This is a genomic window from Mesorhizobium sp. BHscii, assembly GCF_053848065.1.
This window is the reverse complement of sequence record NZ_JBSPKW010000021.1, coordinates 55597-111737: the sequence shown is the minus strand read 5'-3', so window position 1 is coordinate 111737 and position 56141 is coordinate 55597. Positions and strand designations below refer to the sequence as shown.

Here is a 56141-nt window from a genome sequence, read left to right as displayed (position 1 = left end):
ATGATTCCTTGCTTGGTCACGTCCTGTATGGCGCGCAAAGCCGTCATGGAATAGGGCAGTTTCTGCTTGGTGAACCCGTTGAGCTTGGGATTGGCCATCACCAGCTTGCCATTGGCGAAGGCGCTGCCGTCGGCCTGGACCTGGATTGAGCCAGGCGCCGCGAGGTAGGAATAGACCGGGAAGGCGACCGCGATCGCGGCAGCGGCCAGCGGCACCGCCAGCTTCAATATCCGCACGCGGCGCGAATGGCGCTGGGCAATGCCGAAGGCGTCGACCCGCGCCGGGCCTACGTCCGGGGGAGCCAACTCCGTCTCGGTGTTGGTCGGTTCGATCGGTCGCGCTAACATAACTGCTTTCTTTTAAACCCCTGCCGCCAAGCACCCCTATAGGTGGGATGCCGGCGCCCTCAAGCAAGCACAAGCGGAGGAAAACCGCAAAAGTGTGACGGTTGCTGTTGCACAAACGAAAATGAAACCGGCACAACTTGCATGTCATACCAGATACAGGCGGGCAGCGTTAGGGCCTGTGGATTGGTCTTAACATCTCTTGAAACGCCGGTTCGCGAACGTCGAGACCTGTCTTTGGCGCAAGCTCGTCAGGAATCGGTAGCCGGGCGCGGATGGTTGCTTTAAAAGCATCTGCTTCCACCGACTATGAGGCTGACCATGGCACTGAGAGCCGACGACCTGATCGACCGCCGCCGCTTGCGCCGCAAGCTGACATTCTGGCGCGTTGCAGCGCTTGTTGTCGCAGCAGCCGGGCTGATTGCCTTTTCGAGCTGGATTTACGGTGACGACTTCACCGGCACGGCGGTCGACCATATCGCCAAGGTCAAGATCGAGGGCACCATCACCGAAGACGAAGACCTGATCAAACAACTGGAGACCATCCGTCAATCCTCGAGGGTGAAAGCGGTGATCCTGTCGATCGATTCACCGGGCGGCACCACCGTCGGGGGCGAATCGATCTACGAGGCAGTGCGCAAGCTGGCCGCCGAGAAGCCGGTGGTGGCCGAGGTCGGCACGCTGGCCGCATCGGCGGGCTATATGATCGCCACCGCGGCCGATCATATTGTCGCGCGCAAATCGTCGATCGTCGGCTCGATAGGCGTGCTGATCCAGTATCCGGACGTCAGCGGCCTTATGGACAAGCTCGGCATCAGGCTCGAGGAAGTGAAATCCTCGCCGCTGAAAGCCTCGCCATCGCCTTTCAAGCCGACCAGTGACGACGAGCGCACCATGGTCCGCAAGCTCATCCTGGACAGCTACGACTGGTTCGTCGGCGTCGTCGCCGAGCGCCGCAACATGACCAAGCCGGAGGCGCTGGCCCTGGCCGACGGGTCGATCTTCACCGGCCGGCAGGCTGTTGCCAACAAATTGATCGACGCGGTCGGCGGCGAGACCGAAGCGATCGATTGGCTCGCGACCAAGGGCGTCGACGCCAAGCTCAAGGTGGTGGAGTGGAAGGACGCGGAAAGCAGCGGCTTCCTGTTCTCGAAAGCGATGGCGCGAACCATCGGCAGTGCGCTCGGCCTGCCCGACTATGGCGGCGAGATCATTCACGAACTTGGTGCCGACCGCTTGTTTCTTGACGGTCTCGTTTCCGTCTGGCACCCTTGAGACGAGTGAAAAAAGCAAATAAAATCATCCTCATAATTTTGACTGCTGTGTTTTCACGGGGAGCCTTCTCATGATCAAATCCGAACTTGTGCAGATCATCGCCACACGCAACCCGCACCTTTTTCTGCGCGACGTCGAAAACATCGTCGGCGCGATTTTCGACGAGATCACCGACGCGCTTGCCGAAGGCAACCGGGTCGAGCTGCGCGGTTTCGGTGCTTTCTCGGTGAAAAACCGCCCCGCCCGCACCGGCCGCAACCCGCGCACCGGCGAATCCGTCGAGGTCGAGGAGAAATGGGTGCCGTTCTTCAAGACCGGCAAGGAATTGCGTGAAAGGCTGAACGGCGGCAAATAGGCGCCGCGCGAGCTCGTGCAGCATGCCGGCCTTTTCAGTAGGCCTGCGGTAGAGCCCGCCTTCGACAGGAAATTCCATGTTCAATCGCCTCATGCTCATCGTGGTCTTCGTGCCGCTGGCCGTCATTCTGATCGCGCTGGCGGTCGCCAATCGCGATCCGGTTGCCTTCACCCTGGATCCGTTCAACCCCGGCAATCCGGCGCTAACGATGACGCTGCCGCTTTTCATCTTCCTGTTCCTGGCTCTCGCCATCGGCATGATTGTCGGCAGCCTGGCGACTTGGGTCAAGCAGGGCCGCTATCGCAAGCTGGCGCGCCAGCGCGGCGTCGAGGCCGAAAACCTGCGCCAGGCAGTCAGCCGCGCACCGGCTGCGCCACAAGGCCCCGCCTTGCCGAAGCCGACCAGCTGAGCCAACACAGCGCCGCACGTCCTTTGGGACGCGCAAAGGACGCTGTACCATTTTCGGTTATGCGTTAGGCTTATTTCTCTCCATGGAGTTTCCCATGCTGACCATTTCGGCGGCCGAGGTCGATCGAGCGCTGACCTTTCCCGGCCTGGTCGAGACGCTGCGCGCGGCCTTTCGCGATGGCGCGGTACAACCGGTCAGGCATCACCATACGGTCGAACGGCCCGACGGCGCGGCCTCGACGCTGCTCCTGATGCCTGCCTGGACCGACTTCAATGCGGCCGGCACGTCGGCAGGCGGCCATATCGGCGTCAAGATCGTCACGGTGTCGCCCGACAACAACACCGTAGGCAAACCCGCTGTGATGGGGCTTTACCTCCTGCTCGACGGCGCGACCGGCGAGCCTGAAGCCATGATCGATGGCCAGCGGCTGACGCAGTGGCGCACGGCCTCAGCCTCGGCGCTGGCCGCTTCCTATCTGGCCCGCGAGGACGCTGAGCGGCTGCTGGTGGTCGGCGCCGGCGCGCTGTCGCCGTTCCTCGCCAGGGCGCATTCAGCGGTGCGGCCGATCACCGCAATCCGCATCTGGAACCGCACACCGGCCAATGCCGAAAAGGTTGCGGCGGAATTGCGCGCCGAGGGCTTTGCGGCCACCGCCGCGAGCGATCTCGACGCCGAAATCGGCCTGGCCGACATCGTTTCGTCGGCGACCATCACGACCACGCCGCTGATCAAGGGCGCGCTGTTGAAGTCGGGCACCCATGTCGATCTGGTCGGCGGCTTCACGCCGGTCATGCGCGAAAGCGACGACGATGCGATTGCGCGTGCTCGCGTCTACGTCGATACCCGGGCAGGCGCCGCCAAGGAGGCGGGCGATATCGTCCAGCCGCTGGCCTCGGGCGTGCTGAAGCCGCAAGCCATCGTCGCCGACCTGCATGAATTGGCACGCGGCCAGAAGAAGGGCCGGCAGAGCCCCAGTGAGATCACGCTGTTCAAATCGGTCGGCGCAGCCCTCGAAGACCTCGCCGCCGGCATTGCGGTGTACAAGGCGCTGAGAAGTAGGGAAGTAGGGAAGTAGGGAAGTAGGGAAGTAGGGAAGTAGGGAAGTAGGGAAGTAGGGAAGCCATACCAATCGTGCGGCTTCGTGCCAGTCAGATTTCCCCTACTCCCTTACTCCCTTACTCCCCTACTCCCCTACTCCCCTACTCCCCTACTCTGTTCCCGATCGGCGGGAACGTCTCCGGCGTCGCACCGTTGTTCGGGCGTTATGGAGATACGCGGCTTCCTGTTGTTCTGGTCCATCTTGGCCGCCGTCATGGCGGCGCTCAGCCTTGGACCATCCTTCGCCCATGTCCTGGAATCGGCTCCTCGGCTGACGAAGTGGTCACCTTCTCTCTGGCGCGAGACGACTGTCTTCAAGGCCCAGTTCCAGCTGTTTGCCGTCATTGGCGCGCCACTGGACGTGGCCGCGATCGGCTGTCCGGGACTTCTCGCATGGATGCTGCGCAATGACCGTCCGGCGTTCTGGTATGCGTTGGCCGCTGCCGGGCTCTATGCGGTGTCTCTTGCGATGTGGTTCGCTCTCGTCAAGCCGGCGAACGATATTCTGGCCACCTGGGTGCCTGGACCGATCCCGGAAAATTTCGAAGCGGTCCGACTGCGCTGGGAAACCGGCCATATGATCGTCGCCGGCTTCAAGGCCGTCGGTTTCGTATCGCTGGTTGTCGCCCTGCTTTGGATCAGGCGCGGCTGACCGTTTCGGAAATGTCCAGCGACCGCGTTTGTTGCACCGGTGAATGTGCTGTGGCAGAAGCGGGCCAAGTCGCCCCGGAGATGCTCTTCTTGAAACCTTTTCGCGACAAACGCCGCGACAGCCGCTCGCATCAGCTCGCAAAGGGCGGGGCGGAACAGGCGCCGCGCGCAACCGCCACAGCATCGCGCAACCGCACCGCGCCGCGCGTCCTTTCCCGCCGCGAGGGCGCCCTGCCCGCCGAACACCTGCCGCTGATCCTCGAAGTGGCGCCCAACGCCGACTATGCGCTGCTCGACAGCGGCGCCGGTCAAAAGCTCGAGCAGTACGGGCCCTATCGCATCGTCCGGCCCGAAGGCCAGGCGATCTGGCAAAAAGCGTTGCCGGCCGAAAACTGGGACCGCGCCGACGCCATTTTCACCGGCGACACCGACGAGGAAGGCATCGGCCGCTGGCGCTTCCCCAGGACGCCGCTCGGCGAGACCTGGCCGATGAAGCATGACGGCATCGACTATCTCGGCCGCTTCACCTCGTTTCGCCATGTCGGCGTCTTCCCCGAGCAGGCCTCGCACTGGGACCACATGGCCGGGCTGATCGCGGCGGCGAAGCGACCGGTCAAGGTGCTGAATCTGTTCGGCTATACCGGCCTTGCCTCGCTAGTGGCGGCGCGCGCCGGCGCCGAGGTCACCCATGTCGATGCGTCCAAGAAGGCAATCGGCTGGGCTAGGGAGAACCAGGAGATGGCGGGCTTGTTGCAAAAGCCGATCCGCTGGATCATCGACGACGCCATGAAATTCGCCGAGCGCGAGGAGCGCCGCGGCAGCCGCTACGACATCATCCTGTTCGATCCGCCCGCCTATGGCCGTGGCCCCAAGGGCGAGGTCTGGCAATTGTTCGAGGACCTGCCTGATCTGACCGACCTCTGCCGCTCGATCCTGACGCCGAAGCCGCTTGCTGTCATGCTGACCGCCTATTCGATCCGCGCCTCCTTCTTCGCCATCCATGCCTTAATGCGCGACACTTTCGCAGGCATGGGCGGCACGGTCGAATCCGGCGAACTGATTATCCGCGAGAAATCCGCCGGCCGGGCGCTGTCGACGTCGCTGTTCTCGCGCTGGGTGGCCTGATGAGCGAGCGGCACGCCGGCGCGCCAGGGCAGGTGAAAGAGGTCACCAGCCTCGCCAATCCGTTGATCAAGGACATCAAGGCTCTCGCCCTGAAGAAATTCCGCGACCAGCAGAACGCCTTCATGGCCGAGGGGCTGAAGCTGGTCATCGACGCGCTCGACCTCGGCTGGTCGATCCGGACGCTGGTCTTCGCCAAGGCCGGACGCGGCAACGCGGCAGTCGAAAAGGTCGCGGCGCGCACGGTTGCCGCCGGCGGCACCGTGCTCGAAGTTTCCGAAAAAGTGCTCGTCGCCATCACCCGCCGCGATAACCCGCAAATGGTGGTCGGCGTCTTTTCGCAGAAGTTCCTGTCGCTGAAGGACATCCGCGTTCGAGACGGCGACGTCTGGGTGGCGCTCGACCGCGTGCGCGACCCAGGCAATCTCGGCACCGTCATCCGCACCGTCGATGCCGTTGGCGCCAAGGGCGTCATACTGGTCGGCGAGACCACCGATCCTTTTTCCGTCGAGACCGTGCGCGCCACCATGGGCTCGATCTTCGCCGTGCCGGTCGCCAAGGCGACGCCGGACGCCTTCCTCGCGTGGCGAAAAAGCTTTCCTGGCCTCGTTGCCGGCACACACCTGAAAGGTGCGGTCGACTACCGTTCGGTCGACTTTTGCAAAGGCCCGGTGCTGCTGATGATGGGCAACGAACAGCAGGGCCTGCCCGACAGCCTAGCCGAAAGCTGCGACAGATTGCTGCGGATTCCACAGGCCGGCCGGGCCGATTCGCTCAATCTCGCGGTGGCCACCGGCATCATGCTGTTCGAGATCCGGCGCGGCGCGCTGAAATTTGCCCCGGAGGACGCCAGATCGTGACATCCCAAATGGTAAAATCCCAAACGGCAAAATCGTGGTTCCCCTACATCCTGCTGGTCGCCGCCGCGATAGCGCTCGACCAGTGGGTGAAATATCTGGTCGAGACCGGCCTCGCCTTCCAGGAAAAGGTCGATCTTGTGCCGTTCCTGGCATTGTACCGCACCTACAACACCGGCATTGCCTTCTCCATGTTTTCATCCTTCGGCGACACCGGCCTGGTGGTCATCGCCGCTTTCGTCGTCGCATTCGTGCTCTATCTCGCGGCCCGCACTCCGCCCGGCCACGTGCTTACCCGCATCGGCTTTGCGCTGATCGTCGGCGGCGCGCTCGGCAATCTGTTCGACCGCGTTACCTATGGTCACGTGATCGACTACATCCTGTTCCACACCCCGGTATGGTCCTTTGCCATCTTCAACCTCGCTGATGCCTTCATCGCGGTCGGCGCGGTGGTGGTCGTCTTCGACGAACTCATCGGTTGGCGGCGCGAGGCCAAGCCCTCTAGCGATTGACCTGGCCTTCTGCCGCCATACAGTGGCCATTTGAAAAGCCCGAGGAGAAGACATGCCCGAAACCTTCAAAGCCATCCTCGTTTCGCGCGATGCCGAGAAGAAGCAGTCGGTCGCGGTGACCGACCTCACCGAGGCCGACCTGATGGAAGGCGATGTCACCGTCGCCGTCGAGGCGACGACGGTGAACTACAAGGACGGCCTCGCCATATCAGGCAAGGCGCCGGTGATCCGCCGCTGGCCGCTGGTGCCGGGCATTGATTTCGCCGGCACCGTCATCTCGTCTTCCCATGCCGACTGGCGCAAGGGGGACAAGGTCATATTGAACGGCTGGGGCGTCGGCGAAACGCATTTTGGCGCCTATGCCGGGCGCGCCCGAGTCAAGGGAGACTGGCTGGTGCCGCTGCCTCAGGGCATGAGCCCGCATGATGCCATGGCGATCGGCACCGCAGGCTACACCGCCATGCTTTGCGTCATCGCGCTGGAACGGCACGGCATCGTGCCCGATCGCGGCCCGGTGGTGGTGACGGGAGCGGCCGGCGGCGTCGGCTCGGTCGCGGTCTCGATCCTGTCCAGCCTCGGCTATCATGTCGTCGCCTCGACCGGCCGCAGCGCTGAAAGCTCCTACCTGATCGACCTGGGTGCTGCGGAGGTGATTTCGCGCGACGAGCTTGCCCAGCCGGCAAAGCCGCTCGCCAATGAACGCTGGGCCGGCGGCGTCGACGCGGTCGGCAGTCACACGTTGGCAAACGTCCTTTCGATGACCTCCTATGGCGGCGCCGTCGCCGCCTGCGGCCTGGCAGGCGGCATGGATCTGCCAGCGAGCGTCGCCCCGTTCATCCTGCGCGGCGTTTGCCTGCTCGGCATCGATTCGGTGATGGCGCCAAAGCCGGTCCGCATGGAGGCGTGGCGCCGCATCGGCACGGACCTCGACCTCCAGAAGCTCGCCAGCCTGTCCACGACCATCGGCTTTGACGGCATCATCGACGCCGCGCACAACATCGTCGAGGGCAAGATCCGTGGCCGCGTAGTGGTGGATATGTGAGTTCTGGCGTCTGCCGTTTTGCACGAAAGAAAGGCAAAAAACCGCGCGACCGATAAAATTCGAACGATCTGCCGCAATTTTCCATAATCTCTGTCTGGCAAGGGTTTCCGCATGGTCACGGAATCCGCCATCGGAGAAACGGAGAGCGCCGAAAGCGTCGACGCGATCGGCCCGGAGGCGCCAAGGCGGCAGCATATCGCAGCGCCGCCACTGGCGCCCGAACTGCCCGCCGCCAATCGCGAAGGCCTGCCATTCCTGACGCTCGTCGCCATCGTCGTGCTGGCAGGGCTGTCGCACCTGACCGGCGCGCCGATCTTCATCACCGTTGGCCTTTTGGCGACTGGCATGGCCGGTCTCGCCGTGCATCTGCGTGCCAGGCGCACGGTGCGTCGCACGGTTGCCATCCTTGGCGAGACCGCAGCTCGCAGCCGCGCCGAGGTCGAGACCCTGGCCGACCGCATGTGGGAGATGCAGGAGAGCGAGGAACGCTTTCGCGGGCTGATCGACGCGCTTGGCGATCTCGTCGTCCACCGCGACCGTGACGGCCATATCGTCTATGCCAACAAGGTTTTCGCCGATCTTGTCGGAGCCGACCAGCGCGATCTTGCCGGCAGGACCCTGGCCGAACTCGGCATCGACGTCGGCATCGTTCCCGATGCCGCTTTTTGCGACCACGAATGCCTGAGCTCCACCGACGTCGCCATTAGCACGCCGAGCGGCCCGCGCTGGTTCTCATGGATCGAACTGTCCGTGCGCGACAAGGACAGCGGCGCCGTCTCGCATCGCGCCATCGCCCGCGACATTACCGCCCGCAAGCACGCCGAATCGTCGCTGATCACCGCCCGTGAGCGAGCCGAATACGCAAGCCAGGCCAAATCGCGCTTCCTCGCCACCGTCAGCCATGAGATCCGCACACCGATGAACGGCATCATGGGCATGGCCAGGCTGCTGGCGGACACCAATCTCTCACCCGAACAACGGACCTATGTGGGCGCCGTCTCGACCTCGGCCAGCGCGCTGCTGGCGCTGATCGAAGATCTGCTCGACTATTCCAAGATCGAGGCCGGCCGCTTCGATCCCGAACCGCAGCCAATGTCGGTGCGCGAGATCGCCGACAACATCGTCGAACTCTTGGCGGCGCGCGCCTTCGCCAAGAATATCGGCCTTGGCTGCCATGTCGAACCCGACGTGCCGCAGATGATCACCGCCGATCCAGGAAGGGTCAGGCAGGTGCTGCTCAACTTGATCGGCAACGCGATCAAGTTTACCGACAGCGGCGGCGTATTGGTGAGCATCGCTCGTGCCTGCACCGAAACCACCGACCGCATATGCTTCACCGTCGCCGATACCGGTCCCGGCCTGCACGAGGACGATATGGAGCGCATCTTCGAGGAATTCGAACAGGCCGATGGCACATCGACCCGCGCGCATGGCGGCGCCGGGCTCGGTCTTGCCATTTCCAAGCGCCTGGTGATCGCCATGGGCGGCACGATTTCGGTTTCGAGCCGGCTCGGCCAAGGCTCCGAGTTCGTCTTCGATATCCCTGCAATATCGGCCACCGAGCCGCCGCAGACCCGCCAGAATGCGCTGTCAGGGCAGCGCGCGGTGATACTGTCGAAGAACGCCATCGAAGCCGACGCCATCGCCCGCACCATCCGTGCCAATGGCGGCATGGTCGATCTGGCCGCGACCGACGCCCAGGCAGCGTCCTTCGCAGAAGGCTGCGACGTGCTTCTGGTCGATGCGGCCATGGAGGAGGGCGACGGCCGGTTGCTAAGGCGCCTTCGCCAGAGCGGCTTTGCCGACTGCGAGGCGATCACGCTGATCGCGCCGACCGACCGCGGCATGCTGGGCGAGTTCCGCGCCAGCGGCTACGCCACCTTCCTGGCAAGGCCGGTGCGTGGCGAGACGCTGTTGCGCGTGCTTTTGACCAGCAGCGTACCCGCCCTCACCCAGCCACAGCCGGAAAAGCGCGGCGCACCATCCGTCCGCGCCATTGGCAACCGCCAGCAGGGCCTGTCGGTGCTGATCGCCGAGGATAACGACATCAACGCCATGCTTGCCAGCGCCACGCTTCTGAAGGCCGGGCATCGCGTGAAAGTAGTCGGCGACGGCAAGGCCGCCGTCGAGGCCGTCACTGGCACCGGCCACAAGCACCGCTTCGACGTGGTGCTGATGGACCTGCACATGCCTGTCATGGACGGGCTGGACGCCATCGCCGCCATCCGCCGGCATGAGGAGGAAACCGCCGTGGCGCCGGTTCCGATCATGGTGCTGTCGGCGGACAGCCAGGAAAAGACCCGCCACGCAGTGCTTGCCCACGGCGCCAGCGGCTTCGTCACCAAGCCGCTCGACCCCGACGCGCTTGTCCATGCGGTCGAGGGCCAGGTGGCCGCGTGATCCGCCGGCTGTCCTTCCTGGCTCCCGCGGCGTAACATAGCCGGTTGAAGGATTACCCAGCCGACGAAGTATTGCCCGCAGCACCGTATCACGGTACTGTCACAATCCTGTTGCACCTACACCGTATCCCCGTGCCAAGAGGGATGGCTCGAAGGAGAATCACTCGTGCATACAGTTATGCCGGAATGTGACGCTCGGCCGAACGCCAGCGGTGCTTTGCTCACCGGGCGGAACGTCGATGCCGTCACAAAAGGCGAAGCGCTCGGCCGTATCGGCAACCTCGAAGTGCGGCTCGCCCGCAACGAGGCCGAGATCGCCGCCGCGCAGGAAGTGCGCTACCGGGTGTTCTATGACGAGCTTGGCGCCAGGAAGAACCTGTTCCAGGTGCAGGACCGCCGCGACGCCGACCATTTCGATCCGCTTTGTGATCATTTGCTCGTCTTCGACACCTCGCTGTCCGGTCCCGAGCATCGCCGCATTGTTGGCACCTACCGCCTGCTGCGGCAGGAAATCGCGGCAGCGGCCGGCGGCTTCTATTCCGAGGGCGAATTCGAGCTGACCAATCTTATCGCCCGCCACCCCGGCCAGCGTTTCCTCGAGCTCGGCCGCTCCTGCGTCTTGCCGGAATACCGCTCGAAGCGCACCATCGAGGCGCTTTGGCAAGGTATTTGGGCCTATATCAACCATTACGGGATCGGCGTGATGACCGGTTGCGCTTCGTTCCACGGCACTGTGCCGGCGGCACACGCCGAAGCGCTGACCTATCTCGCCCATCACTGCCGGACGAATTCGGCCTGGGACGTGCGCGCGGTCGCCGGGCGCTATTGTTCCATGGATTTGATGCCGATCGAGGCGGTCAATGCCAAGGCCGCGATCGCGGCGATGCCGCCGCTGGTCAAGGGCTATCTGCGCGTCGGCGCGCGCATCGGCGACGGCTGCGTCATCGATCGCGAATTCTCGACGGTCGACGTGTTCGTGGTGATGCCGGTCCAAGAGATCGGCGCCCGCTACGTCAACTATTATGGCGGGGAAGCCCAGCGCTTCGCCGCTTGAAATTCCAGTGAGTAGCGAATAGCGAGTAGCGGGAGTTCCTCCAGTTCGCTGCAGATTGTTATCGCTACTCGCTCTCATTTCATGGAATATCTTCCGGTCGCCGACCAGGCCTGCTCTTGTAGGACGGAAAGGCCCAGCCGAATTTGAGCGCGCCGCCACGCACGCAGAAAGCAGCCATGAAGCCTGCCAGGCCCGAGGCGAGCGGCGGCAGCCCGGCGAAGTCGCCGAGCGTGTAGAGAGCGGCGCCCGCAAGTGCTGCGGTAACGTAGATCTCCGGTCTCAACAGCACTGAAGGCTCCCCGGTCAACAGATCGCGAAGGATGCCGCCAAGGGTGGCGGTGAGCATGCCGGTAACGATCGAAACCGCCGGCGAGCCGGTGATCGCCAGCCCCTTGGCCGCGCCCATCACCGAAAAGGCGGCAAGGCCGATGGCGTCTAGCCAGAGCAGCAATTTGTAGCGGGATTCGACACGGTGTACGCTGAAGAAGACCAAGACCGCCACCGCCGCGCAGATCAGCACATAGTCGCGGTTTCCGACCCAGAACACCGGCACGTTGAGGATAACGTCGCGAAACGTGCCGCCACCGATGCCGGCGACGCTGGCCAGGAACAAGTAACCGATAATGTCGAGCTGTTTGCGCGAGGCGGCCAGCGCACCGGTCGCCGCAAAGACGGCGACGCCGGCATAGTCGAGAAGCTCGATTGGGTTCAAGGACATAGTGGAGTAAGGGAGTGGGTGAATAGGGGAGTACGAATAGCATGCTCCTCTATCAAGTCCCTTACTACCCTACTACCCTACTACCCTACTGCCTAATCACGCATCCTTCTCAGCTTGCTCATTCACCGGCCCTGGCTCGACCGGCGCTTCACCAGCCACATGCTTGGGACCGCCCTTGGCAACGCCGACCATGGCCGGCCGCAGCACCCGCTCGCCGATCGAATAGCCTGGCTGCACGACCTGGACCACGGTGTTGGCCGGCACATCCGGACTGGGCACCTCGAACATCGCCTGGTGGAAATTCGGGTCGAATTTCTCGCCTTCCGGCTCGAGCTTCTTCACCCCGTGCCGCTCCAGCGCCGATAGCATGGCGCGTTCGGTGAGCTCGACACCCTCGATCAGCGCCTTGAAGCCGGCATCGCCCGACGCCTTGGCCTCAGCCGGAATCGCATCCAGCGCGCGGCGCAGATTGTCCGAAACCGACAGCATGTCACGGGCGAAATTGGCAACGGCGTAGGCACGCGCGTCGTGCACATCGCGGGCGGTACGGCGGCGCAGATTCTCCATCTCGGCCGCGACGCGGAGCGCGCGGTCCTTCAACTCGTCGTTTTCCTTCAGCAGCCGCACAAGCGCCTCGTAGTCGCCGTCGATGCTGCCTTCCGTATGTTCGGTAGCAGCCCCGGTGGTCTCGGCTTCTTCGGGCGCGCGTTCGTCTTTTGCCTGGTCGCTCATCGCCATTTCCCGTCATTTCGAATGGTGTGGATTTTGTGCCCGATATCGAGGTTTGTCGGCCAAAAATCAAGTGGCAAGCGATACTGGAGGGGCCGCTGGCGCTTCGACGACGCATCATGAAGACCTTTCGATATTAATTCAAATTTTACTGTAACCGCCGGCTTTGCTTGCCAAGATGCTGCGTTCGGGGAACCATTCGTCTGCTGGAAGAGTTTCGAAGCCGATACAGGATTTTGAGATGATGATCCGCAACGACGGCGACCGTAACAAGAATGGCGCCCGCAATAATGACGAAAGACGTGAAAGGCTCGCGGCCGGCATCAGGCGCCAGTTCGGCACCGAGGCAACGATGCGCTTTCTGCGTGCGCTGCCGGCGTTCCGGACGGAGAACGACATTCCCGATCGTTTCAGGGAATTGCTCGACCGCCTGGACGGCATCGAGAGCAGCGTAGCCGCCCGTGGGCCCCGGCGGTAGACCAACAGTTTCGCCTGTCGTTGCGCGCCTCCGGAAGTATGCCCTTCCACATTGCAGCACCTTACGCGTCGCGCGACAATACGCGCAGTAACTTGGCGTGATCCCTGCCTTGCGGCGACGGAATGGTCTGTCTATGCTTCCTGATGAACATGATTTCCCCCGAAGCTGTGGCGAACAGCAAACGTGCCTGGTTGAAGATCCTGGCGCGCTACAAGAAACCTGACAGGCGGCGCAGCGCCGTCGAACTTGCCATCACCCTTATCCCCTTTGCCACGCTGTGGGCACTGTCCTCAGTTGCTTATGCCCATGGTCATTGGTGGGGTCTGATCCTCATACTTCCGGCCGCCGGCTTTCTGGTGCGGATCTTCATGATCCAGCACGATTGCGGCCACGGTTCCTTCTTCGCCAACCGCACCGCCGACGACTGGATCGGCCGCGGCCTGGGCATCCTGACCTTGACGCCCTACGATTGCTGGCGACGTGCCCACGCAACCCATCACGCCAGCGCCGGCAACCTCGATGAGCGCGGCACGGGCGACATCAGGACGCTGACTGTCGCCGAATATCGGCAAATGTCCTGGCGGGGCCGCCTTGCCTATCGTCTCTATCGCCATCCGCTCGTCATGTTCGGCCTCGGCCCCATTTGGCTTTTCATCTTTGAGCAGAGACTGCCGGTCGGCATGATGCGAGGCGGCCTCACGCCCTGGGTGTCGTCAATGGCCACCAACGTGGCCATCGCGGTCGCCGCCGCCGCCCTCGTCTGGTTCGTCGGCCTCGAAGCGTTCCTGGTTGTCCATTTGCCCATCGTCGTCCTGGCCGGCTCCGCCGGCATCTGGCTGTTCTACGTCCAGCACCAGTTCGAGGAAACCGAGTGGGCAAAGGACTCCGAGTGGCAGTTCCAGCATGCGGCCCTGCACGGTTCGTCCTATTATGACCTGCCGCCGGTGCTGAACTGGTTCACCGGCAATATCGGCGTCCACCACGTGCATCACCTCTCCGCCAAGGTGCCGTGCTATCGGCTCCAGGAGGTCCTGAGGGACTATCCGGAACTGCGCGAAATCGGCCGTGTCACGCTTCTGGAGAGCCTGCGCTGCGTCAAGCTGGCGCTGTGGGATGAGAACCGCAGCAAGCTGGTATCGTTTCGCGAAGCGCGGATGACTGCGTAACGCATGACCCCGAAAATCGAAATCGATTTTCGGAAAGGATCATGCGTGGAATCAAAGTGCTACAGCGTCCTTTGCGCGTCCCAAAAGGACGCGCGGCGCTGTAGAGCCGCCGCACGACAAATGCGGCGGTTCACAAGCCTTGCTTAAGCCGCCTTGCGTTCGTCGCGCATCAATATCTCGCCGTGGCGGATCTCGGTGCCGAGCACCTTCAGGCATTCGCGCATGAAGGCGGCGAGACCCGGCCAGCCTTTGGCTGATACCAGATTGCCGTCGACATGGGCGCCGGTCGGCGCGACATCGATGTAGGTGCCGCCGGCGAGCGTGACTTCCGGCTCGCAATACTGGAGCGCCGCGACTTCCCTGCCACGCAGCACGCCGTCGACCGCCATCAGGATCTGCGCGCCATGGCAGATGGTGAAGATCGGCTTGCCGGTTTCATGGAAATGCCGCACCAGCGCCTGCACGCGCTTGTCGATGCGGATATATTCCGGCCCGCGCCCGCCCGCCGCATAGACGGCGTCGTATTCGGCCGGATTCACCTCGGCAAAGGTCTTGTTGAGGATGTAATCGTGGCCAAGCTTTTCCGTATAGGTCTGATGGCCCTCGAAGTCGTGCAGCGAAGTCTTCAGTATGTCGCCCGCCTTCTTGTCGGGACACACGACATGGACGGTGTGGCCGACCGCATGCATGGTCTGTTCAAAGACAAAAATCTCGTATTCCTCGCTGAACTCGCCAACGAGCATCAATATCTTCTTCCCAGCCATTTCCGTTTCCTCCCTTGGTGGCCATATTTATTTCGGAGCGCGAAATAATGAGCCTATCCTAAGGGCAGGACACCGAAAACAAAAGACTGAATCTGCAAGGTGGTCCGACCAGATGCGGCGAGCTGCCCGCGCAGGCGATCAGCCGACGCGCACCCGCCGCCAGGAATATTTAGGGCCTTTGGCCTCCGGCCTCTCGGTCGGCTGATAATACAGCGGCAGACCGCCGGTGCGGCCTTCCTCGAGCCGTTTCAAAAGCACCGGATGCGACACTTCGAACTCGTCGAAGCCGAGGCGCAGCATATGCGGCAGCTGGTCGACCAGAACTTGCCCGGTGGCGCGGACCGCGCCCTCGAAATGGTAGCGGCTGCGCAGCAGTTCTCCCTTTGAGAAGGAACGGCCGTCACTGAAAGCCGGGAAGGCCAACGCCACCAGCGATATCTCGTCGAGCAGGTCGGCGATCTTTTCGAGCTGGTCGCCGGGCTGAAGCAGGACGCCGATGCGTTCCTTCGCCGACCGGCGCACCGCCGGGTCGAGGTCGAGAAACACCTGCAGCGGCAGGATGAAGCGGCCATTGCCGGACAGTGCGTCTGCACTTTCGGCATGGGTCCACTCGTCCTCGCTAAAACCCGTCGGGGTCCAGAGGCGGGTAATAGTCTCTGGCGTTAGTTCGGTCATCAAAAATTCCTAAAGCTCAAGAAGATCCTAAAGCGAGGCGTCGGTCAGCGACTTCTCCAGCCCCGACAAATGGATGCCGCACTCGGTCTTGGCGTGCCCGGCCCAGCGGCCGCTGCGCGCGTCCTCGCCCGGCTGCACCGGCTGCGTGCACGGGAAGCAGCCTATCGACAGATAGCCATAGGCGACCAGCGGGTTCTCGCGCAGCTGATGCTTGCGCATGTAGGCGGCCTGGTCCGATGTCGTCCAGTGCGCCAGCGGATTGATGCGGATGCGCGAACCGACCGCCTCGAACACCGGAAGTGCTGCCCGCGTGGTCGCCTGAAAACGCTTGCGGCCGGTGAACCAGGCGCGGAACGGCTCGACGCCGCGCGCCAGTGGCTCGACCTTGCGGACGTCGCAGCAGGCGTCGGTGTCGGTCTCGTTCAGATTGCCGGTCGGATCGATCCGTTCGAGCGCTGCTTCGTCCGGCGTGATCACCCGGATATCGGTCAGACCGAAATCGGCAACGAGCGCGTCACGATAGCCGAGCGTCTCCTCGAAGTGCTTGCCGGTGTCGAGGAAGATCACCGGCAACGTCCGGTCGATCTTGGCGATCATATGCAGCAGCACCGCCGAATCCGCACCAAAGGACGAAACTGCGGCGATTTCGCCGCGAAAGAACTCCCGGGCCGACCGCTCGATGATCTCAAGCGGCTTCAGATGACCATAGAGCGCATCGAGCCCCGCCGCTTCGGCGGCGATGCCGGCCTCGACGTCGACGATACGATCAAGCGGCCTTGGCTTCGCCAGCATAGAGCGCCTCCTTGAACGGCGCGGGACCGACACGGCGGTAGGCGTCGATGAATTTTTCGTTTCTGTCGAGCCGGAGGCCGAGATAGGTCTCGACGATCTGCTCGATGGCGTCGGTGATCTCTTCCGAACTGAAGCCGCGGCCGATGATCTCGCCGACCGAGGTGTTCTCGTCGGCCGAGCCGCCGAGTGTGACCTGATAGAGTTCGGCGCCCTTCTTTTCGACCCCGAGGATGCCGATATGGCCGACATGATGATGGCCGCAGGCGTTGATGCAGCCGGAAATCTTCAGCTTCAATTCGCCGATCTCGCGCTGCCGCTCAAGCGAAGCGAAACGAAGCGAGATTTCCTGTGCCACCGGAATGGAACGCGCCGTGGCCAGCGCGCAATAATCGAGGCCGGGGCAGGAGATGATGTCTGATATCAGGTTGGAATTGGCCGTCGCCAGTCCGATGTCGACCAGAGCGTCATAGACCGCCTTGAGGTCTGCGCGCGCAACATGCGGCAGGATCAGGTTCTGCTCGTGGCTGACGCGCAACTCGTCGAAGGCATATTTCTCGGCAAGGTCGGCGACCGCTTCCATCTGGCTGTCGGAGGCATCGCCTGGCGCTTCGCCGATGCCCTTGAGCGAAATGGTCACGGCGGCATAATCAGGATGGCGGTGGGTCACCACGTTCTGATCGAGCCATTCCGAAAAGCTCTTGGAATCGAGGCGGGCAAGCTTGACCACCTCGTCGCCTTCCGGCCGGTCGGCCAGCGCCGGCGGCGCGAAATAGGCATCGATGGCGCGGATGTCGGCTTCCGGCAGCTTCAGATCCGCCTCTTTCAGCTCCTGCCATTCGGCCTCGACCTGACGGGTGATCTCCTCGACACCGGTCTCGTGGACGAGGATCTTGATGCGCGCCTTGTATTTGTTGTCGCGGCGGCCGTAGAGGTTGTAAACGCGCAGGATCGCCGTGCAGTAGGACAGAAGGTCCGCCTCGGGCAGGAAGTCGCGGATCTTCTTGGCGATCATCGGTGTACGGCCCTGACCGCCGCCGACATAGACCGCAAAACCGAGTTCGCCGGCAGCGTTTTTCTTCAAATGCAGGCCGATGTCATGCGTCTGGATGGCGGCGCGGTCGCGCTCGGCCCCGGTCACCGCGATCTTGAATTTTCTCGGCAGGAACGAGAACTCCGGATGCACCGACGACCATTGGCGCAGGATTTCCGCATAGGGGCGCGGATCGGCGACCTCGTCCGCGGCGGCACCGGCAAAGTGGTCGGCGGTGACGTTGCGAATGCAATTGCCGCTGGTCTGGATGGCGTGCATTTCCACACTCGCCAGATCGGCCAGGATCGCCGGGATGTCCGACAGCGCCGGCCAGTTGAACTGGATGTTCTGGCGCGTCGTGAAATGGCCGTAGCCCTTGTCGTATTTGCGGGCGATGTGGCCGAGCATGCGCAGCTGCTTGCTGTTCAGCGTGCCGTAAGGCACCGCAATGCGCAGCATGTAAGCGTGCAATTGCAGGTAGACGCCGTTCATCAGCCTCAGCGGCCGGAACTGATCCTCGGTGATCTCGCCAGCAAGCCGCCGCGCGACCTGATCGCTGAACTCGGCGACGCGGGCCTGGACGAAATCGTGATCGAACTCATCGTAACGGTACATGTCTGGTCTTTCCGGGCGAGTCCGCCCGTTTCATCAATGTGGTCGTTTACGCCGCCCGGGCGGCTTCCGGGCGGGCCTGCTTGCCCAGGTCGTTGCGGTTGGTCGGGCCGGCGGCGCGGATCTTTTCGCGCAGCCGGACCGGCTCGACCACACCATTGGCGACGGTCACGTCGATCAGATTAACATCGACCACTTCGTTGTTGGCATAAGCCGTGGCGCCGATCGCCTCCAGCCGGTCTTCAGCCGCCTTATCATGGGCGACATCGGCATTGTCGATGATCTCGGCCCAGCCGCCGTTGGCGTACCAGACGGCTTCGCCGTCGGTCAGGCGGTTTGCGGTCAGAACTTTCATCGTTCAGCTCCTTCGGCGGCTGTTTGGGCCGCGCCTTCATGCCTGTGTGCCGCGAGCGGCTCGGAACGTTCAAAGTTGGCGCCGGCGACTGCATCGCCGATGATCGTCATGACCGGGCCGGTAAGGTCGGCGCGGACCTCAAGCGACGGCAGGTCGGCGAGCGTGCCGTGGAAACGGCGGCGGTTGGCAAGGCTGGCATTCTCGACCACGCCGACCGCCGTATCCGGCGACAGGCCCGCCTCGATCAGCCGGCCGGCAACCTCGGCCGCGACTGAGCGGCCCATATAGACGGCGACCGTTGCGCCGGAGATGGCGAGCTTGGCCCAGTCAGGCAGCGAATTTCCCTTGAGGTCATGGCCGGTAGTGAACACCATAGATGACGACACGCCGCGCAGCGTCAGCGGCAACTCGAAATCGGCGGCGGCGGCGAAGGCCGCGGTGACGCCAGGAACCACCTCATAAGCGATGCCGGCATCGCGCAGCGCCGCCATTTCCTCGCCCGCCCGGCCGAACACCAGCGGATCGCCGGATTTCAGCCGCACGACGCGCTTGCCGTCGCGGCCGAGTTCAATCAGCAGCGCGTTGATTTCGGCCTGGCTCTTGGTATGGCAGCCCTTGCGTTTGCCCACCGGCAGACGCTCGGCGTCGCGGCGGCCCATGGCGACGATCGTCTCCGGCACGAGTGCGTCATGGACGATGACATCGGCTTCCATCAGCAGGCGGTGGGCGCGCAACGTCAGCAGGTCTTCGGCGCCGGGACCCGCGCCAACCAGGGCAATGTGGCCCGATGCCGGCGCGTTCGAAAGCAACAGGTCAACGGCGGCATCATGCGCCTGCGAAAGCTGGCCGGCCGCCATGGCGCGGGCCGGCGCGCCGCCGAAAAAGTCGCTCCAGAAGCGCCGACGGGCATTGCCTTTCGGCAGCAATCTCTCAGCGGTGCCGCGTAACGAGGCGGCAAGCGAAGCAAGCGGCCCGAGCGACGGCGACAGCATGCGGTCGATGCGGCTGCGCAGCATCTGGGCAAGCACCGGGCCGGCCCCTTCCGTGCCGATGGCAATGGCGACCGGCGCGCGGTTGACCAGCGCTGGGGTGAAGAAATCGCACAGCTCCGGCCGGTCGACGGCATTGACCGGAATGCCCATCCGGCGCGCATCTTCGGCAACCCGGCGGTCGAGCGCCTCATTGCCGCTGGCGGCAAACGCCATGACCGCGCCTTCGAGATGCGCGGCATCGTAGGCGGCAGCAATGTGGATGGCACCATTCGCGGCGATGAAGGCCAGCAACTCGGCCTCGGCGGCATCGGCTATGATGCGCAGCACGGCGCTCGACTGGCCGATCAGCCGCGCCTTGGCCAGAGCCTCCTCGCCGCCGCCGACGATGGCCACGGCTTCGCCCTCGACCCGCATGAATACGGGAAAGGCGTTGAGCTTGGCGGTGGCCTGCGGCATGGCGAGCGGAATCCTGAATACGCTGGCAGTTCTACGCGCGAGCGCGAAAAAGCAGAAGGAACGCACTCGCGCATCGCTTCGTGCGAAGCAATCGCTTTTCCGCAAGCACCAAAGGCAGGAGAAAAAAATTCCACAGCCACGAGTGGAGCGGATCCAAGCCGCTGTTGCGAGCCTTGATCTATCGCGGTTCTAGCGACAAGCGAGGTATATTACAAAACACTTTTTTCTAAATTCTAGGAATCTAGTAGACTAAAGCTGCGATGCGCTGAACACCGGAACATTCCTGCGTCGGCGCGCGTTTGCCCTGCGAATCCGAGCTTGGCTGTTCAGCCGCGGCAATGGCTCCAGAGACGGGCCTAGAAAGCCATGAAAAACAGAAAAAAGGAGCGCTCCGTGAATAACCTCAAGCTGAAACGCGGACTGTGGATCGTAGTGGCCGACGGCGAGAAGGCGCTGTTCCTCGAGAACCGTGGCGACACCCAATATCCCGACCTTCAGGTCGTGCAGGAAATGGAACAGGCAAATCCGGCGACGCGTGAGCAAGGTTCGGACCGCCCCGGCCGCTACAGCGACGGCCCTTCCGTCCACCGCAGCGCAGTCGAGGACACCGACTGGCATCGTCTCGGCAAGGAGCGTTTCGCCGACGAAATTGCCGAGCGGCTGTACAAGCTCGCGCATCGCGGCGCCTTCAAGGAGATGGTGCTGATCGCACCGCCGCAGGTGCTGGGCGACATGCGTCGAAAACTGCACAAGGAAGTCGCCGAGAAAATCACAGTGGAAATTTCGAAGACGCTGACCAATCACACCATCGTCGACATCGAAAACCTGCTGCAGGCGGCCTGATCGCGGGCATCGGGCGCGCAGGCCCCTTCCTTTTTGCAGCAATCCCCTTCTTTTTTCGAGCAACCATTGCCAGCCCGAGGCGGCTCGCCTCCTGTCATCCCTGTCGTCGATTTCATGGCATTTGCGGGTTGCCTCGACCATCCGAGCCGCCATATTGCAAAGGCGGCTGCTTCCGGCGGTGCATATCCGACATCGTGATTTTTGAAAGGCGCTCCATAGACCATGCCGCATGACACGCCCCTTATCGCCACCATTGTCGCCGGTTTGGGGCTGGCTTTCGTCTTCGGCGCAATTGCCAATCGCTTCCGCATCCCGCCGCTGGTCGGTTACCTCATCGCTGGCGTGCTGGTCGGGCCTAACACGCCGGGCTTCGTCGCCGATGCCGGCCTCGCCAATGAACTGGCCGAAATCGGCGTGATCCTGTTGATGTTCGGCGTCGGCCTGCATTTCTCGCTGAAGGATTTGTTGTCGGTCCGCGCCATCGCCGTGCCCGGCGCCATCGTGCAGATCGGCTTCGCGACAGCGCTCGGCGCCGCTCTTGCCTGGATGCTCGGCTGGTCGATGGGCGCGGGGCTGGTCTTCGGGCTGGCGCTTTCCGTCGCCTCGACCGTGGTGCTGTTGCGTGCGTTGCAGGAGCGGCGGCTGATCGAGACGGAGCGCGGCCGCATCGCCGTCGGCTGGCTGATCGTCGAGGATCTGGCCATGGTGCTGGCGCTGGTGCTTTTGCCGGCGTTGGCTGGCGTGCTGGGCGGCCAGCAGCAAGGGGAGACCCATAGCAGCCTGCTGTCGCTGCCGGCCAGCTACGGCATCTGGAGTGTCGTCGGCATCACGCTGGCCAAGGTCGCCGCCTTTGTCGTCGTCATGCTGGTGGTGGGCCGCCGTGTCATCCCCTGGATCCTGCACTACGTCGCCCATACCGGTTCGCGTGAATTGTTCCGGCTGGCGGTGCTGGCCATCGCGCTCGGCGTCGCCTTCGGCGCCGCCAAGCTATTCGGCGTCTCACTGGCGCTGGGCGCTTTCTTCGCCGGCATGATCATGAGCGAATCCGCGCTCAGCCATCGAGCCGCCGAGGAATCGCTGCCGCTGCGCGACGCCTTTTCCGTGCTGTTCTTCGTTTCGGTCGGCATGCTGTTCGACCCGTTCAGCCTGATCAGCAATGGCTGGCCGATCCTGGCGACACTGGCCATCATCGTCATCGGCAAATCGCTGGCGGCCTTCGGCATCGTCGTCGCCTTCCGCTATCCGATCGCGACCGCGTTGATGATTTCGGCAAGCCTTGCCCAGATCGGCGAATTCTCGTTCATTCTGGCCGAGCTCGGCGTCGGGCTGAAGCTGCTGCCCGAACAAGGACGCGACCTCATCCTCGCCGGTGCTATCCTGTCGATCGTCCTCAACCCGCTGATGTTCCTTGCCGTCGACTGGATGAAACCCTGGCTGGAAAGGCGCGCCGGCAAGACGGCTTCGCTCGACCAGGCAAAGCCGATCGGCCCCGCGACGGAGCCAGGCCAGCTGGCTTCGGTTGCGGCACCCGTGAAAGAGGACGGCCCGCCGCCCAGGACAGCGCTTACCGGCCATTCCATCCTGGTCGGCTATGGCCGCGTCGGCAGTCTCGTCGGCGCGTCATTGAAGAAGGCCGCCCTGCCCTTCCTCGTCATCGAGGATGCCGACACGACGCTGGCGAAGCTCAGGGACGACGGCATCGAAACCGTGTCCGGCAACGCCGCGAATAGCGAGGTGTTCGCTGCTTCCAATCCCGAGGGCGCGAAGCGGCTGATCCTCGCCATCCCCAACGCCTTCGAGGCGGGACAGATCGTGCTGCGCGCCCGCGCCGCCAACCCGAAGATCAACGTCATTGCCCGCGCCCATTCCGATGCCGAGGTCGAGCATCTCAAGGGGCTCGGAGCCGACACGGTCATCATGGGTGAGCGCGAGATCGCGCGTGGGATTGTGGAAGAGGTGATGGAAGGCAAGACAGAGGCGGCCGAAGAGCCGAAAGCACCGATTACTTAGACCTCGATCGCCGGCGTTCGCTTACACGTGCTGGCCGCCATTGATGTGGATTTCCGAGCCCGTCACATAGGACGCCTGCTGCGAGCACAGAAAGAAGATGATGTCGGCGACTTCCGCCGTGGTCCCCAGCCGCCGCAGCGGGATCGTCTCGACGATCTTTTCCGTGCCCGGCGACAGGATCGCCGTATCGATCTCGCCCGGTGCGATGGCGTTGACGCGGATGCCGTGCGGGCCGAAATCGTGCGCCATTTCCCGCGTCAGCGAGCCGAGCGCGGCTTTCGACGTCGCATAGGCGGTGCCGGCGAAGGGATGCACGCGGGTACCGGCGATCGAGGTGACATTGACGATCGAGCCTTTGGCCGACGCCAATTCCCTAAATAATCCCCGCGCCAGCATGATCGGCGCGAAGAAATTGACTTGGAACACGTCGCGCCAGACATGCATCGGCGTGTCGATCGAATTCATGCGGCTGTTGCCGTCCTTGAGCTTCGGCGAGATGCCGGCATTGTTGACCAGCGCATGAAGCTGGCCGCCATGCGCCTCCAGCCGATGGCGGATTTCCGAGATCGCGATGCCGACATCCTCCTGGTCGGCGAGATCGACCTTGATATGGTCTTCCGGACCGGCCGGCCACGGGCAGTCGTCGGCAAAGGCCTGGCGCGAGCAAGTGATGACGCGCCAGCCTTCGCGCGAAAAGCGCTTGACCGTGGCATGGCCGATGCCGCGGCTGGCGCCGGTCAGCACGATTGTCTTTCTGGTGTCGGTTTCGGCCATTCGCGATCTCTTTAGGGCGACGTGCGTCCCTTTGGGCGCACAAAGTACGCTCTAGCACTTTTAACCCGGAGATGTAGCGGAACACGGCAGCGATGACGAGGGGTCAGCCGCCGGTGAGGATGTCGAAGATCGAGGTCTGCCGCTTCTTGACCGGGCCGCCGACATCGCCAGGCGGCACCGGGCGCTTGATCGATGCGGTGGTGCCGCCACCGCCCGGCACGCCAAAGCCTGCGGCATCAACCGTTTCGGCGGGACGCACGGCGCGAGGCGGCGACGCTTTTTGGGCGGTCGGCGCGGATTGGCCAACCGAAGCGGACGGCACCGGGGCCGGTTGCGCCGCGTTGGACGGTATTTCGTCCTGCACGATCTTATCCGCGGGCGTCGACCTCCATGTTCCAGGCAGCGGCCGCACCGGCACGCCTTCATGAGCGGCGACCATGAATTCATGCCAGGCCTGCGCCGGCAGCGCGCCGCCGGTGACCTTCTTCATCGGACCGCCATCGTCATTGCCGAACCAGACTCCGGTGGTGAGATTGGCGGTGTAGCCGATGAACCAGGCGTCGCGCGAATTCTGGCTGGTGCCGGTCTTGCCGGCGGCCGGCCAGGCAAAGGCCGCCTTCCTGGCAGTGCCGATTTCGACAGTGCCGGTCATCATAGAATTCATCATCCCGACGATCTTGGGCTTGATGACGCGCGGGGCGCCGCCACCATTGTTGTCGTAGAGCACCTTGCCGCCGGCTGTCGTCACGCGGCGGATAAAATGTACGTCCGGGCGGTAGCCGCCATTGGCGAAGGGGACATAGGCCGACGTCAGTTCCAGCGGCGTCACTTCAGAGGTGCCGAGCGCGATCGAGGTGTTGGCCGTGAGGTCGGACTGGATGCCCATGCGATGCGCCGCCTCGACCACCGCGTCAGGGCCGACTTCCATGGTTAACTGGGCAGCCACCGAGTTCAGCGACTTCGCCAGCGCCGTCGCCAGCGTCACCTTGCCGAAATACTTGCCGCCGTAATTGGTTGGCGTCCATTTGCCTATTCTGATCGGCGCGTCATTGCGCACGCTGTCTGGTGTGCGGCCGGCTTCCAGCGCCGCCATGTAAACGAACGGCTTGAACGCCGAGCCCGGCTGGCGGCGGGCCTCCGAGGCGCGGTCGAACTGGCTGGTCGAATAATCATAGCCGCCGACCATGGCACGTACCGCCCCGGAATTGTCGATCGACACCAGCACACCCTGGCTGGCATTGAGCTTCTTTCCGCTCTCGTCGATCAGCCGGCGGATCGATTGTTCGGCGAGCTTCTGCAGCGTGAGGTCGACGGTGGTGTCGACGATGATGTCGCCCCGCACATCGCCGATCAGGTCGGGCAGTTCTTCCACGATGGTGTCAGCGACGTAGTTTTCCGAGCCCGTCCAGTAGGATGCCACCCGCGACGCCGGCGCGCTCATCGCCGTGGTCAGTTCCTTAGCGCTGATCTTGTCTTCGTCGCGCATGGCGGCGAGAACGAGCTGCGAGCGCTGCTCGGCCGCCTTCGGGTCACGCGCCGGAGACAGACGCGACGGCGCTTTCAACAGGCCAGCGAGGAGTGCCGCCTCAGGCAGCGTGACATCGCGTGCGCTCTTGCCGAAATAGCGGCGCGAGGCCGCTTCGACACCATAGGCGCCGGAGCCGAAATAGACCCGGTTGAGGTACATTTCGAGGATCTGGTCCTTGGTGTGCTTGTGCTCGAGCCACAGCGCCAGAAGCACTTCCTGCACCTTGCGTTCCAGCGTGCGATCAGGCGTCAGGAACAGGTTTTTCGCCAATTGCTGGGTCAGCGTCGAGCCGCCCTGCGAAAAACGCCCGCCGAGAACGTTGGCGACCATGGCTCTGGACAGACCGATCGGATCGATGCCCAAATGCGAATAGAAGCGGCGATCTTCGATGGCGATGACGGCCTCGGGAATATAGGCTGACATTTCATGCAGGCCGACAGCTTCGCCGCCGCTCATGCCGCGATTGGCGAGCAGTTTTCCTTCGACGGAGACGATCCTGATATTGGGCGCGCGGTCGGGAATGGCCCAGGTGGTGGCCGCCGGCATTTTCGCACCGTAATAGACGACGATGCCTGCGCTGGCGATGCCGCCCCAGATGGCCAGCACGAAGCACCAGTAGGCCAACCGGCCGAGCACGCCGAACAGGCCGCGCCGGCTTTTGCCACGTCCGCGACGCGACGATTTTGTCCGGGCCGGTTGGCGCTTTGCAGAGGTCTTGCGGTTGCTCGGCACGACGCGATCCTCCTCGCTCACAGAAAAACCGGCCGAGGATTTCGCCCGTGGCGGTCCCTCGAAGCTGGGTTCGATGCGGCTGTCTCTGCGGTTCGCCATGCGCTGTGCTGTATGTCCCGATGCCTATCGCATCGGCCCGAAAATCGCGATTTTCGGAAACACGATGCGAAGCTTCAAAGTCTAAGAGCGTACTCTGTGCGTCCGAACGGACGCACATCGCTCCATGGCGTTCGGGTGAAGAGTAGATGCGGCGATTTAAGGGCGGGTTAAATGGTTCGAAGTTAATTCAATGCGTTGCGGGACGTCACCGCTGCGTTCCTTGCTTCTGGCGGTTTGCAACAATGGCGTCCCTCGCGAGACGGCCTTTCCCTCGCGAGGCGGCCTTCTCGTATTTCAGCATCAACCGCTCAGTCACCGTCGCTTGCGTTCGATCGCGTTCTAAACCGTTGAATCTGCGCATGACCTTGCCACCAAAGTCATTCACCTTGGTGGATCATGCGTTAGTCGATCGCATCACGAACGGAAAGCGCTGCCCAGGATGATTGCATCGTCTCGCCCACATGGCAGTAGCAGACAATTTCGTGGAGCTGATCGTCGGTCAGTTCGAAGAAACGCTTTGCTTCGCCATAAGTGTCGTCTTTCAGCCCCTCATCGCGCAGAATCGGATCCTCGAAGGCAACCGATATTGGCGAGCCTTCGCCACGCATGTTTTCGCGCTCCGGCGACGAACGATATTCGGTCCCGATAAGTGCGGTAAGGAGTCGGCTGGGCTGCCGTTCTAGAAGTTTTGACCAACGTTCGAGACGCTGGATTCGGTCCATTCTAGGAGGTGTTGGGTCTCTGTGTACCTTTGCCACCGTATGCAGTTGGTCCAGTGTTTGGTGCCTCATGGCAACCTCCTAATAGTAGGTGGGTTGGCCCCAAACTCCCTGTACCAAGATCATACCGCGGATGTGTCGATACGTCACTCTTATTCCGTATCCAGGTTGGCTTCTCTCCGGGTGCATCGAAGGATGGAGCGGCCTGCCTTGGCGCTCAATTTTCGACCCGATGAGGCAGGTCATCGGCACCTTTGCCGCCAACCCAACGCCGCTCAGTTCTGCTGGATCGAAATGCCTTTGTCGTCGATCTTGAGTTCCACGCCCTTCGGCCTGGTTTGCTCGCGATAGACATAGACGCCGAGCGCGATGACCACGACGACGAGCGCGCCGATGATGAGATAGAGCATGTTCTGCTTCATGGCGCGCCTTGATGTGCTTCGAGGATCAGGCCTGCTTCACCAGTTTGATCAGCACGAGCAGGATCACCGCGCCGATCGTGGCGTGGATGATGGAGGCAAATATACCGCCGCCTATGGCGAACCCCATCCTTGGGAAGAGCCAGCCGGCAATTAAGGCACCAACGATGCCGACGACGATATTGCCGACCAGGCCGAGGCCGAAACCCTTGACGATCAGGCCGGCGAGCCAGCCGGCGATGGCACCGATGATGATGAAGACAAGCAGGCTCTCAGTACCCATTGCAGATCCCTCCCGAGCGAATGGTCGCGGAGCAGAGAGCTCCGAATCGACCTCCGACTGCAACATGTCCAACCTATTGGAAAGGAGCCGGCGCCGCCAGCGGCGTCATTCGTCGTCGCCATCCCCGGATGCAGGCCGCCAGCTGATCGGCTCGACCTTCCTTTGCGTATGACCGTCCGTATAGGCCCACCAGCCGGTGTCGTTCTCGTCCCAGTCGCCGCCGGCCGCTTTCAGCCGGTCGAGCGACCGGTACTGCGCGATGGATTCGTTCATCACGCCGTCGCTGTCCTTCCAGTAGACGGTGACCTTGGAGCCATCCTTGGGTGCTGTTTCGATTGGTTTTCTGGCAGCCATTTCATCCCTCCACGGACCGACAGAACGTCGCGGCGAACACCAGGTTCCGCCTTAGCTATGGGCGAAGATGTCTGCCTCATCCCAGCCCATCAGGTCGAGTTTCGCACGCGTCGGCAGGAAGCGGAAGCAGGCTTCGGCCTCCCTGGTCCGGTTGTCGCGCGCAAGCCGCGCTGTCAGCACATCGCGCAGCTGGTGCAGATAGAGCACGTCGGAGGCGGCGTATTCGAGTTGTTCGGGCGATAACGTCTCCGCTGCCCAGTCCGATGACTGCTGCGCTTTCGACAGGCTGACGCCGAGAAGCTCAAAGCAGATGTCCTTCAGCCCGTGCCGGTCGGTATAGGTTCGGGTAAGCCGCGAGGCGATCTTGGTGCAGAACACTGGCTCCGGCATGACGCCGAAGGCGTTGTAGAGCACGGCGAGATCGAAACGGCCGAAATGGAACAGCTTGGTTATGCTGCGGTTCTTGAGCAGGCTGACGAGGTTTGGCGCCTTCTTCTGGCCGGGCGCGATCTGGATGACGTCGGCGGAACCGTCGCCCGGCGAGATCTGCACAACGCAAAGCCGGTCGCGATGCGGATTGAGCCCCAGCGTCTCTGTGTCGATGGCGACCGCCCCGACGTCGTAGTGCAAGAGCCCCGGCAGGTCGTTCTTATGGAAGCGGATATCGCTCATCGTATTCTCCGGTCGCGGCTGGACGCACGTCGCTCTAGCCCGTCCTTGCCGCGATCCGATGAAAAATCAACAGAAAGTTGAATTCTCGCCCCCTCAGCGTGTCAGCGCATCGAGAATGCGCGCCCAGGAGCGCTGGCCCTTGTGGAATGAACTCATCTCGTACTTCTCGTTCGGCGAATGGATGCGGTCATCGTCGAGCCCGAAACCGACCAGCAACGATTCGATACCGAGATAGGTCTGGAAATCGCCGACCACCGGGATCGAGCCGCCGCTTCCCGTCGTCACTGCCGGTTTCGGCCATTCGTCGGACAGCGCGTCCTTAGCCTTGGCGAGAAACGGCGAGTCGTAGGAAAGCTGGATCGCCGACGAGCCGCCATGCGGGTGGAAATCGACTGAGCAGTCGGCCGGGATGCGCTCCCTGACGAAGGCCTGGAAAGCGGCGCGGATCTTCTGGGGATTCTGCTTGTGGACGAGGCGGAAGGACACTTTTGCCGAGGCTTCCGCCGCGATCACCGTCTTGAACCCCTTGCCGGTATAGCCGCCGATAATGCCGTTGAACTCGGCCGTCGGCCGCGCCCAGGTGAGTTCGAGCACCGAGCGCCCCTGTTCGCCGGACGGAATCGAAAGGCCGACAGGCCCAAGGAATGTCTCGGCGGTTTCGCCGAGCGCCTCCCATGACTTCAGGATCTGCGAAGGCGTCTCCTCGACGCCGTCATAGAACCCCGGAATGGTGACATGGCCGTCCTCGTCGTGGATGTCGGCCAATATCCTGGCCAGGATGCGGATTGGATTGGCAGCAGCACCGCCATAGAGACCGGAATGCAGGTCGCGGTCGGCGGCCTTCACCGTGATCTCCTCGCCGACCAGCCCGCGCAGCGCGACGCAGATGGACGGCGTATCGCGATCCCACATGCCAGTGTCGCAGACAAGCGCAAAGTCGGCCTTGAGTTCGGCCGCATTTGCCTCGAGGAACGGCTTCAGCGATGGCGAGCCGGACTCCTCCTCGCCTTCGAACAGGATCGTGATGCGGCACGGCAGCCCGCCATGCACCTGCTTCCAGGCGCGGCAAGCCTCAACGAAGGTCATCAGCTGCCCCTTGTCGTCGGCCGAACCACGTCCCGTGATCACCTGGTGGCCGGGCTCGATCTCCTTCACCGAAGGCGCGAACGGGTCGGTTTCCCAGAGCTCGATCGGATCGACCGGCTGCACGTCGTAATGGCCATAGAACAGGACATGCGGTGCGCCCGCCGGCCCGTCATGGTGCGCCACCACCATCGGATGACCTGGCGTGTCACGCACGCTGGCGTCGAAGCCGATCAGCTTGAGCTCCGCCACCAGCCATTCCGCCGCCTTGCGGCAATCGGCGGCATAGCTCGGATCGGTCGAGATCGACTTGATCCTGAGCAGGCCAAACAGGCGTTCCAGGCTCTCGTCGAGGTTTTTGTCGAGACGATCTAGGACGGGAGAAATTCCGGACATTTTTATCAAGCCTTTCGATTCTGCGCGGCAACCCTAAAGCCGCAAGGCAGAAACGAAAAGCCGGCGGTCGTTGGACCACGGGCGTCGAAAGGCAAAAAAATGCCGCCGTGGTGGAGGGGAACCACGGCGGCCTTTACTCGAAACGATGCGGCAGCCCGGAGAGGGGGGATAGGCTGCCGCAAGTGTCCGGGATAGGCGGGGGACGGGCCTTGCTCCGGACCTCGGCGAAAAATGCCGATGACGCTTATCTGTGTCTCCGAACGTGGCGATTCAAGGGCACGAAGATTACACTTTCGTAACATACCCGTGATCGGATCGACTGTCAGGGATGTTGCCGGAACCGGCGGTTGAGGCCGCCTTTGGCATGGACCACGACGCTGCGCCGCGCTATCCCTTCGTCCCATGAAAAAAGGCGATCATCTCTTCCTTGTCGACGGTTCCGGCTACATCTTCCGTGCCTATCACGCACTACCGCCGCTGACCCGCAAATCCGACGGGCTGCCGACCAGTGCCGTGCTCGGCTTCTGCAACATGGTGTGGAAGCTGACGCAGGACGCCCGCAACACCGATGTCGGCATCGTGCCGACGCATTTCGCCGTCATCTTCGACTATTCGTCGAAAACCTTCCGCAACGACCTCTACCCCGAATACAAGGCCAACCGCTCGGCACCGCCGGAAGATTTGATCCCGCAGTTCGGCCTGATCCGGCAGGCGACCAGGGCCTTCAACCTGCCCTGCCTCGAGACAGAAGGCTACGAAGCCGACGACCTGATCGCCACCTATTGCCGGCTTGCCTGCGAAGCCGGCGCCGACACCACCATCATCTCCTCCGACAAGGATCTGATGCAACTGGTCGGCCCTTCGGTCGCCATGTACGACCCGATGAAGGACCGCCAAATCGGCGTTCCCGAGGTGATCGAGAAATGGGGCGTGCCGCCGGAAAAGATGATCGACCTGCAGGCGCTGACCGGTGATTCGGTCGACAATGTGCCGGGCGTGCCCGGCATCGGGCCGAAGACAGCGGCCCAATTGCTGGAACAGTTCGGCGATCTCGATACGCTGCTCGCCCGTGCCGCCGAGATCAAGCAGGACAAACGGCGCGAATCGATCATTGCCAATGCCGATAAGGCGCGCATTTCGCGTGAACTGGTGACGCTGAAGAACGACGTGCCGGGGATCGGCGGGCTCGACGATTTCGTGTTGCACCCGCCCGACGGACCAAGGCTGATCGGCTTTCTCAAGACGATGGAATTCTCCTCGTTGACCCGCCGCGTGGCGGAAGCGACCGGAACGGAAGCGGCTGATGTCAAGCCCGTTCCCGTCATTATCGAGCGCGCCGACACCGCGCATGGTCCCGATGTCGGGTTTGGAGTGCCGGCAGCCGCCGAAAGAGCGGCAGAGACAGTGACAGACGAAGCCGGGGAAGCAGTGCCGGCCACCATCAAGGTGGAACCCAAGGAAGGTGACACCCCTTCGCTTCTCTCGGCGCTTCGCTTCGAGGACGCCACTGGCAGCAAGATCGACACCAGCGCTTACGTCTCCATCCGCGACACAGCGGTGCTGAGGGCATGGGTGGCCGAGGCGATGGAGACCGGCATCGTTGCCTTCGACACCGAGACCACGTCAGCCGATCCGATGCAGGCCGAGCTGATCGGCCTGTCCATAGCCACCGCGCCCGGTCGCGCCGCCTATGTTCCGCTCGCCCACAAAAGCGGCAACGGCGACCTGCTCGGCGGCGGAGTGGTCGAAAACCAGATCCCGATCCGTGAGGCGCTTGGCATTCTGAAGCCGTTGCTGGAGGACAAGTCGGTTCTCAAGATCGTGCAGGAGCTGAAATACGACCTCGTCGTCATGAGCCGCCACGGAATCGATGTCGCCCCCTTCGACGACACCATGCTGATTTCCTACGTGCTCGACGCAGGCACGTCAGGCGGCCACGGCATGGCGGCTCTGTCGGAAAAGTGGCTCGGCCACTCGACCATTGCCCTCAAGGATCTGGCCGGCTCTGGAAGAAGCTTCGTCGGCTTCGACCAGATCGACATCGACAAGGCAACGGCCTATGCCGCGGAGCACGCCGATGTGACGCTCAGGCTCTGGCGGGTGCTGAAGCCACGGCTTGCCGCCAAGGGCCTCGTCTCGGTCTACGAGCGGCTGGAACGGCCGCTGGTGCCGGTGCTGGCAAGGATGGAGCAGCGCGGCATCTCCGTCGACCGGCAGATCCTGTCGCGGCTCTCCGGCGAACTGGCACAGGGCGCCGCGCGGCTGGAGGATGAAATTTATCAGCTCGTCGGCGAGCGCATCAATATCGGCTCGCCAAAACAGCTCGGCGACATCCTGTTCGGCAGGATGGGCCTGCCCGGCGGCTCCAAAACCAAGACCGGCCAATGGTCGACCTCGGCGCAGCTCCTGGAAGACCTCGCCGCCGAAGGCCACGAGCTGCCGCGCAAGATCGTCGACTGGCGCCAGCTGACCAAATTGAAATCGACCTATACCGACGCACTGCCCGGTTTCGTCCATCCCGATACGAAGCGCGTCCACACCTCCTACGCCCTTGCCGCGACAACGACGGGACGGCTGTCGTCCTCCGATCCCAATCTGCAGAACATTCCGGTACGCACCATCGAGGGGCGGAAGATCAGGACGGCCTTCATCGCCGACAAGGGCAACAAGCTGGTTTCCGCCGACTACAGCCAGATCGAGCTGCGCGTGCTCGCCCATGTCGCCGAGATTCCGCAGCTCAAACAGGCCTTCGCCGACGGCGCCGACATCCACGCCATCACCGCGTCGGAGATGTTCAACGTGCCGGTCGAGGGCATGCCCTCGGAGATACGCCGCCGCGCCAAGGCGATCAATTTCGGCATCATCTACGGCATTTCCGCCTTTGGTCTCGCCAACCAGCTGTCGATCCCGCGCGAAGAGGCCGGCGCCTATATCAAGAAATATTTCGAACGCTTCCCGGGCATCCGCGACTATATCGACGCGACCAAAGCCTATGCCCGCGAATACGGCTTCGTCGAAACGATCTTCGGCCGCCGCATCCACTATCCGGAGATACGGTCGTCAAACCCGTCAGTCCGTGCCTTCAACGAGCGCGCCTCGATCAACGCGCGGCTGCAGGGCACCGCGGCCGACATCATCCGCCGCGCCATGATACGCATGGACGATGCGTTGGAAAAGGCGAAGCTTTCCGCCCGTATGCTGCTGCAAGTGCATGACGAGCTGGTCTTCGAGACGGCCGAAGCGGAGGTCGAGGCGACGATCCCCGTCGTGCGCCATGTGATGGAGAACGCTGCGATGCCGGCGGTGTCGATGTCGGTGCCGCTGCATGTCGATGCCCGCGCCGCCGACAATTGGGAAGAGGCTCATTGAAGGTGCGATGATCGTTTTTGTCGCTGGAGACCTGCTTGCAGCAGAGGAAAACTACATCGCCCAAGGCGTGGCAGAAGGCAATCAAGAGGGCCTTGGTACTGGACTTGCACTGAAGATTTCGCGGAAGTGGCCAAATGTGCAGGCCGCGTTCAAAAAACACGCTCGGACCGGCAAGTTTACAGGTGGTCAGCTTTGGACGTTAGAGCCAGACGGCGACCAACCAGGATTCATCTATTTAGCAACGCAACCGGATATGTACCACGCCACACTTCCCTATCTACGCAAAGCAATTCGCGGGCTTGCTAAATGGGCCGACAGCAACTCGGTAGAATCCATTGCCTTGCCGAAAATCGGCTCAGGACTTGGCAAACTATCCTGGCAGGACGAGGTGAAACCTCTGCTGGTCGAGCAGCTGGCACATAGGAGCACGCGGTACGTGGTCTATGAGACTTTCTTGAACGAGTTCGAAAACACCACAACGCTGCCGCTGAAGTAGAACGTAGCCTCAGGCCGCCTCGGCCAGGCATTTGGCACAGGTACCGCGGAATTCGATCACTGCCTTCTTGGCGGCAAAGCCGGTCGAGCGCACCCACTCATCGAGCCGGTGTCCGACATCATGGTCGGAAAATTCGGTCACCTGCCCGCATGTGTCGCAGATAGCAAAGGCGGTCATCGAATGGCTGTGGTCGTGCGGCTCGGCGCAGGCGACAAAGGAATTGAGGCTTTCGAGCCTGTGCACGAAACCGGACTTAACCAGCGTGTCGAGCGCGCGATAGACCTGCAGCGGTGCGCGAAAACCCCGCTCGCGAAGCTGGTCGAGCAATGTATAGGCGCTGAGCGGCCCGCTGGCGGCCTCGAGTTTCTCGAGCACGCACAGCTGGTTTTTCGTCAGCACATCCCTTGCCGCCATGATCCTGTTTCCAACCCGTTTTGCGCCGGTGCACGACATTTCCGCATGCAAGCGGCTTCAGTTCTATCCAGATAGCGACGAACGGGCCTTTTTGCTACTGTTTCTGTACCGGCATGGCCCAGAAGCCAGCCAACTCCGGGCAGGCTCAAATTTCGAAGCAGACATTGGCGGGCCGAGTAAATAAAAACGGCGGGAGCAGTTCCCGCCGTACCGTTCGGTTATGCGTTGCCAATCACTTCCGTGGCGGATCACTTCCGTGGCGGATCACTTCCGCGGCGGACCCTTGCGCTCGGCGGAGGCGGCCCACAGATTGATGTCGGCTTCGCGCGCGTAGGTGTCGATCTCGGCGAGCTCGGCATCGCTGAAGTCGAGCGCCTTCAGCGCGCCGACGCAATCCTCGACCTGTTCCGGCCGGCTGGCGCCGATCAGCGCCGAGGTCACCCTGCCCTTGCGCAGCACCCAGGCCAGCGCCATCTGCGCCAGCGTCTGGCCGCGGCGGCCGGCAATCGCGTTCAGCGCCTTGATGTTGGCGATGGTCTTGTCGTTGATGAAGGTCGGCCTCAGCGACTTGCCTTGGCTGGCGCGGCTGCCCTCAGGGATGCCGCCGAGATATTTGTCGGTCAGCATGCCTTGCGCCAGCGGCGTGAACACGATCGAACCGACGCCGAGCCCCTCCAGCGTATCGAGCAGACCATCGTCCTCGACCCATCGGTTGAGCATCGAATAGCTCGGCTGATGGATGACGCAAGGCGTACCGAGCTGCTTCAAAATGTCGGCGGCCTCGCGCGTGCGCTGCGAATTGTAGGAAGAGATGCCGGCATAAAGCGCCTTACCCGAGCGCACCGCATGATCGAGCGCACCCATCGTTTCTTCCAGCGGAGTATCGGGATCGAAACGGTGCGAATAGAAGATGTCGACATAGTCGAGCCCCATCCGCTTCAGGCTCTGGTCGAGGCTGGCCAGCACATATTTGCGCCCGCCCCATTCACCATAAGGTCCGGCCCACATTTCGTAGCCGGCCTTGGTCGAGATGATCAGCTCGTCGCGATAGGAGGAGAAATCCGTCCGCAGGATTTCGCCGAAAGCTGTCTCAGCCGAACCGGGCGGCGGGCCGTAATTGTTGGCGAGGTCGAAATGCGTGATGCCGAGATCGAAGGCCTTGCGCGCGATCGCCTGCTTGGTCCGGTGCGGCGTGTCGTCACCGAAATTGTGCCAGAGGCCGAGCGAGATCGCCGGCAATTTCAGGCCGGATCGCCCGCAGCGATTGTAGATCATTTTCTCGTAGCGGTTTTCGGCGGGCACATAGGGCATTGGGAAATCCTTTAGATCAAAGCGAGCCCGGCAGTTGCCACCGCAAAAAAGGGTGAGTCGGCTCTGCCCCTCACCCTTAGCGTCTCGCCGTTTCTATGGGGAGAGGGGTCGACGGTAAACAACAAGTGTCGCAATCACTGAAGCGCTTGCCCTATTTCTTCTTCGCCAGGAGCCCTTTCTTCTTCGCCAAGAGCGCTTCCGCATCCTTGACGCCCAGTGCCGCAGGGCGTTCGCAGGTGGTCTGCATGGCAACGAACTTTCCGCTCGCGCCCGACCGCAACATGCCGGTCATCACATCCACGGCATGCAGCGCCAGCTCCATCGAGCACCGGTGCGGCCGGCCTTCCGCAATCGCCAGCGCCATGTCGGCGAGACCGGCGGTGCGATAGTTGGCCATCATGCCGTGCGAATGCATCTGGTTGGCCACGCCGAACGGATGCTTCCATTTCGGCAGCTTCTTGACCGGCTTGGCGGCGTCGGTAAAACGAACGTCGCCGCCGAAGAAGTTCGGATCCGGCAAAAACACCGTGCCCAACTCGCCGTAGAGTTCCATCGGCGCGTGGCCATGGCTCCACACGTCCCAGCTGGTATTGAGCGTCACCACGGCGCCATTCTCGAACTCCATCAGGCCGTGAATCGTCGTCGGCGTGGCGACCAGGATTTTTTCGCCCGCGCGAGGCTTGGACGAGATCGTGCGTTCTGTCTTCGGGATCGAAGCAAAGGCTGCCACCTGCTTCACCGGTCCGATCAGCTGGATCAGATTGGTGATGTAATAGGGTCCGATATCGAGCACCGGACCGGCGCCAGGCTGGAAGAAGAAGTCCGGATTGGGGTGCCAATGCTCCATCCCATGGCTCATCACATGGCATGTGCCGCTGGTGATCTTGCCGAGCTTGCCGGTGTCGATCAGGTTGCGGACAAGCTGGTGCGCGCCACCGAGGAAAGTGTCCGGCGCCGAGCCGATGCGCAGTCCGTCTCTCTCGGCCAGCTTCTTCAGATCGAGCCCTTCCATGACCGACAGCACGAACGGCTTTTCCGAATAGACGTGCTTGCCGGCATCAAGGATCTGTTTCGATACCTCGTAGTGCACCGCCGGAATGGTGAGATTGACGATGATGTCGATGTCGCCGGCCTTGAGCAGCCCTTCGACCGTCTCGGCGCGCAGCTTGAACTCCTTCGCCCGCGCCTTGGCCGCATCCATGTTGATATCCGCGCAGGCGCGCATCTCGATGCCGCGAAACAGCGGCGCCAGCGAAAAATATGCTTTCGAAATGTTGCCGCAGCCTACAACGCCGATCCCAAGTTTTCTTGCCATGCTGATTTGCTCCTAATAGGTCCTGGCGGCTGCGATCGAGCGGCGAGCGAAACGCTCGATGTCGTTGGGATTATCCTGTTCCATGACGTAGTATTTGGCGGCACTCTTGGCGCGCAGCGCCTTGATCAGGCCGGCCCAGTCGATCGTGCCGTGGCCGACATCGGACCAGCCGTCCTCGTCAACGCCCTCGCCAGGCTTAGCAATGTCCTTGACATGGACGGCGACGATACGTTTGCCATACTTCTCGATCCAGGGCAGCGGATCGCCGCCGCCGCGCACCACCCAGGCCACGTCCATCTCCCAGCCGATGTCGGGTGCCGCCGCGAGGATGTGCTCCTGCGGCATCGAGCCGTCGGCAAGCTTCTTGAACTCAAAATCATGGTTGTGCCACGCAAAGCCGTAGCCGGCTTTGCCAGCCGCCTCGCCGACCTTGGCGAGGCGTGCGCCGAAGCCGCGCCAGCCGGCCGTGTCGGTTGGTCTGCTCTCGGCGACCAGATAGGGGCAGATGAGCAGCGTGATGCCGAGCGCGTCGGCGATTTTGCGCACGCCATTGAAATCCTTCTCGAGCGCATCGATCGAGAAATGGCCGGTCGGCATGGCGAGCCCGTTCTTGTCGAGTTCGGCCCGAAACGCCTTGGGGTCGTCATAGACGCCGCCGAACCCCTCGACTTGCGCGTAGCCGAGCTCGCCCAGCATCTTGAGCACCCCTTTCCAAGGTTGGAAATTTCGCGCGCTGTAAAGTTGGAATGACCAGTTCATCGTCTCTGTCCGTTCTCTGGGGATGGATGTGCTTGAGGTGAAGTTCTTGGGAATTAGAGGCGGTTGCCCGTGGCGGCGTCGAACAGCGAAGCGCGCATCGGGTCAAAACCGATGCTCACCGTGTCGGCATTGTTTGGCGTGCGCTCAGATGTCACCCGCACGGTGAAATTCTGATTTCCGAGCTTCAGCCAGACCAGCGTGTCGGAACCCATGGGTTCGACGACCACGACATTTGCCGTGGCTGTGAAAGGCCATCCAGCGCCGCTGTTGAACGCGACATGCTCGGGCCGGATACCGAAGACGGCCGCCCCCGGCACGGGCTCCTTTTCGAAAGCGTAGGTGGCAAGCGGGATCCGCACATCCTCGGCGACGAAGTGCCAGTTGCCATCGTCCTTCTCCAGCCTGCCGTCGAGGAAATTCATCGCCGGCGAACCGAGGAAGCCGGCGACGAACCGGTTGACCGGGCGATTGTAGATCGTCTGCGGTGCGTCGAGCTGCTGGATCACGCCGCCCTTCATCACCGCGATACGGTCGGCCAGCGTCATTGCCTCGATCTGATCGTGGGTGACATAGATCATGGTGTTCTGCAGCTTGCTGTGCAGCAGCTTGATTTCAACACGCAGTTCCGCGCGCAGCTTGGCGTCGAGATTGGAAAGCGGCTCATCGAAAAGGAAGACGTCGACGTCGCGCACCAGCGCCCGCCCGATGGCCACACGCTGGCGCTGGCCGCCCGAAAGCGCCGACGGCTTGCGTTGCAGCAGTGGCTCGATCTGCAGGATTTCTGCGGCCCGCGCGATGCGCTTGGCGATCTCGTCCCTGGGGATGCCGGCAACGCGCAGCCCGAAGGACAGGTTCTTCTCGACAGTCATCTGCGGGTAGAGCGCATAGGACTGGAACACCATGCCGATGCCACGGTCCTTGGGCTCCTCCCAGGTGACGTTCTTGCCCTTGATGAAGATGCGGCCGTCCGAAACGTCGAGCAGACCGGCGATGCAGTTGAGCAAGGTCGACTTGCCGCAGCCGGACGGGCCGAGAAGCACGATGAACTCGCCCTCGGCGACATCGATGTTGAGCGTCTCCAGCACCGACACTGCGCCGAAATTCAGCGACAGGTCCTGGATCGAGACACTGGGATTTTCCATTCTTGTCATCATCATCCTTTCACCGCGCCGGCAGCGATGCCACGCACGAAGAGCTTGCCGGAAACGAAGTAGACGACGAGCGGTACGAGGCCGGTCAGGATGGTGGCGGCCATATTGACGTTGTATTCCTTCACGCCCTGCACCGAGTTGACGATATTGTTGAGCTGCACCGTCATCGGATATGTGTCGGGGCGAGTGTAGACGACACCGAACAGGAAGTCGTTCCAGATGCCGGTCACCTGCAGGATGATGGCGACGACGAAGATCGGCAGCGACATCGGCAGCATGATACGGAAATAGATGCCCCAGAAGCCCGCGCCGTCGACGCGCGCCGCCCGGAACAGTTCATCCGGCATGGAAGAAAAATAGTTGCGGAACAACAGGGTCAGGATCGGCATGCCGAAGATGGAATGGACGATCACCAGACCGCTCAGGCTGCCATAGAGGCCGATTTCGCGCAGGATGATGACGATCGGATAGATCATCACCTGGTAGGGGATGAAGGCGCCGACGATCAGGATGACGAAGAAAGTGTCGGCGCCCTTGAAGCGCCAGTTGGCAAGCGCGTAGCCGTTCACGGAAGCGATCGCGATCGACAGGATGACCGACGGAACGGTGATGCGCACCGAATTCCAGAAGCCGCGCGAGAGTCCGTCGCAGTTGAGGCCGGTGCAGGCGCTGGACCAGGCCTTCACCCAAGGCTCAAAGGTGATCTCGAGCGGCGGTGAGAAGATGTTGCCGAGGCGTATCTCCGGCATGCCCTTGAGCGACGTCACCACCATCACATAGAGCGGCAGCAAATAATACAGCGCCATCACGATGAGCGTGCCATAGAGGAAGATGTTGCGGCGCGAGAACACATGCCGCGGCTTCGGCCCTCGCGGCCCGGATGCCTCAAGCCCGATCGAACCCGTACCGGCAGGCAGGGAAACGGCATGGTCAGCCACGCTTCTTGCCTCCGAATTCGAGATAGGCCCAGGGAACGATGACGACCACCACCGACAGCAGCATCATGGTCGAGGCGGCGAAGCCCTGGCCGAGGTTCTGGGCGAAGAACATGTAATCGTAGACATATTTGGCCGGCACTTCGGAGGCGATGCCGGGACCGCCGCTGGTCTGGGCGACAACCAGGTCATAGACCTTGACGATACCGGCAGCGATGATGACCAGCGAGGTGATGAAGACCGGTCGCATCATCGGGATGATGATGAAGAGATAGGTCTTTAGGGTGGGTATCCCGTCCACCCGCGCGGCCTTCCAGATATCCTCGTCGATGCCGCGCAGGCCCGCCAGCATCAGGCACATGATCAGCCCGGTGCCTTGCCAGAGCGCGGCGATCAATATGCCGTAGATGACGATGTTGGAATTGTAGAGCGGATCGAAACTGAAGCTTTCCCAGCCGAGGCCGCGCACCACCCCCTGGATTCCGAACTCCGGGTTGAGCAGCCACTGCCAGACAAGACCGGTGACGATGAAGGAGAGCGCGAAGGGGTAGAGGAAGATGGTGCGGAACGTGTCCTCGAAGCGGATTTTTTGGTCGAGCAGCGCCGCGAGTATGAAGCCGATGACCAGAGAGAACACCAGCGACAGCACGCCGTAGACCAGGAGGTTCTCAATGGAGAGCAGCCAACGCGGCGTCGACCACAGCCGATAATACTGGTCGAGCCCGACGAAGTTCAGCCGCGGCAGGAGCTTCGAATTGGTGAAGGAATAGAGCACCGTCCACGCGCTGCCGCCGACGAAGATCACCAGTGCGGTGAGGACCATCGGAATAGAGGCGACCTTGGCGTTAAGGTTGCGGAAGAGTTGGTTGGGGCGTTCGCTCTTGCTCATCTGCACAGCCGTCGGGGAAGGGCGGGCGGGTCAAGACTTGACCCGGAGCTCCCGGCCCCGCGGTCGCGGGCCGGGAGCGAGCGGTTCGTCGATCGTCAGTCCGCTGAGGCGACGATGTCGGCGAAGCGCTTTTGTGCCTCTTCCACGGTCATATCAGGCTTGGCGAAGAACTCGGAGAACAGGTCCTCCTTCTGCTTTTGGGTGTCCTGCGACAGCAGCTGGTCCGTCCAGGGCATGACGCTGCCCTTGGCCAGGATGTCGAGCCCTTTCTTCATGCAGTCGTTCGCCGCCTTGAGGTCGATATCGCCGCGCACCGGCAGCGAGCCCTTCTTGAGGTTGAAGGCGACCTGCGTCTTGGGATCGAGCAGCGTTTCGGCCAGCGCTTCCTGCGCCTTGGACTTTTCAGCGTCCTGCAGCAGCGGGAAATAAAAGGCGTCGCCGCCGGTGGCGATGACCTCGTTCAGGCCAAGGCCGGGAAGGCACGTATAGTCCTTGCCGGCGGTCTGCCCGGCAACCTGGAACTCGCCTTGCGCCCAGTCGCCCATGATCTGGCCGCCGGCCTTGCCGGAGATGACGAGATTGGTGGCCTGATTCCAGTCCTGCACATTGGTGCTCTTCGCCATCTTGCGGGCATTGTCCGCGGCCTTGAACACCTTCGCGACCTCAGGCCCGGCGGCGAACTCGGCATCCTTGTCGCGATAGACCTTCAAGAAAGCGTCGGTACCGCCGACCGCCGTAAGCAGCACGTCGAAGGCGCCCGAGGATTGCCAGGGCTGCCCGCCGACCGCGAGCGGTATGATGCCTGCCCTCTCCAGCGCAGGGGCTGCTGCAACATATTCGTTCCAATTCTTCGGCACCGGCACACCGGCCTTTTCGAAGGCCGCGTTCGACAGCCACAGCCACTGCCAGGAGTGAATGTTGACCGGCACGCAATAGATCTTGCCGTCTAGGGTACAGCCGTCGAGCAGGCTCTTCGGCTGTACGATTTCCGCCCACTTGTCCCTGGCGGCGAGATCGGTCAAGTCGCGCATCAGACCGGCCTGCACCAGTTCTTCCGCTTGCCGGCCGTGGTTGAACTGGGTGGCGCCCATGGGGTCGCCGCCAGTGATGCGGCTGATCATGATCGGCCGCGCCGTGCCGCCGGAGCCGGCGATAGCGCCGTCGACCCAATGATTACCTGTTGCGTCGAACGCCTTGGCGAATTCGGCGACCGCCGCCGCCTCGCCGCCCGAAGTCCACCAATGGGTGACTTCCAGATCCGTTGCTGCCGCCGGGCCGGCGAAAGGCAGCGCGGTTGTCACTGCCAACGCAGCGGTCATGAATTGGTATCGCATTTCGGCTCCTCCCAGAATCTGAAACGTTACAGATTTTCGATACGGCAATTGTGTAGGGCGCGCAACCCCTGAATAGGAACCGGTCCCAATATTTTTTTGAGGCGCGAACAAATTCTACGAGCTGCTGCACTGCAACAGGTAGGTTGCGCTGCAATAATGGTGTCGCACGCATGAAATTCGGCCAATCCTGTTGCGCGAGCACGCCATAGCCGACGTCCAGTGGCTTACGTCGAACAGAGCGTCGCTCCGTGCAAAGAACCTGCCCACCAACAGCCGCGTGATGGCAAGTGACAACCTGTAACGTTTCAGTATATATAGTGTTCATCAGGCGGAGTCGTGGGAGAGCCGCAATCCGCCGATTGCCGGCCTGCACGGCAACTGCTATGCGCCTGACGGGCGGGATGAATGGACAGACATCAGACGGAAAAGGACGATGACGCGTCGGGACAAGGCCGGCCGACGCTGAAGACGCTTGCCTTCATGACCGGGCTGGGCGTCACCACCGTATCGCGGGCGCTGAAGGACGCGCCCGAGATCGGCGCCGAGACTAGGCGGCGCGTCCAGCTCGTCGCCAAACAGATCGGCTATCGCCCCAATCGTGCCGGTGTGCGCCTGCGGACCGGCAAGACCAACGTCATCAGTCTCGTGCTCAACACCGAGCGCGAGATCATGAGCTTTGTCTCTGATATCATCTACGGCGTCTCGGAAGTCATCGCCGACACACCTTATCACCTGATCGTCACGCCTTATTCACGCTCGCAGGATCCTCTGGACCCGATACGTTATCTGGTGGAAACCGGCTCCGCCGACGGCGTCATCATTTCGCGCACTCAGCCGAATGACCCCAGGGCCCGTTACATGCTGGAGCGTGGTATCCCTTTTGCCACGCATGGCCGCACCGATATGGGGCTGATCCACCCCTACCATGATTTCGACAACTACGCTTTCGCGGCCGAGGCTGTACGCCATCTGGCCGGCATCGGCCGCAGCAGGCTGGCTCTGCTGGCGCCTCCAGTCGAGCTGACCTACCACAGTCATACGCTCAACGGCTTCACCGATGCGCTGAGCGAGGTCGGTGCCAGCGAAATCCCGTTCAACACCGTTTCGATCGACCATTCAATCGAGCAGATCAGAATGAGGACCGCACAGCTGATGCGCCGCGACGCCAGGCCCGACGGTTTCGTCAGTAGTGCCGCCGCCGCTACACTCGCCATCGTCGCCGGCATCGAGGACGCCGGCCTCAAGCTCGGCCGGGACGTCGACGTGGTGTCCAAGCAGTCGTCCGACCTGCTCCACCTGTTCCGTAGGGAATTGCTGGTGGTCAACGAGAACTTCCGATTGGCCGGCGCCGAGCTCGCCCGCTCAGTGTTGGGCTGGATCGGCGGCGCAGCACCTGGCTCCTTGCAGAGCCTGAGCATGCCGACCGAGGTTCTGGCCTATCGCCGCGACTAGCCTGCCGCCCCACTCCCCCACGGGCCATGGAACGCGCCCTGCCCGTCGATACGCTCGAAGCCGTGCGCGCCGAAGAAATCGCGCTGCGCCTGGATCAGGTTCGAGGTGCCGCGGCCCTGGCGGTAGCTATCGAAATAGGCGAGCGCGGACGACAGCGCCGGCACCGGCGAGCCAGCCTCCGACGCTCTTGCCACGATGCGCCGGAGCGATGGATGCGCCTCCTGCATCATTGCGATGAAAGCCGGTGCCATCAGCAGATTGGTCGCCGCCCCACTCTTGCCGAAGGCTTCCGCTATCGTATCCAGCAATTGCGAGCGGATGATGCAGCCGGCCCGCCAGATCTTGGCGATGGTCGGCATCGGCAGGTTCCAGTTGAATTCCTTCGAGGCGCCGCTCATCACCGCGAAGCCTTGCGCATAGGCTGATATCTTGCCGGCGAACAGCGCCAGTTCGAGATCGCCCAGAAGCGCGTCCTTGTCTCCGGAAATCTTGGTCACGCCGCCATTGCCATAGGCCTTTTCGGCGGCCAGGCGCTCGTCCTTGATCGACGACAGCACGCGCGCCGCCACCGCGGCCTCGATCGCGGTGGCCGGAATGCCGAGCTGCTGCGCCTCGATGACCGACCATTTGCCGGTGCCCTTCTGGCCGGCGCGGTCGAGGATGACGTCGACCATCGGCTTGCCGGTCTTCGGATCGTCGGCGGCCAACACCTTGGCGGTGATCTCTATCAGATAGGAGTTGAGCCGGCCCTTGTTCCAGCCGGCAAACACTTGTGCGATCTCCTTCGGCGCCATGCCGAGCCCGTCGCGCAAGATGCCGTAGATCTCGGCGATCATCTGCATGTCGGCATATTCGATGCCGTTGTGGATGGTCTTGACGAAATGCCCGGCGCCATCGGTGCCAAGCCACGCCGCGCAGGGCTCATCCCTGAATTTGGCCGAGATGGCGGTCAGCACCCTTTCGACGCGTTTCCAGGACTCTTCCGTGCCGCCGACCATGATCGACGGTCCATGGCGCGCGCCCTCCTCGCCGCCGGACACCCCCATGCCGATGAAGGTGAGATCCGAATCGGAAAGCTCGGAGAAGCGCCGCATCGTGTCGCGGAAATTGGCGTTGCCAGCATCGATAACGATGTCGTTGGCCGACAACACGCCGCGCAGTGCCGCGATCTGCTCGTCGACCGGCTTGCCGGCCAGCACCATGATGATGATCGGACGGGGCGGCCGGATGGCAGCGGCGAGTTCCTCCAGGCTATAGCAGGGCACCACCATATCCCTGAGCGCCCCGGCATTCGCGACAAAGGCGTCGGTGCGCGCCGCGGTGCGGTTGAAGACGGCTATGCGGTGCCCCTTCTCGGCGATGTTGAGCGCCAGGTTGGAGCCCATCGTGCCAAGGCCGATCAGGCCGATTTCGGCTTTTTCCATCGTTTCTTCCCTGCTTTCGGATCTTTTGTTGATTTGTTGCGACGCCCATTCTTTTCGGGATGCCATTCTTGTCGAGATGCCAATCTTGCCGAGATGAATGACGGGCGTTCAAGGCTGCGTCAACCGCCTCGCCGAATTGTGTTGCAGCCGTGGCGTGTTGAGATTCAGGTCAGGCCGAGCCGAAAATGGTGGTTTCCGAGAACCGGAGCGGAGCGTACCTAAGTACGTGAGCACCGGAAGCGCAGGATACCGCCATTTGCAAGCCGGCATCACCTCAATATCAGCACGTCACTCCGGCCTGATGTCGATCGGCGCCTCTATCTGCACGATCTCGAAATCCGAGATGAGGATATCGAGCCGCGCTGTCCATCGGCCGGGAACCGGGACGACGAGATCGTCGACGCGCCAGGTGCCGTCGCCTGGCTTTGTCGCCGCGCGCTTGATCGGCTCGATGCCGGAGTCAGGTTTTGATAGCACCAACGTCACTTGGCTTGCGTCGAGCGGGCCGAAATCGCCGGTCATTATGACCATCGAGGCGGCAACGGGCCCAACATGGCCGGGCGTGATGCTGAGGTCGGCCATCGCCTTCGGCGTGTGGATATGGACCGACGCCGGCTGCGCTGCTGCGATCGCCAGGGCGCGTGGCGGCGGCGTGAAACGCCAGCCGGCGGCAACGCCGAAGATCGCCAGAACGATCAGCATTTCAATGCTAATCGAGCGGACCAGCCTCCTCTGTACTTCTGTCTCTCCCGCTTCGGCCGGACCGGTCAGCTTCCAGCGGTTGGTCGCGGCCAGCGTGAACAGAAAGAACAGCAGTCCCAGCTTGACCAGCAGCAGCCCGCCATAGGCAGTCTCGAGCAAAGCTGCGGGCGCCTGCACCTGGATGACAGCCAGCACGATGCCGGTGGCCGTAAGCACGGCCACGACGGGCAGTATCACTTGGGAAAACCGGCGCAGGAAAGGCGTGGCCTCGACCGGCTTCCGCCTGATGGCGAGACTGAGCGGCGCCAGCGCCCCGGCCCAGAAGGCAATGCCGGCACCGTGTAGAAACACCATCGGCCTTGTCAGCCATTGCGGTTCGGCGGCACTTGCATGCCCGCTGGCGGCGAGGGCGGCACCGACAGCGGCCAAGCCGGCAAGGGCAAACAGTTTTGCACCGCCGCGCGGCCCGACAAGCGACAGCAGCCCAAGCCCGAGCGCCACCAGCGCGACCAGGACCGTCCAGCCGAAGCTTGTGCCGAGCCCGGCCTGCCAGACGCCCGGCTGCGCCAGCCGGACGAGCGGCGCACCGAGCGCGTCCAGTCCCTGGAAGCCGAGCGACAAAGGCGCCGCGACAAGGCCGCATAGGATTGCGGCGATGGCGAAGCGCTGGCCGGAACGTCCGCCCTTCGCCAGCCAAGCGATGGCAAAGGCGCCGCCGACGCCGAGAAAGAGGCCGACATAGAGAAAGATCTTGCCGATCCAGATCGCCGACCTCAGACCCCGGTCGACGACTTCGGAGAGGGCCGGCGCAGCACTCGGCGCGCCGATGGAAAACAGCACCGAGCCGCCGACCGGATGGCCATCGGCGGAAATCACCCGCCAGCTCAGCACATGTGTGCCGGACCCGAGCGTTTGCGGATTGTCGATCTCGACCGTCTGGACACTGAGCCGAAAGGACGTCAGCGGAACCGGCGTCCCGTCAGGCCGCACCAAGGTCAGCACCAGCGGTGACACCGGTTCGCTGAAGGTCAGCGAAAATTGCGTAGGACTTTGTCCCAGCACCGCGCCATCAGCCGGCTCGGTCGTGATCAGCGCCGCATGGGCAAAGACCTGAGTTGGCGCAGCAATTATGGCGAGCAGCACGATCGCAGCCAGCTGCCCGACCGCAAGCCGACCGGCGACGCGCTTGCTGGTTGTGCAGATCGTCCGAAGGAAGGGTGCCGCGCTCATGCCACTGCCATACAAACAGCGGCGCGCTCTTTCGGATAGAGCGCGCCGCCCAAGGATCACTTCTTCGGCAGCAGCTTGAGACCAGGCGCGGGATATTCCAGCGCATCCTCATCCTGGCCGGCCGCCGGAATCTCGATCCAGCGTTCGGCAATGCCATCGCATTCCTGCACCACCGGGAAATGGAGCGTTTGGCCGGCCGGCAGATCCGCCGCCAGTGTCCCGCGGAAAACGAACTCGTCGTAGAATTCGTCCGGCAGGCTGCCGCCGCTCCAATCGACTTCCCTAGCGCCTGATGTCACCGCTTGACCATGGAGCTGGTAGGATTTCTCGTATCTGCCCTTCTTGACCTGCAGCGTCCAGCCCGGCTTCGGCATCGGCTTCACCGAAATCACCCCTTCCGGGATCTGCACGCGCACGGCCGTCGTCGCCTTGCCCTCACAGCCATGCGGCACGCGCAGGACAGCCTTGTAGGTCGAACCGACCGCCGCCTCCTGCGTTTCGAGCGTGACGTGGGCGAAGGTCGCGCTTGTCCCCAAGACGAAAAACGCGCCGACCGACAAAAGATACCTGTTCATGATGGTCCTCAAATTTCGACTTGTCCGGATCTGGCCGGGTCAGTTGGCGTGATTGTCCATACCGCCCGTTTCGCCGATGCCTTCCACGGCGAAGTCGACAGTTACGGTGCCAGCCTTCTCGAAGATCAGCGTGGCTGGAAACGTCTCGCCTTGCTTCGGTTGCCGTTTCAGCCCGACGAACATCAGATGATAGCTGCCGGGTGCCAAAGCGACCTTACCCCCGGCCGGAACTTCAAGGCCACCGGTGACCGGCCGCATGGCCATGACGCCATCGCTCACGTCCATCTCATGCAGTTCGGCCTTGGCCGAAATCTCAGAGGAGATCGACAGCAGCCGGTCCGGCGAACTGCCGGTGTTGGTGACGGTGAAATAGCCGCCGGCCACTTTGGCGCCGGGCGGTGTGGCGCGCGACCAGGGATGCCCGATCTCGAGGTCACCAACCCTAAACTCATGCGCGAAAACGGCCTGGGCGCTGACGAACAGCAGGGCGAGGAGGAACACGGTGACGCCGAGTCGCTCCTCGAAGCTGCGCAGGAAGGACCTGTTGCGGCCGAGCCGCGCGCGAAAAGTGTGAGACATGATAGCTCCAGGAACTGAGAAATCGCGCCGTCGGCCGGTCGCGAACAGTTTCGATGTTGAACGAATCCGCCCGCGAAGGGTTTCCGCAAGGCGATCTGGGACGGATCAGGCCTTAGCCGGGGGCGCGCGCGGATTCGACGGAGAGCGGTCGCGGCTGAAATCGAGGTGCCGGAACGCCGGCAGCACAAATGCGACGGTTTCGACGGAAAAGTTGCCGGCCAACATGCCGGCAGCGGGCGGCGGCGCGTAAGCCGCCGGGGCCATGCCACAGCCGAGCACACAGCAAGCCGGCACGTGCTGCTGGTGCGGATCGCCGCCTGGAAGCTGGGCCGCGCCCTTCTGGGTGCAGATGACATTGCCGAAGGCGTCGAGTTGCGAAGCATCGGGGAAGCCGGAGGCGAATGCGCCAAACATCGACTGGAGCACGAGCAAATAGGCCGCGGCGAACGCGGCCGGCATGCTCCATCGTCTCCGCCGGATGTTCAAAAGCCTGCCTCTTCACGCAGCAACGGCAAATACCTAGCACGCGCTCGGCGGGCGGAAAATCGCCAAATTACTACTGCGGCAACGCAGCGCTTTAAGCCCGCTACGGTTGCTGGCCCTCGGGGATCGAGGTCAACAGGGTATTGCGCGCCGACTTCAGATGCTTGCGGCAGGCGGCGTCGACCTTGCCGAGATCGCGCGATTTGAGCGCCGCGATATAGGCCAGGTGTTCCGCGACCGCCACTTCGTTGCGCTCGCGCTCCTGCGCCTTATTCCACTGGTAGTGGTAGTGGAAGATCATGGCGATGACGTCGTAGAAATCGACGATGAAGCGATTGTGCGACGCGCGGTGGATCAGCCGGTGAAAGCGCTCGTCGAGCTCCGAGAATTCGTTGAAGCGCGTGGCGATCTCGCGCGCCAGCCGGCGATGCTCGTCTTCCAGCCGGTCGAGGTCGGCCCAGACCGGGCTGTCGTCCGGCAGGGCGGCGAACGCGGCAGCCGAGCGCAATTCGAACATCTCGCGGATTTCGGTCAATTCCAGCGCGAAAGCGCGGGTAAAACCTTTCAGCACCCAATGGCTGTTGCGGCGTTTCTCGATCAGCCCGAAGCGGGAAAAGCGGATCAGGAACTCGCGCACGCTGGTGGTGCCGACGCCGATCTCGCGCGCCAACTCGAGTTCGTTGATCTGCATGCCGGGCTCGGCGCCGCCGGCAAGCAGCCGCCGCATGAAGGAGCGCTCGATGATCTGCGACAGCGTGTCGGTCTCTTCCTCGGGGAAAAAATCGTCCGGCCGCGGCACGCGCAAAACCGTCTTGCTGCGCTTGTTCCAGGCAATCAGCCCCGTCTCTTCCATGCGCGTAAGGATGGTGCGGATCGTCGTGCGGCTGACGCCGAGCAGCGTGCCAAGCTCGGGCTCGGACGGCAGGCTTTTCGTTTCGTCGAGCAGCCGCAAACCCCGATTGTAGGCGTCTTTGTAGACGTTGTTGCTCTTCGACATCCCCTGCCCCGTTACGCCGGCGCTTGCAGCGGCGGTTTGAAGCGCGATATGACAAATGTTCCAAACGCAAAGGCCCCCAAAAAAGCGAGAATCGCTTTTCGAAAGTCAGCCCTGGTTCCAGTGTCCGATCCTCTGCACATCCATAAGAACGCGCGGCGCTGTCACGAAAAAACAATTGACGCAAAACTGTTTTTTCACGATAAAAGACATTAACTGTTAACAGGCGCGTGTCAATCCGCTTGCCGATCCCAGGAACCCCAGGAAACTGCCCGTGAACGCCGCAAACAGCATTCTTCTGTCCCCCGCCGACAATGTCGCGGTCGCCAACGGCCGCATCGAGATCGGCGCGGTACTGCCGGGCGGTGCCGTCGCCACCGCGTTGATCGAACCCGGCCACAAGGTTGCGATCAAGCCGATCGCCGCCGGCGAGGCCGTGGTCAAATACGCTCAGGCGATCGGCCGCGCCACCCAGGACATCGCACCCGGCGAGCATGTCCATTCGCACAATCTGGTCTTCGAGTCCGGGCGTTTGCCGGTGGTGCCGCCGAGCGAAGCCGTGCACGCGACCGAGGCCGACCGCGCCCGCACCTTCATGGGCTACCGTCGCGCCGACGGCCGTGCCGGCACGCGCAACTTCGTCGGCATTCTCGCCAGCGTCAATTGCTCGGCCACCGTTTGCCATGCCATCGCCGACGAGGCGAACCGCACGCTCCTGCCCAGATATCCCGGCATCGACGGCTTCGTTCCGATCGTCCACGGCCAAGGCTGCGGGATGAGCGCCACCGGCGACGGCATGATGGTGCTGCACCGCACGCTGGCCGGCTACGCCCGCCATCCGAATTTCGGCGGCGTGCTGATGGTCGGGCTCGGCTGCGAGGTCAACCAGCTCACCCTCTATGGCCAGAAGGGTGTCGCTGCGGGAAAACGCCATTTCAACATCCAGGAAGCCGGCGGCTCGCGCAAATCGGTCGAGAAGGCGATGCTGGTGCTGGCCGAGATCGCCGAGGAGGTCGGCAAGCTTGAGCGTGAGCCGATCCCGGTCAGCGAGATCGTCGTCGGCCTGCAATGCGGCGGCTCGGACGGCATGTCCGGCATCACCGCCAATCCGGCGCTGGGCGCCGCCGTCGACATCCTTGCCGGTGTTGGTGGCATCGGCATCCTCTCCGAGACGACGGAAATCTACGGCGCCGAGCATCTGCTTGCCTACCGTGCGGCGACCCCGGAGATCGCAGCCAAGCTCGATGGCTATGTGAAGTGGTGGGAAGACCATGTCGCCAAGCATGGCGCCTCCATCGACAACAATCCGTCGCCCGGCAACAAGCGCGGCGGCCTGACCACCATCCTGGAGAAGTCGCTTGGCGCGGTCGCCAAGGGCGGACAGACGCCGCTCAACGGCGTCTTTGGCTATGCCGAAAAGGTCACCGGACACGGCTTGGTGTTCATGGACACGCCCGGCTACGACCCGGTTTCCGCCACCGGCCAGGTGGCAGGCGGCGCCAATGTCATCGTCTTCACCACCGGCCGCGGTTCCTGCTTCGGCTGCCGGCCGACGCCGTCGATCAAGGTCGCCAGCAACTCGACCATGTACCACACCATGGAAGAGGACATGGACGTGAATTGCGGCGTCATCGCCTCGGGCGAAAAGACCATCGCCGGCATGGGTCGCGAGATCTTCGAACTGATCGTCGAGACGGCTTCCGGCCGCAAGACAAAGAGCGAGGAGTTCGGCTACGGCGACAACGAGTTCGTGCCCTGGCACCTCGGCGCGACCCTCTAGACCATCCACTAACTGACTTAAGACATGGACGGGCCGGCAAATGGCCGGTGGGAGGCTTTGCATGAAGAAACGCTGTGTCGGCAGCACCGCGCTGGAAATAACCGACGTCAGCTTCGGCGGCGCGGCGGTCGGCGGCCTCTATCGCGCCTGTTCGCGTGAAGCGGCGATGGAGACGCTACGGGTCGCCTGGGAAGCCGGCCTGCGCTATTTCGATACGGCGCCCTTCTACGGCTTCGGCCTCTCGGAACGCCGCTTCGGCGATTTCCTGCGCGACAAGCCGCGGGACTCCTACGTGCTGTCGACCAAGGTTGGGCGCCTGTTCCGGCCGGTGCCGGAAGACCAGATTCCGGACCATTCCTATGTCGATCCGTTGCCCTTTGCGCTCGACTACGACTATTCCTATGACGGCATCATGCGCTCGGTCGAGTTCAGCTATGCGCGGCTTGGCCTCAATCGAATCGACATCCTGTTCGTCCACGACATCGGCGTCTACACGCATGGGGCCGAGAAGACGAAGCTGCATTTCCGCCAGTTCATGGATGGCGGGCTGAAGGCGCTGGAAGAGCTGAAGTCGTCCAGGGTCATTTCCGCCTACGGCCTTGGCGTCAACGAGGTTCAGATCTGTCTCGATGTGCTGCGCCAGGCGCCGCTCGACTGCATCCTGCTCGCCAGCCGCTATTCGCTGCTCGACCGCACCGCCGAAGCCGAATTGCTGCCGCTTTGCCGGCAACGGCAGACCTCGCTGATCATCGGTGGCGTCTTCAATTCCGGTATCCTGGCAACGGGCCCGGTACCGGGCGCCCATTTCGATTATCTGCCGGCCACCGCGGACATTCTCGGCCGCGTCGGGGCGATGGAAAAAATCGCCGCCGAAGGCGGCTATCCGCTTGCAGCGGCGGCGTTTCAGTTCCCGCTGCACGAGCCTGTTGTCGCTTCTGTGCTGACGGGCACCGCCAAACCGACCAATCTGGCGCGAAATCTCCAACTGCTCGACATCCAGGTGCCCAAAACCGAATTCGCCAAATATGATCCTTACACGGTCGTACAGAAACTCGGCTGACGCGCTGCGGCCTTCGCCCTCGGTTAAACGGCGGACGGCGCGATCAGGAGGCGTAACAATCGTACGCCCTCAAAAGAATGAATATTCCATCTTGACTGGTTGGTGGAATTAATATTCCATACCTTTCGGAGAGGATCTGTAGGGTTTGGCAATGAGATCGGTCTAGCCATAAGGAGACCGATGCGAAACACCGCTTGCGTCGACCCAGCCTATGCACTATCAAAATGCGGTAAATGTTTTTTATTGATAAAGTTCTGTTTGGGCAGCGCCTACCCAAACCGAGCTTCAGCAACGTTCACCGGGCGACTTAGGGAGGAAGCCTTATGAAATTCGTGACCAGCATTCTCAACCGCCGCGCATTCGTGGCGCTCGCCGCCGCCTCGATGCTTGCCGGCGTGTTGCATTCGGCGCCAGCTTCGGCGGCGGACGTAACCATTCCGATCATCGTCAAGGACACCACCTCTTTCTACTGGCAGATCGTCCTGGCCGGCGCCCGCAAGGCCGGCAAGGACCTCGGCGTCAACGTGCCGGAGCTCGGCGCCCAGGCGGAAACCGACGTCAACGGCCAGATCTCGATCCTTGAAAACGCCGTCGCCGGCACCCCGGCTGCCGTCGTTATCGCACCGACCGAAGCCAAGGCGCTCGGCAAGCCGATCGATGAGGCAGCCACCAAGGTCAAGATCATCGGCATCGACTCCGGCGCCGACTCCAAGGCCTTCACCTCGTTCCTGACCACAGACAATATCCAGGGCGGCCGCGTCGCCGCCGACGGGCTGGCGGCCGCGATCGGCGAAGCCAATGGCGGCAAAATCGAGGGCGACGTCGCCCTGATCACCGCACTTCCGGGCGCTGGTTCGCTCGAACAGCGCGCCCAGGGCTTCAAGGAGCAGCTTGCCGCCAAATATCCCGGCCTGAAGCTTGTTGCCGACAAGTACGCCGACGGCCAAGCCACTACCGGCCTCAACATCGCGACCGACCTGATAACCGCCAATCCGAACCTCAAGGGCATCTTCGCCTCCAACCTGATCATGGCGCAGGGCGTCGGTCAGGCGATCGCCGAGAACAGCCTGGCCGGCAAGGTCGGACTCGTCGGCTTCGACAGCGACGAGAAGCTGATCAAGTTCCTCAACGACGGCGTCATTTCGGCTCTCGTCGTCCAGGATCCGTACCGGATGGGCTATGACGGCATCAAGACGGCGCTCGCGGCCTCGAAAGGCGAGAAGGTCGAGGCCAATGTCGACACCGGCGCCAACCTCGTCACCAAGGCCAATATGAAGGATCCGAAGATCGACGCGCTGCTCAATCCGAAGCTCGACTGAGCACCGGCAGGCGCACCGTTTCCGGGGCCTCGTTGCCCCGGAAACACCCTGAAAGTGGTTCGAAATCAGCCGGCTTCAATACCCTTGACGATGCGACCCGGCCAGCATCGCTACGTGCCAATCGTGAGGCCAATCTGGGAGGATTGTCATGACATCGACGGCGCAGGAACTGCATCCGGCCCCAACGCTGGAACCGGGCAGGACGATCCTCGAACTCAAGGGCTTGGAGAAGCGATATCCCGGCACGCACGCGCTGAAGCCGGTTAACCTCGCCTTCAAGGCCAGCGAAATCCACGCCATTGTCGGCGAGAACGGTGCCGGCAAATCCACCCTGATCAAGCTGCTGACCGGCGTCATGCCGCGCACCTCTGGCGACGTCATCTGGGAGGGCAAGCCGGCAGCGCTGGCGACGCCGCATGAGGCGATGGCGCTGGGCATCAATGCTGTGCATCAGGAGGTCGTTCTGTGCCGCCATCTCACTGTCGCAGCCAACATGTTCCTCGGCGAGGAGGATTCCCGCTTCGGCATCCTGCAGCAGCGGGCCATGGTCAGGGAAGCGCAGAAGATCATCGACGATCTCGGCTTTGATCTGCCGGCGCATGTCGTGCTGGGCGACCTGACCATAGGCCAGCAGCAGCTGATCGCCGCCGCCCGCGCCACCGTGCGCGGCACCAAGTTCCTGATCTTCGACGAGCCGACTGCCTATCTCACCCGGAAGGAAGCCGACCAGCTGTTCACGCTGATCCGCCGGCTGAAGGGCGAAGGCGTCACCATCATCTACATCAGCCACCGCATGGAAGAGGTGTTCGAGCTCGCCGACCGCGTCTCGGTGCTGCGCGACGGCACGCTTGTCGGCACCAGGAACATCGCCGAAACCAACGACGCCGAGCTGGTCAAGATGATGATCAACCGCTCGATCGAGCAAGTCTATCACAAGGAGCATTTTACCCCGGGCGCGACGCTGCTCGAAGCCAGAAATCTCTCCGGCAAGGGCTTCGAAAATGTCTCGATGACGGTCCGTGCCGGCGAAATCGTCGGGCTCTACGGCCTGATCGGTGCCGGGCGCAGCGAGTTCGTCACCACGCTTTACGGCCGTCATCGCAAGTCGGCCGGCCAGATCCTCTGGGAGGGCAAGGCGGTTCAGGTCAATTCCGAGCATGACGCTATCAGGCTCGGCATGGCGCTGGCGCCGGAAAGCCGCCGCGACCAGGGCCTCTGCCTCAACCTGCCGGTCGGCCTCAATCTCAATCTGCCGATCTACAAGCGCATCTCCAGCAATCTGCTGATCTCCGGCGCACAGGAGAAGACCGAGGCGGATCGCCAGATCGCCAATCTCAGGATCAAGACACCGACCCGCAGCGCGCTCGCCTCCAGCCTGTCCGGCGGCAACCAGCAGAAGATCGTCATCGGCAAGTGGCTGGCGCACGGCGCCAAGCTGTTCATCTTCGACGAGCCGACAGTTGGCGTCGATGTCGGCACCAAGGCCGAGATCTACCGCCTGTTCAGCGCGCTTTTGTCCAATGGCGCCGGCATCATCCTGATCTCGTCCTATCTGCCCGAGGTCTATGAACTGGCCGACACACTGCATGTGTTCCGGCGCGGCAAACTGGTGGCCACTCATGGATTCCGCACTGCCGACCATGAGGAGATCCTCACCCAAGCGCTGGCCGAGAAACAAGAAAAACCGGGAGGACAGATATGAGCACCGAGGCGATCCCGGCCGAAAGGCCGAAACGCAACTACAACGCCCTGTTCGGGCTGACACTGCTGGCGCTGCTGGTATTGTTGTGGGTCATCCTGTCGGTGGCGACGCCGAGCTTCGCCTCCGCCAACAACATCTCGAATCTGCTGCGGCAAGGTTCGATGATCGCCATCCTGGCAGTCGGCCAGACCTTTGTTATCATCACCGGAGGCATCGACCTTTCCGTCGGCGCCGTCGTCGGCTTCGCCACCGTCATCGTGGCGATGTTGATCAATGCCGGCGTGCCGATTTTCCTCGCCATCCTGATCACCTTGCTGGTCGGCGTCGCCATCGGCATGTTCCATGGCTTTGGCATCGTCAGAATGGGCCTGCCGCCCTTCATCATCACGCTGGCGACGCTGACATCCTTGCGCGGCATCGGCCTCTTGATGACCAACGGCAACTCGATCTCGATCAACAACGATGCCTTCCAAATGTTTTCGCGCAGCTCGTTTCTCGGCGTCCCCAATCTGTTCTGGATGGTGATCCTCGTCGGCATCCCCGCCTACATCTTCTTGCATCACAGCCGCTGGGGCCGGTATCTGTTCTCGGTCGGCTCCAACGCCGAGGCATCGCGTCTGTCCGGTGTCAACGTCCAGCGCACCATCTACATGGCCTATACGCTGTCGGGCCTCTGTGCGGCTTTTGTCGGCGTGCTGCTTGCCTCGCGCATCGGCATCGGCAATCCGACGCAGGCCGAGGGCTGGGAGTTGCAGGCGATCGCCTCATCGGTGATCGGCGGCACCTCGCTGTTCGGCGCCGTCGGCTCGGTGCACGGACCGCTGCTCGGCGCCTTCATCCTCGCCACCATCAACAACGGCGCCAATCTCTTGAACGTCAATGCCTTCTGGCAGCGCATCATTACCGGCGTGCTGATTATCGTCATCGTCTATTTCGACGGCCTGCGCCGCCGCGGCAAGTAGACCATATTAACAACCGCCGGCCCGGCGCTAGCGGGGCCGGCGGTTTCATGAACAGACTGGATTGAAGTATGAAAGCCGTCGTCTGCCGCTCGCCCGGTGAGCTTGTTCT

General features: G+C 62.7%; 55 protein-coding genes (2 of these 55 only partly in view). 24 read left to right on the top strand and 31 right to left on the bottom strand.

The features are described 5' to 3' along the window. On the bottom strand, positions 1–347 hold the 5' end (the start) of the coding sequence (gene lptC / locus ACWTU7_RS24930; RefSeq protein ID WP_065010138.1) for an LPS export ABC transporter periplasmic protein LptC. It extends 367 nt beyond the left edge of the window; 347 of the gene's 714 nt are visible here — the first part of the coding sequence; the start codon lies at positions 345–347; the stop codon falls past the left edge of the window. 318 nt (positions 348–665) lie between these two features. On the opposite strand from lptC, the gene sppA reads away from it, so the two are divergent. The 11 genes from sppA to ACWTU7_RS24875 all read left to right on the top strand — a co-directional run bounded on the left by sppA (position 666) and on the right by ACWTU7_RS24875 (position 11118). After that, complete coding sequence (gene sppA, locus ACWTU7_RS24925) at positions 666–1619, top strand: signal peptide peptidase SppA (RefSeq protein ID WP_455840651.1); 954 nt, start codon at positions 666–668, stop codon at positions 1617–1619. A 70-nt stretch (positions 1620–1689) separates the two neighbouring features. Then, a complete protein-coding gene (locus ACWTU7_RS24920) occupies positions 1690–1974 on the top strand; it encodes an integration host factor subunit beta (protein ID WP_006200394.1) in 285 nt (94 codons plus the stop codon). 76 nt (positions 1975–2050) lie between these two features. Beyond that, positions 2051–2383 (top strand): LapA family protein, encoded by a 333-nt coding sequence (locus tag ACWTU7_RS24915; RefSeq protein ID WP_029348180.1) that lies wholly within the window; start codon positions 2051–2053, stop codon positions 2381–2383. Positions 2384–2477: 94 nt separating this feature from the next. After that, positions 2478–3458: a bifunctional Delta(1)-pyrroline-2-carboxylate/Delta(1)-piperideine-2-carboxylate reductase gene (gene lhpI, locus ACWTU7_RS24910; RefSeq protein ID WP_455840652.1), complete on the top strand. Its 981-nt coding sequence runs from the start codon at positions 2478–2480 to the stop codon at positions 3456–3458. 189 nt (positions 3459–3647) lie between these two features. After that, complete coding sequence (locus tag ACWTU7_RS24905; RefSeq protein ID WP_455840653.1) at positions 3648–4133, top strand: DUF1772 domain-containing protein; 486 nt, start codon at positions 3648–3650, stop codon at positions 4131–4133. An 89-nt stretch (positions 4134–4222) separates the two neighbouring features. Continuing rightward, a complete protein-coding gene (locus tag ACWTU7_RS24900) occupies positions 4223–5257 on the top strand; it encodes a class I SAM-dependent methyltransferase (RefSeq protein WP_455840654.1) in 1035 nt (344 codons plus the stop codon). Further along, positions 5257–6114, top strand: a complete 858-nt coding sequence (locus tag ACWTU7_RS24895; RefSeq protein ID WP_455840655.1) for a TrmH family RNA methyltransferase — start codon at positions 5257–5259, stop codon at positions 6112–6114. The genes ACWTU7_RS24900 and ACWTU7_RS24895 overlap by 1 nt, the downstream gene beginning before the upstream one ends. Before the next feature lie 8 nt (positions 6115–6122). Then, positions 6123–6623 (top strand): signal peptidase II, encoded by a 501-nt coding sequence (lspA, locus tag ACWTU7_RS24890; RefSeq protein WP_455840656.1) that lies wholly within the window; start codon positions 6123–6125, stop codon positions 6621–6623. Between the two features lie 52 nt (positions 6624–6675). Then, the gene (gene acuI / locus ACWTU7_RS24885; protein ID WP_455840657.1) at positions 6676–7665 is read left to right on the top strand and encodes an acrylyl-CoA reductase (NADPH); all 990 of its coding nucleotides are present in this window, start codon (positions 6676–6678) and stop codon (positions 7663–7665) included. A gap of 111 nt (positions 7666–7776) precedes the next feature. Beyond that, on the top strand, positions 7777–10065 hold the full coding sequence (locus tag ACWTU7_RS24880) for a response regulator (RefSeq protein ID WP_455840658.1): 2289 nt from the start codon (positions 7777–7779) through the stop codon (positions 10063–10065). Between the two features lie 177 nt (positions 10066–10242). Continuing rightward, on the top strand, positions 10243–11118 hold the full coding sequence (locus tag ACWTU7_RS24875; RefSeq protein WP_164784066.1) for a GNAT family N-acetyltransferase: 876 nt from the start codon (positions 10243–10245) through the stop codon (positions 11116–11118). Positions 11119–11197: 79 nt separating this feature from the next. Here ACWTU7_RS24875 and ACWTU7_RS24870 read toward each other — a convergent pair whose 3' ends face one another. Continuing rightward, positions 11198–11830, bottom strand: coding sequence for a trimeric intracellular cation channel family protein (locus tag ACWTU7_RS24870; RefSeq protein WP_455840719.1), 633 nt, complete (start codon positions 11828–11830; stop codon positions 11198–11200). A 102-nt stretch (positions 11831–11932) separates the two neighbouring features. Beyond that, positions 11933–12568 (bottom strand): nucleotide exchange factor GrpE, encoded by a 636-nt coding sequence (grpE, locus tag ACWTU7_RS24865; protein ID WP_455840659.1) that lies wholly within the window; start codon positions 12566–12568, stop codon positions 11933–11935. Between the two features lie 241 nt (positions 12569–12809). On the opposite strand from grpE, the gene ACWTU7_RS24860 reads away from it, so the two are divergent. Both ACWTU7_RS24860 and ACWTU7_RS24855 read left to right on the top strand, forming a co-directional pair. After that, the gene (locus ACWTU7_RS24860; RefSeq protein WP_455840720.1) at positions 12810–13043 is read left to right on the top strand and encodes a hypothetical protein; all 234 of its coding nucleotides are present in this window, start codon (positions 12810–12812) and stop codon (positions 13041–13043) included. Between the two features lie 143 nt (positions 13044–13186). Further along, positions 13187–14209, top strand: a complete 1023-nt coding sequence (locus ACWTU7_RS24855) for a fatty acid desaturase (protein WP_455840660.1) — start codon at positions 13187–13189, stop codon at positions 14207–14209. A 143-nt stretch (positions 14210–14352) separates the two neighbouring features. Here the strand turns inward: ACWTU7_RS24855 and ACWTU7_RS24850 are convergent, their stop codons facing one another. From ACWTU7_RS24850 to cysG, 6 genes are all read right to left on the bottom strand, one after another. Beyond that, positions 14353–14973 carry a DJ-1/PfpI family protein gene (locus ACWTU7_RS24850; RefSeq protein ID WP_029348200.1) on the bottom strand — a complete coding sequence of 207 codons (621 nt, stop codon included), beginning with the start codon at positions 14971–14973 and terminating at the stop codon, positions 14353–14355. 138 nt (positions 14974–15111) lie between these two features. Then, a complete protein-coding gene (locus ACWTU7_RS24845) occupies positions 15112–15648 on the bottom strand; it encodes a DUF934 domain-containing protein (RefSeq protein WP_455840661.1) in 537 nt (178 codons plus the stop codon). A gap of 27 nt (positions 15649–15675) precedes the next feature. Continuing rightward, complete coding sequence (locus ACWTU7_RS24840) at positions 15676–16440, bottom strand: phosphoadenylyl-sulfate reductase (protein WP_065010146.1); 765 nt, start codon at positions 16438–16440, stop codon at positions 15676–15678. Next, entirely contained in the window at positions 16415–18085 is a 1671-nt protein-coding gene (locus tag ACWTU7_RS24835; RefSeq protein ID WP_095520260.1) for a nitrite/sulfite reductase, read from the bottom strand. Before ACWTU7_RS24835 ends, ACWTU7_RS24840 begins: the two co-directional genes overlap by 26 nt. Positions 18086–18131: 46 nt before the next feature. Beyond that, entirely contained in the window at positions 18132–18437 is a 306-nt protein-coding gene (locus tag ACWTU7_RS24830) for a DUF2849 domain-containing protein (protein ID WP_095496873.1), read from the bottom strand. Continuing rightward, the gene (gene cysG, locus ACWTU7_RS24825; protein ID WP_455840662.1) at positions 18434–19885 is read right to left on the bottom strand and encodes a siroheme synthase CysG; all 1452 of its coding nucleotides are present in this window, start codon (positions 19883–19885) and stop codon (positions 18434–18436) included. The genes ACWTU7_RS24830 and cysG overlap by 4 nt, the downstream gene beginning before the upstream one ends. Positions 19886–20278: 393 nt before the next feature. Between cysG and ACWTU7_RS24820 the strand changes: the two genes are divergently transcribed. Together ACWTU7_RS24820 and ybaL are read left to right on the top strand one after the other, a co-directional pair. Continuing rightward, positions 20279–20728: a baeRF12 domain-containing protein gene (locus ACWTU7_RS24820; protein WP_029348209.1), complete on the top strand. Its 450-nt coding sequence runs from the start codon at positions 20279–20281 to the stop codon at positions 20726–20728. Between the two features lie 222 nt (positions 20729–20950). Then, positions 20951–22738, top strand: a complete 1788-nt coding sequence (gene ybaL / locus ACWTU7_RS24815; RefSeq protein WP_455840663.1) for a YbaL family putative K(+) efflux transporter — start codon at positions 20951–20953, stop codon at positions 22736–22738. A 21-nt stretch (positions 22739–22759) separates the two neighbouring features. Here ybaL and ACWTU7_RS24810 read toward each other — a convergent pair whose 3' ends face one another. The 8 genes from ACWTU7_RS24810 to ACWTU7_RS24775 all read right to left on the bottom strand — a co-directional run bounded on the left by ACWTU7_RS24810 (position 22760) and on the right by ACWTU7_RS24775 (position 29797). Beyond that, complete coding sequence (locus ACWTU7_RS24810) at positions 22760–23512, bottom strand: SDR family NAD(P)-dependent oxidoreductase (protein WP_065010150.1); 753 nt, start codon at positions 23510–23512, stop codon at positions 22760–22762. A gap of 103 nt (positions 23513–23615) precedes the next feature. After that, positions 23616–25871, bottom strand: coding sequence for a transglycosylase domain-containing protein (locus tag ACWTU7_RS24805; RefSeq protein ID WP_455840664.1), 2256 nt, complete (start codon positions 25869–25871; stop codon positions 23616–23618). 401 nt (positions 25872–26272) lie between these two features. Continuing rightward, the gene (locus tag ACWTU7_RS24800) at positions 26273–26662 is read right to left on the bottom strand and encodes a hypothetical protein (RefSeq protein WP_455840665.1); all 390 of its coding nucleotides are present in this window, start codon (positions 26660–26662) and stop codon (positions 26273–26275) included. Positions 26663–26865: 203 nt separating this feature from the next. After that, complete coding sequence (locus ACWTU7_RS24795) at positions 26866–27012, bottom strand: hypothetical protein (protein WP_029348215.1); 147 nt, start codon at positions 27010–27012, stop codon at positions 26866–26868. Between the two features lie 25 nt (positions 27013–27037). Beyond that, on the bottom strand, positions 27038–27292 hold the full coding sequence (locus ACWTU7_RS24790; protein ID WP_065010153.1) for a GlsB/YeaQ/YmgE family stress response membrane protein: 255 nt from the start codon (positions 27290–27292) through the stop codon (positions 27038–27040). 105 nt (positions 27293–27397) lie between these two features. Continuing rightward, positions 27398–27646 (bottom strand): hypothetical protein, encoded by a 249-nt coding sequence (locus tag ACWTU7_RS24785; RefSeq protein WP_135934665.1) that lies wholly within the window; start codon positions 27644–27646, stop codon positions 27398–27400. 51 nt (positions 27647–27697) lie between these two features. Further along, positions 27698–28318 (bottom strand): ribonuclease D, encoded by a 621-nt coding sequence (locus tag ACWTU7_RS24780; RefSeq protein WP_029348220.1) that lies wholly within the window; start codon positions 28316–28318, stop codon positions 27698–27700. 93 nt (positions 28319–28411) lie between these two features. After that, the gene (locus tag ACWTU7_RS24775; protein WP_455840666.1) at positions 28412–29797 is read right to left on the bottom strand and encodes a M20/M25/M40 family metallo-hydrolase; all 1386 of its coding nucleotides are present in this window, start codon (positions 29795–29797) and stop codon (positions 28412–28414) included. Between the two features lie 402 nt (positions 29798–30199). Between ACWTU7_RS24775 and polA the strand changes: the two genes are divergently transcribed. Both polA and ACWTU7_RS24765 read left to right on the top strand, forming a co-directional pair. Then, on the top strand, positions 30200–33166 hold the full coding sequence (gene polA, locus ACWTU7_RS24770) for a DNA polymerase I (RefSeq protein WP_455840667.1): 2967 nt from the start codon (positions 30200–30202) through the stop codon (positions 33164–33166). A 7-nt stretch (positions 33167–33173) separates the two neighbouring features. Next, positions 33174–33662, top strand: a complete 489-nt coding sequence (locus ACWTU7_RS24765; protein ID WP_455840668.1) for a macro domain-containing protein — start codon at positions 33174–33176, stop codon at positions 33660–33662. 9 nt (positions 33663–33671) lie between these two features. On the opposite strand, the gene ACWTU7_RS24760 is transcribed toward ACWTU7_RS24765, so the two are convergent. The 8 genes from ACWTU7_RS24760 to ACWTU7_RS24725 all read right to left on the bottom strand — a co-directional run bounded on the left by ACWTU7_RS24760 (position 33672) and on the right by ACWTU7_RS24725 (position 41770). Beyond that, a complete protein-coding gene (locus ACWTU7_RS24760) occupies positions 33672–34076 on the bottom strand; it encodes a Fur family transcriptional regulator (protein WP_023675234.1) in 405 nt (134 codons plus the stop codon). Positions 34077–34340: 264 nt separating this feature from the next. Then, positions 34341–35387 (bottom strand): L-glyceraldehyde 3-phosphate reductase, encoded by a 1047-nt coding sequence (gene mgrA, locus ACWTU7_RS24755; protein ID WP_455840669.1) that lies wholly within the window; start codon positions 35385–35387, stop codon positions 34341–34343. A 151-nt stretch (positions 35388–35538) separates the two neighbouring features. Continuing rightward, a complete protein-coding gene (locus ACWTU7_RS24750) occupies positions 35539–36702 on the bottom strand; it encodes a Gfo/Idh/MocA family protein (protein ID WP_455840670.1) in 1164 nt (387 codons plus the stop codon). 12 nt (positions 36703–36714) lie between these two features. Then, positions 36715–37461 carry a sugar phosphate isomerase/epimerase family protein gene (locus ACWTU7_RS24745; protein ID WP_455840671.1) on the bottom strand — a complete coding sequence of 249 codons (747 nt, stop codon included), beginning with the start codon at positions 37459–37461 and terminating at the stop codon, positions 36715–36717. A gap of 53 nt (positions 37462–37514) precedes the next feature. Continuing rightward, the gene (locus ACWTU7_RS24740) at positions 37515–38612 is read right to left on the bottom strand and encodes an ABC transporter ATP-binding protein (RefSeq protein WP_127318032.1); all 1098 of its coding nucleotides are present in this window, start codon (positions 38610–38612) and stop codon (positions 37515–37517) included. A gap of 2 nt (positions 38613–38614) precedes the next feature. Beyond that, entirely contained in the window at positions 38615–39550 is a 936-nt protein-coding gene (locus tag ACWTU7_RS24735) for a carbohydrate ABC transporter permease (protein ID WP_029348229.1), read from the bottom strand. Further along, positions 39543–40436, bottom strand: coding sequence for a carbohydrate ABC transporter permease (locus ACWTU7_RS24730; RefSeq protein WP_455840672.1), 894 nt, complete (start codon positions 40434–40436; stop codon positions 39543–39545). Before ACWTU7_RS24730 ends, ACWTU7_RS24735 begins: the two co-directional genes overlap by 8 nt. 95 nt (positions 40437–40531) lie before the next feature. Further along, positions 40532–41770 carry an ABC transporter substrate-binding protein gene (locus ACWTU7_RS24725; RefSeq protein ID WP_455840673.1) on the bottom strand — a complete coding sequence of 413 codons (1239 nt, stop codon included), beginning with the start codon at positions 41768–41770 and terminating at the stop codon, positions 40532–40534. Positions 41771–42175: 405 nt separating this feature from the next. Here ACWTU7_RS24725 and ACWTU7_RS24720 point away from each other — a divergent pair, with 405 nt between their 5' ends. Further along, positions 42176–43222 carry a LacI family transcriptional regulator gene (locus tag ACWTU7_RS24720; RefSeq protein WP_455840674.1) on the top strand — a complete coding sequence of 349 codons (1047 nt, stop codon included), beginning with the start codon at positions 42176–42178 and terminating at the stop codon, positions 43220–43222. On the opposite strand, the gene gndA is transcribed toward ACWTU7_RS24720, so the two are convergent. The 6 genes from gndA to ACWTU7_RS24690 form a co-directional block, all read right to left on the bottom strand. After that, positions 43219–44646 (bottom strand): NADP-dependent phosphogluconate dehydrogenase, encoded by a 1428-nt coding sequence (gndA, locus tag ACWTU7_RS24715; RefSeq protein ID WP_455840675.1) that lies wholly within the window; start codon positions 44644–44646, stop codon positions 43219–43221. The genes ACWTU7_RS24720 and gndA overlap by 4 nt on opposite strands. A 288-nt stretch (positions 44647–44934) precedes the next feature. After that, positions 44935–46578 carry a copper resistance CopC/CopD family protein gene (locus ACWTU7_RS24710; protein ID WP_455840676.1) on the bottom strand — a complete coding sequence of 548 codons (1644 nt, stop codon included), beginning with the start codon at positions 46576–46578 and terminating at the stop codon, positions 44935–44937. 56 nt (positions 46579–46634) lie between these two features. Further along, positions 46635–47153, bottom strand: coding sequence for a YcnI family copper-binding membrane protein (locus ACWTU7_RS24705; protein WP_455840677.1), 519 nt, complete (start codon positions 47151–47153; stop codon positions 46635–46637). A gap of 39 nt (positions 47154–47192) precedes the next feature. Continuing rightward, complete coding sequence (locus ACWTU7_RS24700) at positions 47193–47732, bottom strand: copper chaperone PCu(A)C (protein ID WP_455840678.1); 540 nt, start codon at positions 47730–47732, stop codon at positions 47193–47195. Positions 47733–47837: 105 nt separating this feature from the next. Then, a complete protein-coding gene (locus ACWTU7_RS24695; RefSeq protein WP_455840679.1) occupies positions 47838–48191 on the bottom strand; it encodes a DUF2946 family protein in 354 nt (117 codons plus the stop codon). Positions 48192–48318: 127 nt separating this feature from the next. After that, positions 48319–49212, bottom strand: coding sequence for a GntR family transcriptional regulator (locus tag ACWTU7_RS24690; protein WP_287092605.1), 894 nt, complete (start codon positions 49210–49212; stop codon positions 48319–48321). 271 nt (positions 49213–49483) lie between these two features. Here ACWTU7_RS24690 and ACWTU7_RS24685 point away from each other — a divergent pair, with 271 nt between their 5' ends. The 6 genes from ACWTU7_RS24685 to ACWTU7_RS24660 form a co-directional block, all read left to right on the top strand. Then, positions 49484–50989 carry a UxaA family hydrolase gene (locus tag ACWTU7_RS24685; RefSeq protein WP_455840680.1) on the top strand — a complete coding sequence of 502 codons (1506 nt, stop codon included), beginning with the start codon at positions 49484–49486 and terminating at the stop codon, positions 50987–50989. Positions 50990–51050: 61 nt separating this feature from the next. After that, entirely contained in the window at positions 51051–52049 is a 999-nt protein-coding gene (locus ACWTU7_RS24680; RefSeq protein WP_455840681.1) for an aldo/keto reductase, read from the top strand. A 323-nt stretch (positions 52050–52372) separates the two neighbouring features. Continuing rightward, entirely contained in the window at positions 52373–53368 is a 996-nt protein-coding gene (locus ACWTU7_RS24675; protein ID WP_065009741.1) for an ABC transporter substrate-binding protein, read from the top strand. Positions 53369–53516: 148 nt separating this feature from the next. Next, complete coding sequence (locus ACWTU7_RS24670) at positions 53517–55070, top strand: sugar ABC transporter ATP-binding protein (RefSeq protein WP_455840682.1); 1554 nt, start codon at positions 53517–53519, stop codon at positions 55068–55070. Continuing rightward, the gene (locus tag ACWTU7_RS24665; RefSeq protein ID WP_095520284.1) at positions 55067–56032 is read left to right on the top strand and encodes an ABC transporter permease; all 966 of its coding nucleotides are present in this window, start codon (positions 55067–55069) and stop codon (positions 56030–56032) included. Before ACWTU7_RS24670 ends, ACWTU7_RS24665 begins: the two co-directional genes overlap by 4 nt. 68 nt (positions 56033–56100) lie before the next feature. Continuing rightward, on the top strand, positions 56101–56141 hold the 5' end (the start) of the coding sequence (locus ACWTU7_RS24660; protein WP_455840683.1) for a zinc-binding alcohol dehydrogenase family protein. 976 nt of this gene lie beyond the right edge of the window; the window shows 41 of its 1017 coding nt (coding positions 1–41); it begins with the start codon at positions 56101–56103; its stop codon lies off the right edge, out of view.

Bases quoted from the DNA above. Each gene is read 5' to 3' on its own strand.
- ACWTU7_RS24850 (WP_029348200.1), bottom strand. From the start codon at position 14,973: ATGGCTGGGAAGAAGATATTGATGCTCGTTGGCGAGTTCAGCGAGGAA.
- ACWTU7_RS24795 (WP_029348215.1), bottom strand. From the start codon at position 27,012: ATGAAGCAGAACATGCTCTATCTCATCATCGGCGCGCTCGTCGTCGTG.
- ACWTU7_RS24695 (WP_455840679.1), bottom strand. From the start codon at position 48,191: ATGCCGGCCGCGTTCGCCGCGGCCTATTTGCTCGTGCTCCAGTCGATG.
- ACWTU7_RS24810 (WP_065010150.1), bottom strand. From the start codon at position 23,512: ATGGCCGAAACCGACACCAGAAAGACAATCGTGCTGACCGGCGCCAGC.
- ACWTU7_RS24775 (WP_455840666.1), bottom strand. From the start codon at position 29,797: ATGTCCGGAATTTCTCCCGTCCTAGATCGTCTCGACAAAAACCTCGAC.
- ACWTU7_RS24790 (WP_065010153.1), bottom strand. From the start codon at position 27,292: ATGGGTACTGAGAGCCTGCTTGTCTTCATCATCATCGGTGCCATCGCC.
- lspA (WP_455840656.1), top strand. From the start codon at position 6,123: ATGGTAAAATCCCAAACGGCAAAATCGTGGTTCCCCTACATCCTGCTG.
- ACWTU7_RS24760 (WP_023675234.1), bottom strand. From the start codon at position 34,076: ATGGCGGCAAGGGATGTGCTGACGAAAAACCAGCTGTGCGTGCTCGAG.
- grpE (WP_455840659.1), bottom strand. From the start codon at position 12,568: ATGAGCGACCAGGCAAAAGACGAACGCGCGCCCGAAGAAGCCGAGACC.
- ACWTU7_RS24745 (WP_455840671.1), bottom strand. From the start codon at position 37,461: ATGAACTGGTCATTCCAACTTTACAGCGCGCGAAATTTCCAACCTTGG.
- ACWTU7_RS24855 (WP_455840660.1), top strand. From the start codon at position 13,187: ATGAACATGATTTCCCCCGAAGCTGTGGCGAACAGCAAACGTGCCTGG.
- gndA (WP_455840675.1), bottom strand. From the start codon at position 44,646: ATGGAAAAAGCCGAAATCGGCCTGATCGGCCTTGGCACGATGGGCTCC.
- ACWTU7_RS24670 (WP_455840682.1), top strand. From the start codon at position 53,517: ATGACATCGACGGCGCAGGAACTGCATCCGGCCCCAACGCTGGAACCG.
- ACWTU7_RS24840 (WP_065010146.1), bottom strand. From the start codon at position 16,440: ATGCTGGCGAAGCCAAGGCCGCTTGATCGTATCGTCGACGTCGAGGCC.
- ACWTU7_RS24710 (WP_455840676.1), bottom strand. From the start codon at position 46,578: ATGAGCGCGGCACCCTTCCTTCGGACGATCTGCACAACCAGCAAGCGC.
- ACWTU7_RS24780 (WP_029348220.1), bottom strand. From the start codon at position 28,318: ATGAGCGATATCCGCTTCCATAAGAACGACCTGCCGGGGCTCTTGCAC.
- ACWTU7_RS24880 (WP_455840658.1), top strand. From the start codon at position 7,777: ATGGTCACGGAATCCGCCATCGGAGAAACGGAGAGCGCCGAAAGCGTC.
- ACWTU7_RS24725 (WP_455840673.1), bottom strand. From the start codon at position 41,770: ATGCGATACCAATTCATGACCGCTGCGTTGGCAGTGACAACCGCGCTG.
- ACWTU7_RS24720 (WP_455840674.1), top strand. From the start codon at position 42,176: ATGGACAGACATCAGACGGAAAAGGACGATGACGCGTCGGGACAAGGC.
- ACWTU7_RS24765 (WP_455840668.1), top strand. From the start codon at position 33,174: ATGATCGTTTTTGTCGCTGGAGACCTGCTTGCAGCAGAGGAAAACTAC.
- polA (WP_455840667.1), top strand. From the start codon at position 30,200: ATGAAAAAAGGCGATCATCTCTTCCTTGTCGACGGTTCCGGCTACATC.
- ACWTU7_RS24740 (WP_127318032.1), bottom strand. From the start codon at position 38,612: ATGACAAGAATGGAAAATCCCAGTGTCTCGATCCAGGACCTGTCGCTG.
- ACWTU7_RS24920 (WP_006200394.1), top strand. From the start codon at position 1,690: ATGATCAAATCCGAACTTGTGCAGATCATCGCCACACGCAACCCGCAC.
- ACWTU7_RS24750 (WP_455840670.1), bottom strand. From the start codon at position 36,702: ATGGCAAGAAAACTTGGGATCGGCGTTGTAGGCTGCGGCAACATTTCG.
- ACWTU7_RS24690 (WP_287092605.1), bottom strand. From the start codon at position 49,212: ATGTCGAAGAGCAACAACGTCTACAAAGACGCCTACAATCGGGGTTTG.
- ACWTU7_RS24730 (WP_455840672.1), bottom strand. From the start codon at position 40,436: ATGAGCAAGAGCGAACGCCCCAACCAACTCTTCCGCAACCTTAACGCC.
- ACWTU7_RS24705 (WP_455840677.1), bottom strand. From the start codon at position 47,153: ATGAACAGGTATCTTTTGTCGGTCGGCGCGTTTTTCGTCTTGGGGACA.
- ACWTU7_RS24675 (WP_065009741.1), top strand. From the start codon at position 52,373: ATGAAATTCGTGACCAGCATTCTCAACCGCCGCGCATTCGTGGCGCTC.
- ACWTU7_RS24800 (WP_455840665.1), bottom strand. From the start codon at position 26,662: ATGAGGCACCAAACACTGGACCAACTGCATACGGTGGCAAAGGTACAC.
- ACWTU7_RS24915 (WP_029348180.1), top strand. From the start codon at position 2,051: ATGTTCAATCGCCTCATGCTCATCGTGGTCTTCGTGCCGCTGGCCGTC.
- ACWTU7_RS24785 (WP_135934665.1), bottom strand. From the start codon at position 27,646: ATGGCTGCCAGAAAACCAATCGAAACAGCACCCAAGGATGGCTCCAAG.
- lhpI (WP_455840652.1), top strand. From the start codon at position 2,478: ATGCTGACCATTTCGGCGGCCGAGGTCGATCGAGCGCTGACCTTTCCC.
- ACWTU7_RS24680 (WP_455840681.1), top strand. From the start codon at position 51,051: ATGAAGAAACGCTGTGTCGGCAGCACCGCGCTGGAAATAACCGACGTC.
- ACWTU7_RS24700 (WP_455840678.1), bottom strand. From the start codon at position 47,732: ATGTCTCACACTTTTCGCGCGCGGCTCGGCCGCAACAGGTCCTTCCTG.
- mgrA (WP_455840669.1), bottom strand. From the start codon at position 35,387: ATGCCCTATGTGCCCGCCGAAAACCGCTACGAGAAAATGATCTACAAT.
- ACWTU7_RS24805 (WP_455840664.1), bottom strand. From the start codon at position 25,871: ATGGCGAACCGCAGAGACAGCCGCATCGAACCCAGCTTCGAGGGACCG.
- ACWTU7_RS24835 (WP_095520260.1), bottom strand. From the start codon at position 18,085: ATGTACCGTTACGATGAGTTCGATCACGATTTCGTCCAGGCCCGCGTC.
- acuI (WP_455840657.1), top strand. From the start codon at position 6,676: ATGCCCGAAACCTTCAAAGCCATCCTCGTTTCGCGCGATGCCGAGAAG.
- sppA (WP_455840651.1), top strand. From the start codon at position 666: ATGGCACTGAGAGCCGACGACCTGATCGACCGCCGCCGCTTGCGCCGC.
- ybaL (WP_455840663.1), top strand. From the start codon at position 20,951: ATGCCGCATGACACGCCCCTTATCGCCACCATTGTCGCCGGTTTGGGG.
- ACWTU7_RS24860 (WP_455840720.1), top strand. From the start codon at position 12,810: ATGATCCGCAACGACGGCGACCGTAACAAGAATGGCGCCCGCAATAAT.
- cysG (WP_455840662.1), bottom strand. From the start codon at position 19,885: ATGCCGCAGGCCACCGCCAAGCTCAACGCCTTTCCCGTATTCATGCGG.
- ACWTU7_RS24905 (WP_455840653.1), top strand. From the start codon at position 3,648: ATGGAGATACGCGGCTTCCTGTTGTTCTGGTCCATCTTGGCCGCCGTC.
- ACWTU7_RS24665 (WP_095520284.1), top strand. From the start codon at position 55,067: ATGAGCACCGAGGCGATCCCGGCCGAAAGGCCGAAACGCAACTACAAC.
- ACWTU7_RS24830 (WP_095496873.1), bottom strand. From the start codon at position 18,437: ATGAAAGTTCTGACCGCAAACCGCCTGACCGACGGCGAAGCCGTCTGG.
- ACWTU7_RS24875 (WP_164784066.1), top strand. From the start codon at position 10,243: ATGCCGGAATGTGACGCTCGGCCGAACGCCAGCGGTGCTTTGCTCACC.
- ACWTU7_RS24895 (WP_455840655.1), top strand. From the start codon at position 5,257: ATGAGCGAGCGGCACGCCGGCGCGCCAGGGCAGGTGAAAGAGGTCACC.
- ACWTU7_RS24845 (WP_455840661.1), bottom strand. From the start codon at position 15,648: ATGACCGAACTAACGCCAGAGACTATTACCCGCCTCTGGACCCCGACG.